This window comes from Christiangramia oceanisediminis (genome assembly GCF_022570735.2).
Taxonomy (GTDB): domain Bacteria; phylum Bacteroidota; class Bacteroidia; order Flavobacteriales; family Flavobacteriaceae; genus Christiangramia; species Christiangramia oceanisediminis.
Window position 1 is genome coordinate 519,043 of sequence record NZ_JANCNS010000001.1, and the last position, 57,671, is coordinate 576,713.

The window sequence follows — 57,671 nt, forward strand, 5'->3', positions numbered from 1 at the left end:
AACGCCTACAAACTGGAAGTACCCTTAGATGTAGAACTTGGGATCGGCGAAAACTGGCTGGAAGCGCACTAATCAGTGGGCAGTGAGCAGTTTTCAGTTGGCAGTTTGAGGTTAGAGGTTAGAGGTTAGAGGTTAGAGGTTAGAGGTTAGAGGTTAGTGAAATAAAAAATTTGAATCTCGGTAGAATACCCATGCAAAGGTTTCATTCAACTCTGCTGTATTCCAGTTCAACGATTTGAATATCAGACACCAGCGTATTTCCCGGGTCGTTCACATAAATCTCAGACTCCTCCTTGGTAACTTCAAAGGAAAAGCGATTACCAGATAGTTTTATCGTTTTTGAATCTGTATATAGAATATTGCCAATAACAATATATAAGAAAAGTTCATCCCGGTTAATTTCCCAGGTCCCAGAATCTTCCCGGTTATTTAAACAGGCGAATTCATCATCTCCCGGTCCCGCAGCAAAGTCCATTTGGGCATTAATCGAAAAGAATCCATTATTTTCAAAAAAATCAATTCTCATATCATCGTAACAATCGGTTTCCAGTAACAAATTTGTATTGCTGCTTCCATCACCATCGAGATCTACAGGAATATTAGCCTGCATGGCAGAAATTTGCCAGCTACCGTATAAGAGTCTTGGTTGAATATTAGCATTCTGAGACATCAACAATTCATCTTCTCCTAAGGGAGGCGCCATTTCATCGCAAGAAAGAAGGAAAATAATAATTAAGGAAATTGCAAATACAGGTCTCATCTTCAGCATGTTATCACACCAAAAATAAACATACAGCATGTTGATTATCAGTCTACTGCATGTTTTTCTATAAGAAACCTGTTTTCATCCTGAAATACATGACTTCACATTCTTAATGTAAGAAAGGCCTTCTTAAGAACACCCGTCTCAAAACTCATGGGTTGGCATTAATGGAAAAACCTCATAGATTTTTAACTATGAGGTTTCCCAACTAACACTAAAAACTACAATTAGGCTGGGCTTATATCCAGCTCTAAAAATCTTATTACCTCCAAATTGTTTCAGCATAGAATCTGAATTTGGCAGGATTGATGGCTTAATAATTTAACCTGTCACCTATAAACGTTTTTAAAGCTCAAATCTTGCCCGCCAAATGTTAAATATTGAACTTATTTCAGCTTTTAACTTTTAGGCTTAGAAATACCCTGTTTTATAGAAGAATTCGTTTTGGACAAATCTGCACAGCAGTCAAAATTAAGCTTAATGTAGATCCAACTGTAAATCAGCAGCTTCGAAGCATATAAAATAATGAATCGCCTATTTGCTATTAGAATTTATAATTGTACATTTGCACCCCTGTTTTCCCGATTGAGATGCGGGCAAACGGGATTGGAATGTTTAATAATTAGTAAAATCAATTGGTGTGGACACATTAAGTTACAAAACAGTATCGGCTAACAAAGCCACCAGAACCAAGGAATGGGTTGTGGTAGATGCTGAAGGACAATCATTGGGTCGTCTTGCCTCCAGAGTAGCATTTTTGCTTAGAGGAAAGCACAAGCCTAACTTCACCCCACATGTTGACTGCGGAGACAATGTAATTGTTCTAAACGCACAAGGAGTCAACTTGACCGGAAAGAAATGGGATTCGAAAGAATACATTCGTCACACAGGTCACCCGGGTGGACAAAGAAGTCTAACAGCTTCAGAATTATTCAGCAAATCTCCTGAAAGACTTGTTGAAAAAGCCGTAAAAGGCATGCTTCCAAAGAACAAACTTGGAGCAGATTTATTCAGAAATCTAAAGGTTTATGCAGGATCTGAGCATGATCACGAAGCGCAAAAACCTAAAACTATTAACTTAAACGACGTTAAGTAATGGAGGTAATTCACAAAATTGGCCGTAGAAAGACTGCTGTGGCCCGTGTATATGTTTCAGAAGGAAAAGGAAACATTACCGTAAACAAGAAAGACCTTAAAGATTACTTCACTACTGGTACCCTACTTTATAAAGTAAACCAGCCATTGATGCTTACCGAGAACGAAGGAAACTTCGACGTTAAAATTAACGTATACGGTGGAGGTATCACTGGACAGGCTGAAGCGATCCGTCTAGCACTTTCCAGAGCTATGGTTTCACTAGACGAAGAAAACCATGGTGCTCTTAAGCCAGAAGGTCTTCTTACCAGAGATCCACGTATGGTAGAACGTAAGAAATACGGTCAGAAGAAAGCCCGTAAGAAATTCCAGTTCTCTAAACGTTAATCTTATTACCGGATTGGTTTCCGGAGAGTTCATTAAAAAATTAATTTTTTGTTGTTATTCTGTTCATGCCGGGCAGAAGTTAGTTTAGCATCTAAACAGCCAGGGCCGTACTTTAATCAAGTAGCCACCTGGATGTTGCTATCTCAACAGAACGTAAACTATTACAAAAATGGCAAACAAAGTAGAAGTAAAAGAATTACTTGATGCTGGTGTTCATTTTGGACACTTAACAAGAAGATGGAACCCAAACATGGCCCCATATATCTATATGGAGCGCAATGGTATCCACATCATCAATTTATATAAGAGTGCTGCCAAAATGCAGGAGGCCGGTGAGGCACTTGCAAAGATCGCAGCCAGTGGCCGAAAGATCCTTTTCGTAGCTACTAAAAAACAGGCAAAGGAGATCGTAGCTGAGCAGGCAGAAAAGGCAAACATGCCTTATATCACTGAGCGTTGGCCTGGTGGTATGCTTACCAACTTCGTAACTATTCGTAAAGCTGTTAAGAAAATGGCTTCTATCGATAGAATGAAGAAAGACGGTACCTTTAACTCTCTTTCTAAAAAAGAGCGTCTTCAGGTAGATCGTCTAAGAGCGAAGCTTGAAAAGAACCTTGGTTCTATCGCCGATATGTCCAGACTTCCAGGCGCATTGTTCGTAGTGGATATCACTCGTGAGCACATTGCTGTTAAGGAAGCACAAAAACTAAACATTCCAATTTTTGCGATGGTAGATACGAATTCAGACCCACGTGAGGTTGAGTACGTAATCCCATCTAACGACGATGCTTCTAAATCTATTAGCAAAGTTGTTTCTTATGTTTCAGATTCTATCGTTGAAGGTCTTTCTGAAAGAAAGTCTGAAAAGGCTGCCAAGAAGAAAGAAGAAAAAGCTTCAAAAGAAGGAAAAGAAGACAAGGCTCCTAAAGCTAAAAAGGAGAAAAAAGCTGAAGTTCCTTCAACCGATGCCGAAGATAAAAAGGCAATGAAAGAAGCTAAGAAAGATGTAAAGCTTGAGTCTAAGAGTGAAACTCTTGATAAAGCAAAATCATCAAACGAAGAAGAATAAAATAACGTTTTCATAAAATCTAAAAGTCGTTTAGTTTCTTTCTTTACAGTGAGTTTCTAAACGACTTTTTTAAATAAAAAAACACTATTATGGCTAAGATAACCGCCGCTGAAGTAAATAAATTAAGAAAAGCTACTGGTGCAGGAATGATGGACTGCAAGAAAGCATTAGTTGAAGCTGAAGGTGATTTTGACGCTGCAATCGAACTACTTCGTAAGAAGGGTCAGAAAGTTGCTGCCAAGAGAGCCGACAGAGATTCTTCTGAAGGAGCTGCTATCGCACAGGTAAATGGAGATAACACTAAAGGTGTGATCATCTCTCTAAACTGTGAGACCGATTTCGTTGCAAAGAATGACGACTTCATCAAGTTGGCTAATGATTTCGCTGATATGGCGCTTAACTATTCTTCAAAAGAAGAGCTTCTTAAGGCAGATTACAAAGGGATCACTGTTGAGGAAAAACTTACTGAGCAAACAGGAGTTATTGGAGAAAAGATCGAGATTGGTGCATTCAAAACTCTTGAGGCTCCATTCGTAGGATCTTATATCCACGCTGGTAACAAGATCGCCGTTCTTACAGGTCTTTCCAAGAACGTAGAAGGAGCTGAAGAAGCTGCGAAAAACGTTTCTATGCAGGCTGCAGCTATGAACCCGGTTGCCCTTAACGAAGAAGGTGTTGATCAGGCTACTATCGATAAAGAGATCGAGATCGCTAAAGACACCCTTAGAGAAGAAGGTAAGCCAGAAAATATGCTTGATAAGATCGCTCAGGGTAAACTTCAACGTTTCTTTAAGGATAACACGCTTGTTCACCAGGCTTATATTAAAGACAACAAGCAGAGCGTTGCAGAATACGTTAAGTCTGTAGACAGTGACCTTGAAGTTGTAGGATTTGAAAGAGTAGCTTTAGGATAAGCTAATTTTTATAATATTCTGAAAAAGAGGTCTTATTTTAGGACCTCTTTTTTTATTCTGTAAGTATTAAATTAAAACGTCATCCTGAACTTGTTTCAGGATCTCAACAGAAGCTGAAACTCCTGAAGTATCGAGACAGCTTGACACATCTCTTCATTGCGAATGAAACGAAGAAGTCACTAGAGATTGCTTCTCCGCCTCTGGCGGATCGCAATGACCCTAAGATATAGAATGTCATTTCGAAGGAGTCCCGACGAATCGGGACGACTGAGAAATCTACTTTTTAATAAAGAATTAAAGCTCAAAGAGATTTCTCCCGATCAATCCGGATCGAAATGATTAACACGGAAACCCTCATTACTACATTGATTCATTGATTCATTGATTCATTGAAAATACCATGTCTAAAGAACCCTTCAAATTCAAACAATTCAGCATCGAACAGGATCGTTGCGCGATGAAGATCGGTACCGACGGTGTATTACTGGGCGCATGGACTTCCCTGGAACACAACCCGGAGAGTATTCTTGACATCGGCACCGGGACAGGTTTAATTGCCCTGATGCTGGCACAAAGGTCTGAAGCCTTTCAGATCGATGCAATTGAGATCGAAGACAATGCCTACGAACAGGCTGTAGAAAATTTTGAGAATAGCGACTGGGGTGATCGGCTTTTCTGTTATCATGCAGGTTTTGATGAGTTTGTGGACGAGATGCAGGACGAGGACAAATACGATTTATTGATCTCCAATCCGCCATTTTATTCTGAAGACTATAAAAGCGGAAATGAACATCGTGACCAGGCCCGATTCGCAGACGCCCTTCCGCTGGAAGAACTCATCGAAGGCGCTTCCCTCCTATTATCTGAAAATGGACATTTCGATATCATCATTCCTTATTCTGAAGAAAACAAAGCCGTTGAAATCGCCCAAAATCATAGATTATTCCCGAATAGAATTACCCGGGTTAGAGGCACTATTAACTCTCCCCTGAAAAGAAGCCTCATCAGTTTTAGCTTTGAACGCAAAGAGCCAATGATAGATGAACTCGTTTTGGAAATCTCCCGACATGAATATACACCTGAATTCAGGAAACTGATTAAGGATTTCTACCTGAAATTATAATTAATTGGTCAAGTTTCGTCACCCTGTCCCAAAGGTTCGGGAGTTCCAAGGTCTAAACGATAATTAGCAGAGATGCTCAAATAAATTCGGCATGAACAATTCCATAAAACCTGTGAGGTTTTGAAAACCTCACAGGTTTAAAAATAAGATTGCTTCTCATAAAAGACTTGGTTACATTTGTTAGAAACACGACACAATGAAACCAGATCTTTTCCAGGCTCCAGATTATTACAATCTTGATGAGCTCCTGACCGACGAACATAAAATGGTGCGCGATGCCACAAGAGAATTCGTAAAGCGCGAAGTTTCCCCTATCATAGAGCAGGCCGCCCAGGATGCCAAATTTCCAAAACAACTTATTAATGGGCTTGCCGAAATTGGCGCTTTTGGACCTTATATTCCCGAAGAATATGGTGGCGCTGGTTTAGATCAAATCTCCTACGGATTGATCATGCAGGAGATCGAACGAGGTGATAGTGGAATTCGATCTACCGCATCGGTACAATCGTCCCTCGTTATGTACCCTATTTTCAAATACGGAACCGAAGAACAAAAAGAGAAATTTCTGCCGAAACTGGCTTCAGGGGAAATGATTGGATGCTTCGGTCTAACTGAACCCGATCACGGATCCAATCCCGGCGGAATGACCACCAACTTTAAAGACAAGGGAGATCATTATTTGCTGAATGGAGCCAAAATGTGGATCTCCAATTCTCCCTTTGCTGATATCGCAATAGTCTGGGCAAAAAATGAAGAAGGAAGAATTCACGGCCTGATCGTGGAAAGAGGAATGGAAGGTTTCTCCACACCAGAAACTCACAACAAATGGTCGCTTCGTGCAAGCGCTACCGGGGAATTGATCTTCGATAACGTAAAAGTACCTAAGGCAAACCTGATGCCAGGTAAATCCGGATTGGGAGCTCCTCTGGGATGCCTGGATTCTGCCAGGTATGGAATTGCCTGGGGAGCCATTGGCGCGGCCATGGATTGTTACGACACAGCCTTACGATATTCCAAGGAAAGAGAACAGTTTGGGGTACCAATCGCCTCCAAACAGCTTCAGCAAAAGAAACTGGCTGAGATGATCACAGAGATCACCAAAGCCCAGCTAATGGCCTGGAGACTCGGAACCCTTAGAAATGAAGGGAAAGCAACCTCAGCGCAGATCTCTATGGCCAAAAGAAATAATGTGGAAATGGCTATTAACATCGCCCGGGAAGCGAGACAGATACTTGGAGGGATGGGAATTACCGGTGAATACAGTATCATGCGACACATGATGAACCTGGAAAGTGTGATCACTTATGAAGGAACCCACGACATACATTTACTGATAACCGGCCTGGATATCACTGGCCATGCGGCTTTTTAATTCCAATTTTATGAAAAAAGTTTATTTTCAAATAGAGATCGATTGTTCTAATGAACGCATTTTTCCAATCATGCTGGACAAAAAGCTATACCGGGAATGGACCGCAGAATTCAATCCAACCTCCCATTACAAGGGCTCCTGGGAAGAAGGCAGTAAAATTCTATTTTTGGCTGAAACTGAAGATGGAGAAAAAGCAGGGATGTACGGCATGATCGAAAAGCATGAACCTGATACATTTATAAGCATCAAACACCTGGGCATGCTGGAAAAAGGCAAAGAGGTGCCGTTTGAAAATGATATTTACGAGAATTATTACCTGGAAGAAAAGAACGATGCTACCAGCTTAAAAGTAGAAATGGACACGGAAGATGAATGGCTGGAGTATTTTGAGAAAACCTGGCCAAGAGCGCTGCAGAAATTGAAAGAGATCTGCGAAAAAAATTGCTAGAACATTATAAAAGATCAAAACAGGGGCATCGTTTGCAACGTTTGCCCTTTTTATATTTTTCACAGCATTTCTTCTTTAAGGGCTTCGGTTTTTTTGCATAGACCCCTTCCACCCTTAAATAGTCTATTGACTTTTCAGAATAGAATATGATCACAAATATCGATCGCATTTCTAAACACATATCATTAAAATAATTTAATAGCCTGGAAATCTGAGTTAAACAAGCATTAAAAATTCGCGAGGATTTTATAATTCCTTCTACGGACTTTACCTTTGCCAAAAATTTTATTGCATATGAATATCCAGGAGATAAACGAAAGTTTAAAACCTCTTACCAATAAGCTTATAGACCACCCTCTTTATAAAGAAATAAAGACCCCGAAACACCTTCAAATATTCATGGAACATCATGTGTACGCTGTATGGGACTTTATGTCTTTACTAACGGCATTACAGCAAAGATTAACAACGGTGTCCAATCCATGGTTACCGGTTGGAGATCCGGAAGTACGCTACCTTATCAATGAGATCGTCCTGGCTGAAGAAACCGATATCAACATCCACGGAAAACGCCAGAGCCATTTTGAAATATATCTCGATGCGATGGATGCTGCCCGGGCAGATAAAACAAAGGTCGAGGATTTCTTGATGCAGGTAAACCATGGGACAGATATTTTCCTGATCATTGCCGCCAGCAAATTACCCATTAGCATCAAGCAGTTTCTGAAGACCACATTTGAAGTGGTGTACAGCAACGAACCACATAAGATCGCTTCGGCATTTACTTTTGGCCGGGAAGGTTTGATCCCAGACATGTTCTCGTCCATAATAGGAAGTGTTCAGAAAAATTTTCCTGAGGAAGATCTAAGCCTTTTCAAATATTACTTTGATCGCCATATAGAATTAGATGGGGATAAGCATGGTCCAATGGCCTTTAAGATGGTGGCCGACCTTTGCGGAAAGGATGAAAGAAAATGGCAGGAAGTAAAGGAAACTGCGGAAAAAGCTCTAAAAAGCAGACTGGAACTATGGAACGGTATCCAGGCTGAAATCCAGGCCGAAACCGAAGTTCCTACTATTTAAAATTTCAAATTCAGGATTCAAGGTTCAAGATTTTGAATTTTAAACCTTGAATCCTGGATCAATTATTCTGAAGCTGGAGCGATCTTCACCTCCAAACCATCCAGTTCTTTGGTAATAGGGATCTGGCAGCTTAAACGGCTATTATCCTCTACAAAAAATGCCTGGTCCAGCATATCTTCTTCTTCATAACTCTTCTCGGGAAGCATGTGCTCAAAATTGAGAATATAACATTGACAGGATGCGCACATGGCCATTCCTCCACAAATCCCGATCGTTCCTTCAGGTGCCAGTTCGTAAGACCGGATCACCTCCATCAGGTTCATATTCATATCGGTTGGTGCATCAATGGTGTGAGCCTCTCCTTCCCGATCAATAATAGTAATCTTAACGTCTGACATTTATTCTTATTCAATTATTCAAATATCGGCATTCTGAATTTATTTCAGAATTTTTAAATCGCTCAAGGTGACAATTTGATATTTGTACTAATTTATACTTTTTACCACTTCTCTTTTCGCTTCCTTCTTACTGCCATCAAAGCCGTTAACCCCGCTAACAGTAGTATATTTCATAACATACTTCTTATCCGGATTGATTCGCTGGTAGGCGCTCTGACACATAATCGCGGCCTCGTGGAATCCACAAAGAATGAGTTTCAGCTTTCCTTTATAGGTATTCACATCTCCTATGGCGTAAATACCGGGAATATTGGTTTGATAATCATACGAATTATCAACCTTGATGGCGTTCTTCTCGATCTCCAGTCCCCAGTTCGCGATAGGCCCCAGTTTTGGAGATAAACCGAAAAGCGGAATAAAATGATCGGTTTCCCTGATCTCTTCTTCCATGGCCTTATCCTTGTGACGTATCACAACAGATTCCAGCTGATCTTCTCCTTTTAGATCAACGACCTCGGCATCGGTAATTAGATTGATCTTTCCAATTTTGGAAAGCTCTTCAACTTTTTCTACTGAATCCAGAGCTCCACGAAAATCCTTTCTTCTATGTATTAGGGAAACTTCCGAAGCAACGTCGGCCAGGAATATACTCCAGTCAAGAGCAGAATCACCTCCTCCGGCAATTACTACTTTCTTATCACGGTAAACTTCCGGATCCCTGATAATATAGGCAACCCCATTATCCTCATATTTTTTAATGGAAGGAATTGGCGGCTTCCTTGGCTCAAAACTGCCAAGCCCGCCAGCGATCACCACCACCGGGGCGTGATGTTTGGTTCCCTTACTTGTAGTTACGATAAAACTCCCGTCATCCTGCTTATCGATGGTTTCAGCTCTTTCTCCAAGGGTAAATCCGGGTTCAAAAGGTTTGATCTGTTCCATTAGATTATCCACAAGATCACCGGCAAGAACTTCAGGGAATCCTGGAATATCGTAAATGGGTTTTTTAGGATAGATCTCAGAACACTGCCCACCGGGTTGGGGTAAAGCATCTATTAGATGACACTTCAGCTTCAATAATCCTGCTTCAAAAACTGCAAAAAGGCCGGTAGGCCCTGCACCAATTATAAGTATATCGGTTTTAATCATGTTAGATTTCAATTAGACTGGTAGACATTATCTCTGAATGTTCACTACCTCTTCAATTTGCGGCACATATTTTTTTATGGTCATTTCCACTCCGCTCTTTAAGGTCATTTGATTTACAGAACAGCCAACGCAGGCGCCTTCCAGCTGTACTTTTACTAACCTATCGTCTTCAATGGAGACCAGAGAGATATTTCCCCCATCACTTTCCAGGAACGGACGTATCTCTGCCAGTGCCTTTTCAACATTAATTTTTACTTCTTCGCTTGTCATTTATTTCTTATTAACCGCACTACATCCAGCCATAGTGGTAATTTTAATGGCTTCGGTTGGAGGCAGATTTTTATTTCGGTTGACGGTTTCCTGTACCATATTCCTGGTGATCTCTTCAAAAGAAGTTTCCAGCGGAGTGGCCGTTTGCAAAGCAGCAGGCCTTCCTATATCTCCAGATTCCCTAAGACTTTGCACCAACGGGATTTCCCCGAGAAACGGAACTTTAAGGTCTTCCGCCAAATTCCTGGCACCTTCCTTTCCGAAGATATAATATTTGTTATCAGGCAATTCTTCTGGTGTGAAATAAGCCATGTTCTCTATAATTCCCAAGACAGGTACATTGATACTTTCCTGCTGGAACATCGCTACTCCTTTTTTCGCATCGGCCAGTGCCACATTTTGCGGGGTACTCACGATCACAGATCCGGTAATTGGCAATGACTGCATGATAGATAAATGAATATCTCCTGTTCCCGGCGGAAGGTCTACCAGCATAAAATCCAGTTCACCCCAGTCTGCATCAAAGATCATCTGGTTCAAAGCCTTAGCGGCCATTGGTCCTCTCCATACCACAGCCTGTCCTGGCTTGGTGAAGAATCCAATAGATAGAATTTTTACGCCGTAATTTTCGACCGGCTTCATTTTGGACTTTCCGTCTACATTGACCGAAAGAGGTCTTTCGGCTTCCACGTCAAACATAATAGGCGCTGAAGGTCCATAAATATCGGCATCCAGGATCCCAACATTGAATCCCATTTTAGACAGGGTCACTGCCAGGTTCGCTGTTACGGTAGATTTTCCAACACCTCCTTTACCAGAAGCCACTGCAATGATATTTTTTATTCCAGGAATAGGTTTTCCCTTGATTTCTGGCTTTTTCTTTTCAGGTGCCTGAACTTTAATATTGACTTTAACCTTGGCCTTTTCATAAACCTTTTCGTGAATGGCTTTCATCACATCCACCTCAGCTCGTTTCTTGATATGAAGAGCGGGAGTTTGAAGAACGAGGTCTACCACTACTTCATCGCCAAAGGTCATTACGTTTTGTACTGCGCCGCTGTCTACCATATTTTTTCCTTCTCCTGCTACAGATATGGTTTCCAGGGCTTTTAGAATATCCTTCCTATTCAATTTCATAGATCAATTTTAATCGGGGTCCATAGCTTATATAGACTGATTCTAAATGCAAATATAGGTGGAAAAGCTAAGAATACGAAGAATTTACCAATATTAGATTTATGGTTAAATAACTTAAGATTATCACAGAAAGCAGCAGTATTTTAAGCCCTAAAGCTCTTTCATAGGATCCCAGAACAATTCTTTAAAATTCAGAACTTTAAGATCATCTACCTCCACACCCTCTGCTTCCAGAAGTTGTTGCATGGCATCGCTTCCTCCAAAATGATGTTTCCCGGTTAGGACTCCGTTGCGATTTACTACTCTATGTGCCGGAACATCTTCCAGGGAATGTGACGAATTCATGGCCCAGCCAACCATTCTGGCACTTTTAGCTGCACCCAGGTATTTTGCGATGGCACCATAAGAGGTCACCCTGCCTTCAGGAATTTGCCGGCACACCTCATAAACTCGTTGAAAAAAACCGGTTGTAGTGTCCATGTCATGTATTGTACATTCTCACTAGCGTAATGATGATGAGCACAAGCATCAGTGTTGCCATGAAGTAGTTCGAATATTTGGTAAAAGACTCGATACGTTCTTCGATTCTTGCAAAAGAAAGCACATAGAGATAAAGGGTGGTAAAGCTCCCCAGAGACGCTGCCAGAGCAAAAGCAATGCTCATAGACCAGTCATAAGAAACTGTATTTTTCAGATCCATCGCACCAGCCAGGGCCACAAAATAGGGAATTGGGAACAGGTTTAGACCTGCAACCAGCATTCCTTTAAAAAGACTGTTTGCATTGGCCTTTTTTGTAGAATGCTTTACTTTTTTCCTATTGCGTGCTTTCAGTAAAAAATAGATAAAAAGAATGGAGAAGATAACCAGTCCTGCCCTCAGCAGCATTCGCCTTACCACCGGGTGCTCAAAGATATATTTGGCCAATAGCACGGCTATCAAAGCCTGGATAAGCACGATCACCGAGGCGCCTATCGCCACATACATTCCGTTTTTCTTACCTCTTTCTACACAGGTCTTGGCAACGGTCATATTTACGAGGCCTGGTGGAATAACTCCTAAAAATGCCGCAAAATATACAATGAGGAACAGTTTTGTTTCTTCCAATATCCTTTATTTAATCTTGAACCGAATATACGTAATCGGTTTCCCCTTTTCAAGATACTGTTTTTCGTAGAAAGTCTGTATCCCCGTCACCTCCTTTGGAGAATAATCATTTTTATAAATATCGTGGTGGGCGTATAGCACTTCATGGCCCTGCCCATGAAGCAATCCCAGGGTGTACCCGTGCATAAATTCTGAATCGGTTTTAAGATGCATCACACCTTCTTCTTTCAGAATGGTTTTATAACGTTGCAAAAATTCGGAATTGGTAAGCCTGTGCTTGGTTCTTTTATACTTGATCTGAGGATCTGGAAAAGTGATCCAGATCTCACTCACTTCGCCGGCTGCAAAAACATGTTCGATCAACTCGATCTGGGTTCGCACAAATGCGACATTGTCCAGGCCTTCTTCAATTGCGGTTTTCGCACCACGCCAGAACCTGGCACCCTTGATATCGATCCCGATAAAATTCTTTTCAGGATTGTTGCGAGCAAGTTCGACTGTATATTCGCCTTTTCCGCAACCCAATTCCAGTACTATTGGATGGTCATTTTTGAAAAAATCCCTGCTCCAGTTTCCTTTAAGTTTAAATTCATTTTCTACCAGCTCCTCCCTGGATGGCTGGATCACGTTCTGGAACTGTTCATTTTCCTTAAACCGCTTCAATTTATTCTTACTTCCCACGAAAATTTTAATATTTTGGTAAAATTAAAGAAAATACGGCACCTTCCTGTAAGATAACAAATGCAAATGCGAAAAAAGAGGATTTTGGTGGCCCCTCTCAACTGGGGACTTGGCCACGCCAGCAGGTGTGTCCCGGTAATCACCAGCCTTCAGGACATTGGCTTTGAACCGATTATAGCCTCAGACGGCGATGCTCTTGAATTGCTGAAGCTAGAATTTCCCGATTTAACCCATATCGAATTGCCTTCCTATAATATCCGTTATCCGAACAAAGGCGAAAATATGAAGCGCAAATTAATGCTGGAGACTCCCCGGATCCTTAAGACCATAAACCAGGAACGCAAAATAACCGAAGACCTTGCGAGCAAACTCGAACTAGAAGGAATTATATCAGACAATCGATGGGGTGTACGTTCGAAAAGGCTTAAAACCAACGTTTTCATGACCCATCAACTCAACGTGCTTAGCGGCTCCACTACCTTCCTGAGCAGCTTTATTCACCGGCAGTATATCAAAAGGTTTGATCAGTGCTGGGTTCCGGATTTTGAAGGAACTGAAAACCTAAGTGGCATCATGGGACATCCCACCAGTGATCCACTTCCGGTAAAATATATGGGAGTTCTTAGTCGGCTTAAGAAAAGAGAGTTGCCGGTGACCTATGATTTCGTGGTTTTGTTAAGTGGGCCCGAACCTCAACGCACAAAACTGGAGCATATACTTTTACGAGAATTAGAAACAATTAGGTCAAGGGTTCTGTTTGTTCGTGGTAAAATAACCGAAAAGAAAGAAATCAATTCCCGGAATCGAAACATACACATTCAGAATTACCTTTATGGAAAATCACTGGAAGACGCACTAAATTCAACTAATTTTGTGATCTCCAGGCCCGGATATACTACACTAATGGATTTATCGAAATTGGAAAAAAAAGCATTTTTCATTCCCACACCCGGGCAGCCGGAACAGGAATATCTTGGCAGAAGGCTTTACCAGAAAAACATAGCGCCTTTTTGTAAGCAGGATGAATTTCGATGGAAAAAGATCGAAGAAATTGAAGCTTACCAGGGCTTAAGTGATCTCGGGAATAGCGTGAGTTTCCAGGATCTCTTCGCTTTTTTCGAGAGTGAATGAGAATTCGCTACCCACACCAAAAACGCTTTCCACGTAGATCTTCTCTCCATGGGCCTCGAGTATATGTTTCACGATAGAAAGCCCAAGACCCGAACCTCCTTCCTTACGGGAGCCGCTTTTGTCTACCCGGTAGAAACGTTCAAATAATCGCGGAATATTCTCTTTCTCGATACCTTCCCCGTTATCGGTAACCCGAACGATCACCTTATTCTTAATGAGATTTTCGATACTTATCTCGGTGGTTCCGCCTTTCTTTCCGTATTTGATGGAATTAACTATGAGATTGGTAAGCACCTGCTGTATACGCTCCTTATCGGCCCGAACCAGGATAGGCTCTTCATAGTCGGTATCAAAAGTGAGGGTAATATTCTTTTTGGCGGCTTTCATTTCCAAAAGATCGAAAGAGGCTTCGATCAATTTCACGATATCAAAAGTTTCATACCTCAGGTGAAGGTCACCGGTTTCAAGCTTGGTGATCATATCCAGGTCCCTGACTATATAAATAAGCCGTTCCACACCCTTACTGGCCCGGGCCAGGTATTTCTTCCGCACAGCTTTATCCTTATGAGCACCATCTAAAAGCGTAAGAATATATCCCTGGACGGTAAAAAGAGGGGTTTTCAATTCATGAGATACATTTCCCATAAATTCCTTTCGGTAGGCTTCCCGTACTTTTAAGGTTTCGATCTCCAGCTTTTTATCTTCGGCAAACTTTTTTACCTCCTGGGTAAGTGTGGACATATCGGTAGTTACCTGAGTTGGACTAAGGGTAGTTGAATCCAGCAGGGAAACATTGTCGTACACTTTCTTGATTCGGCGATAAATAAATCGTTCCACCCTAAACTGGATTATCATGAACGTAAAAAGGTAACTAAGAAAAACGAACAGGATCAACCACGGAATCGAAAAATCGATTTCAAAGTACATAAACAGCATCATCATTACGGCAAGAAAAAAGCTTATGTACAGCGATGTTCTTACAGCAAACCTATATGAGCGTTTAAATTTTTGCGCCATTAAACCACAAACTTATAGCCTACTCCCTTAATTGTTTTTATCATATCATCTCCAATCTTCTCACGCAATTTCCTGATATGAACATCTATGGTTCGGCCACCAACCACGATCTCATTACCCCATACTTTATCCAGTATATCCTCTCGTTTAAAAACTTTCCCAGGTTTGGAGGTCAATAGAGAGAGCAGTTCAAACTCCTTCCTGGGAAGGGCCATCTCCTCTCCATTCTGGATGATCTTGTATTCTTCCCTGTTAATGGTGATACCACCTAACTTTACAATATTCTCTGTTGTGTTTTCCTCTCGATATCGCCTAAGCAGGGCCTTTACCTTACTCACTAACACCTTTGGTTTAATTGGTTTGGTGATATAATCGTCTGCCCCGGCATCAAATCCTGCCATTTGAGAATAATCTTCACCACGGGCGGTAAGGAAGGCAATGATACAATTCTCCATATCGGGTATCTTCCTGATTTGCTCACAGGCCTCTATCCCATCCATTTCGGGCATCATCACGTCCAGAATAATTAAATGGGGCTTATGCTTTTTTGCCATTTTAACGCCATCGGCACCATTGTCGGCAGTAATAACATTGTAACCTTCAGAAGACAGGTTATACCCCACTATTTCAAGGATATCCGGTTCATCGTCAACCAAAAGGATTTGAATTTCTTTTTTCTTCATAATAGGTAATACTGTGGTTAAGCGTACGTAAAATTAACCAATAATTTGAATTATAAAGGGCTTAACGCATTAGTAACATTAAACTAACTCTTTAATGATGAATGGTTAATTCTAAGGTAACATGTTCCAGAAATTCCCGCACTTAATTTGCAGCGAGATATAATTGCAAACAAAAATGAAAAAATTCCTAAGTCTAACATTTTTATTATTCTTTACCAGTATCCTCTTGGCACAGGAAACCACCGGATCTATAGCCGGCCTGTTATCAGACCGCGAAATGGAAGGTGAACCACTGCCATTTGCTAATGTGTTAATTAAAGGAACCTCTAAAGGTACCACATCAGACTATGACGGGCTGTACATGCTGAAAAATATCGAACCAGGAACCTATACCCTGGTTTTTAGTTTTGTAGGTTACGAAACCCTTGAAGTGCCCGATGTGGTTGTGGAGGCCGGAAAGGTTACCGAAGTAAATACCGAATTAGGCTCCAGCGCCGCTTCTCTTGATGAAGTATTGATCACCACTGTTTCCAGAAGAGATTCTGAAGTAGCCTTGTTATACGAACAAAAGAACTCTGTAGCGGTCGTTGAAAGCATCGGTTCTGTAGAGCTGGCTAAACTTGGAGTGTCTGATGCTGCTACCGCCACCACCAAAATTTCGGGAGTAACGGCCAGTGAAGCTTCCGGAGACCTTTTTGTAAGAGGTCTGGGCGATCGCTATTTATATACAACCCTTAACGGACTCCCAATTCCATCAGACGATGTGGAACGTAAAAATATCGATCTTGGCCTGTTCCCTACCCGAGTGGTACAGAGCGTGGGCATCAGCAAGACCTATTCCAGCGAATATTCAGCAGACCAGGCTTCAGGAACGGTTAATATCAATTCCCGTGAACTGGTAGGAACCGAGCTTCTTGATATTGGATTACAGGCGGGTATCAATACCAATGCGGCTGGAGAATTCAGCAACTTTAAGGTATCTCCTAACCAGGATGATGTCTTTTTCGGTTTTTATGACCAGGCAGTGCCAATCGAGCATAGTTTGAACAACCAGACCTGGAACACTCAAACCGATCCATTCCCTATGAACAGACGGTATAATATTACCGGCGGAAAGAAATTCGGCGAAGACCTTAAGGTTCTTGTAAGCCTTTCTCAATCGGCAAGATTCGAATACAACAAAGGGATCTTTCGTGAATACCGAAGTAACAACCTGTATGACTTTTTCTCAGACGTAGAGAACTATTCAAAAACCGACAATACAACCGGTTTACTGGATATCAAATACGAATGGAACGATAATAACGAGATCAAGGCAACCAGTTTGTTCATCAACAAACTTACAGACGAGGTTTTCGAAGCAGGTAGAAATGGGGAAGGTGTGGTTTTTGAAGAAACCGGGCCTGCCGAAAACCTGAACCAGTTCATTCGCGACCAGAACATCAAACAAACCAGGCTTTGGGTGAATCAACTTCATGGTTATCACCAAATGTGGGACGGAAAGAACGAACTGGACTGGGCACTTGGCTATAATCTTGTGGACGCCGATGAGCCAAACAGGATACGTAACGAGGTAAACTTTGATGGGGACGATTTTGTACAGCTAGGACGTATGGGAGGTTATCAGCAGCGTAAATCATCCCAGATCATCGACGATGTTGAATTGAACGCCTACCTGCAGGATAAGTTCAATATCGATGTAGATGAGGAAGCCGGTAAGAACATATTTGTCCAAGCTGGAGGAAATTACCGAAATAAGGAACGTGATTTCATCTCTCGCTTCTTTGGAGCAGATGAAGTTGTGCTTAACAGCGTGAACCCAACATCTATAGACGATCTCTCTTCGGTTTTCACTACTGAAAACTTCGAGAACGGAATTCTTGACTTCAACAGGCTAACTCCAGACCGCTATAATGCCATCCTGGATTCATATGCCGGTTTCGCCAATTTCAACTACGGCAAAGGCAAATGGAACATCAACCTGGGAGCAAGATACCAGTATGACAACCTGGATATCGTATTTGACGTAAATAACTATCCGGTTAATGCTCCTGAATTTTCATTTAACAATTATGAGAATATTTATCCAAACCTGAATATCAAGTTCTCTCCAAACGAGAATTCAAACATCAGGTTTGCTGCCAGCAGGACCATCACCTTACCAGAGTTTAAGGAAATTGCTCCTTTTGAGTATGTTTCTCAAACCGGGCAGATCACTCGTGGTAATCCAAATCTAAATGCTTCTACTAATACCAATTTTGACCTTAAATACGAACTGTTCCCAGATTCAGGTGAATTGATCTCGCTTACCGGTTTCTACAAGCGTATCACCGATCCTATCAACAGGGTTCAGGACAGAGGTTCAGCAGGGGTATTCTCATTCTTCAACGCGGGTGAGGAAGCCAATATCTTCGGAATAGAACTGGAGACCAGGCTGGATGTTATCGAAAGTGAGTCTGAAGAAGGACTGGACCTGGCCATAGGCTTTAACGCCTCCAGGATGTGGCATAAGCAGGACCTTAGAGAAGTATATAACGAAGAAGGAACTTTTATAAGAACTTTCCGATACAACGGGAAGACAGAGATAGGACTTCAGGGAGCATCAGACTGGATCTTTAACGGGTCACTGAATTTTGCTACTGAAACCGATAATCCTTTCAGGGCATCACTGGTTGCGAATTATGCTTCAGACAAGATCTTCGCTCTTGGAGCACCAGAGGTACAGACTCAAACCGATGTATTCTATAACGATGAGATCGTGGAAAAAGGATTTGTTACTCTGGACGCGATCATTTCGAAGCAATTCAACGATAAGTGGGAACTGGAATTCAAGGGGCAGAACCTTCTGAATCCTGAGATCGAAAGATACCAGGCGATCAGGCCAAGTTCTACAGGCATCGAATCTACCGAAACCGTACGATCTTATACCAGGGGCGCCATCCTGAGTTTAGGAGTTAATTACTCATTCTAATAAATGCAAATTCAATTTATCAATAATCAATTAAGAACTCGAAACTTAAATTTAAAACAATGAAAAATCTATCAAGAAAATTCCTTTTAGGACTTGCCGTGAGCTTCGGCCTGTTAACCACAGCCTGTAGTGATGACCCTGTGATCGACCCGATCGATGAAGGTGGAGAACTTCCACCGCAAGAGAACACTGAACTGAACGGTTCCGTAAACGAAGACAGAACCCTTGATCCTTCTGAAACCTACAGCCTTACCGGGGTACTTTCAGTAGAAGCTGGTGTAACTTTAACTATTCCTGCCGGAACCAGGATCGTAGCCGATAATGATACAGATGCTACCGACGTATATATCGTGGTACAGCAGGGAGCAGATATCGAGATCAACGGTACTGCTGCTTCACCGGTTGTAATGTCGGCCGCCAGCGGACAATCAGGAAGCTGGGGTGGATTGGTGATCGCCGGTAACGGTGTAACCACAGAAGGTGTTGGTGCAGTTGCCGAAGTTGGTGGGATCATCTATGGAGGAAACGACACCAGCGACGATTCTGGATCTATCAACTACCTGGTACTTTCTGATGCCGGAGCTCAGATCAATGCTGAATCTCAGTATAACGGACTTTCACTTTATGCAGTGGGATCCGGAACCAGCATTCAGAATGTTGCGATCCTGAACGGAGCCGATGATGGAGTTGAATTCTTCGGAGGTTCGGTTTCTGTTACCAACCTGTATCTTGAAAACAACGAAGACGATGCGGTTGACTGGACAGAAGGCTGGAACGGTACCGTGAACAACACCTATGTTCTTCATACCAATGCTAACTTCTCTACCGCAATCGAGGCAGATGGAGTGGATAACAACCCGAAATTCAATAATTTCACCGCTGTTTCTACAGTAGGCGGAATCGCCCTTCAGTTCAAAAAACAGTCGGGAGCTAATATTAGCGGACTTTCTCTTTCTGGGTACGATACTACTATCGATATTCCTGAAGTTGGAAGAACCGATCTTTCAAATATCGTACTCAATGGTGAAACAGCTGACCCGGATAATGACTATAATGTAACTCCTACTGTTGATGCATCAGATTTTGACTGGATCACCAACAGAGGCCAGGTTTCTGTTCTACCAGGAACCATCGACAATAACTTCAGTCTTGACGCTAATACAGAATATGTGATCACCGGGGTGGTTTCAGTAGAATCTGGTGCAACCCTTACCATTCCTGCAGGAACCAGGATCACTGCCAGAACCGACAATGATGAGGATGGGACCAACATCTACATGGTTGTTCAAAAAGGCGGAATGATCGACATCCAGGGAACTGAATCCAATCCTGTTGTAATGTCGGCCACTTCTGGTGTTTCCGGAAGCTGGGGTGGACTTGTGATCGCCGGTAACGGCGTGACAACCGAAGGTATCAATGCTACTGCCGAAGTTGGCGGGATCATTTACGGTGGTGATGATGTTGAAGACAATTCGGGATCTATCAGCTACCTGATCATTTCAGACGCCGGGGCTCAGATCAACGCCGAATCTCAATATAACGGACTTTCACTTTACGCAGTGGGTTCAGGAACCAGCATTGAAAATGTGGCTATTCTGAACGGTGCCGATGATGGTGTTGAGTTCTTTGGAGGATCGGTTTCTGTAACCAACCTTTATCTTGAAAACAACGAAGATGACGCCGTTGACTGGACCGAAGGATGGAATGGAAAGATCACCAATACCTACGTACTACATACCATCGAAAATTTCTCTACGGCTATAGAGGCCGACGGGGTGAACAATATGCCAGAGATCGAAAACTTTACAGCTGTTTCTGAAACAGGAGGAATCGCCCTTCAGTTCAAAAAACAATCTGGAGCTAACATCACGGGGCTTTCATTGAGTGGATACGCCACTGCTATTGATATTCCTGAAGTTGGAAGAACAGACCTATCTGGAATCCAGATCGAAGGAGCTAACGCTTCTCTTGATATGAGCTATGAAGCTGAAGCTACCGTAGACGTTGAGATGTTCGACTGGGTGAACTAATTGGATTTGAATTTTAAATTGTTGATTAACAACAGTTAGCCGTTACGAAAAAGGCCTGCAAAAGCAGGTCTTTTTTATTGGAACGTATTTTAAAATTTTATATTATTTCATTGGCAGGATTTTTGAAATTTTATTTGTATGTTTGTCTAAATGTCTAATTAACAGGATGAAGCACAAGTACTTACTATTCTTCTTACTTATTGGTTTCCTGATGATTGCCTCACCGGCAACAGCTCAGGAATCTGCTCGTGCTCAACAACAACGTACAGAAACTCCTATTGAGGGACTTTCTATTTATCCAAACCCGGTTACCGGTGGAAAGGTTTATATCTCGTCTACCAAAAACCAGGATAAGATCATCGAAGTTTACAATGTATTAGGCAAGGCCGTGCATAAGACACGCATCAGGGGAAAAGAAATGGATGTTTCCAACCTAACCCCTGGAATTTACATTCTAAAGATACAGGAAGGAACTGCTAAGTCTACCCGAAAACTGGTGGTCAAGTAATACCTTTCGAGATTGAATATTTTAAAGCTTCTGTTCCAGAGGCTTTTTTATTGCGTAAATTTGAACCAAACTTTCAGATTTTCATGCTTACAGAAAGAATCTTCCAGATCTCCAGTGAACAGGAATTTAATTCGGTTTGTATGGAGGTTTTTAAGTTCCAGTTTGAAAATAACCCGGTTTACGGTCAATTTTGCAGGCTGTTAGGCAAGAATCCTGAAAATGTACGCTCCATTAAGAAGATTCCCTTTTTACCCATAGAATTCTTTAAAACCAAAAGGATCCTTTCAGAAGATAAAGATCCTGAGATCATTTTTACCAGTAGCGGTACCACCGGAAACCAGACCAGTGAACACCTGGTAACCGACTTAAATATCTACGAAAAAAGCTTTCTGGCAGGCTTCGAAAAATTTTACGGGCCGGCTTCAGATTATATTTTCCTGGCCCTGCTTCCCTCCTACCTGGAAAGACAGGGTTCGTCGCTTATCTATATGGTTGATAAGCTTATCAGGAAATCTGGTGATCCCAACAGTGGCTTTTACCTTGACGACCTGGATTCGCTTACCCAAAAACTGAAGGAGCTGGACTCCCAAGGAAAAAAGGTAATTCTCATAGGTGTTTCATTTGCCCTGCTCGACCTGGTAGAGAAGACTTCCTTCAATTTGAAGAATACCATCGTTATGGAAACCGGTGGCATGAAAGGTCGCAGAAAGGAAATGATCAGGCAGGAACTTCACGAAAACTTAAAAAAAGGTTTTGGGGTGGAAAGCATTCACAGCGAGTATGGAATGACCGAATTGTTGTCCCAGGCTTATTCTACCGGAAACGGCATTTTTGAATGCCCTTCATGGATGAAGATACTTATTCGGGATCCCGAAGACGCCTTAAGTCTTCAGGCAAAAGGAAAAACAGGTGGGATCAATGTAATTGACCTGGCAAATATCAATTCCTGCTCCTTTATCGCCACGCAGGACCTTGGAAGAATTTCAGGAACTCAAATCGAGATCCTGGGAAGGTTTGATAACAGCGACATTCGAGGCTGCAACCTCCTTGTTCTTTAAAGCAGAAAAAAATTAAAATTTCTTGTAAAGATTCAGAAAGTTTCACGACCTATTATATAGCAAATATGATGACACTCAATTCATTATATTTTGCAGGCTAAGTGAAATTTTTCATATTAGATTGGTTAGTTAGTTGCAAACCCCTTAGGCGCCCGCTTAAGGGGTTTTGTAATTTATACTGCCCTGATGATATAGGTATTCTTCTTCCCTTTATTCAGGATCACGAACTTTCCATTTATCAGGTCTTCTGAAGTAATCGTATAATCCTCCTTCACCTTTTCTTTATTAACCGAAACCGAATTCTCCTTTAAAGCTCTTCTGGCTTCTCCGTTAGAATTCAGAAATCCGGTTTTGGCCGAAAGAGCACCAATCATGTCCAGCCCGTTTTCGACCTCCTCTTTGGAAACCTCGGCCTGCGGTACGCCTTCAAAAACATCCAGAAAAGTAGCCTCGTCCAGTTTCCTGAAATCTTCTGCCGTACTTTTTCCAAACAACACCTGTGAAGCGGTTAGCGCATTCTCATATTCAGCTTCTGAATGTACCATGGTCGTCACCTCTTTCGCTAACACCTTCTGAAGTTCTCTTTGATGCGGAGCTTCCTTATGTTTACTAACGATCTCCTCGATCTCTTCCCTGCTTAAAAAGGTAAATACCTTGATGTATTTTTCGGCATCTTCATCACTGGTATTCAACCAGTACTGATAGAACTTATAAGGCGATGTCCTGTTCGCATCCAGCCAGACATTTCCGCCTTCGGTTTTTCCAAATTTAGTACCGTCTGCCTTGGTGATTAGCGGGCAGGTAAGTGCATAACCCTTTCCGTCGCCTATTCTTCTAATAAGTTCTGTTCCGGTGGTGATATTCCCCCACTGGTCGCTCCCACCCATTTGAAGCGTACAGTTCTTTTCCCTGAAAAGATGAAGAAAATCATATCCCTGTACCAGCTGATAGGTGAATTCAGTAAAAGACATACCTTCAGCAGCTTCAGATGAGAGCCTTTTTTTCACCGAATCCTTAGCCATCATATAATTCACAGTGATATGTTTACCTACATCCCTGATAAAGCCCAGGAATGAAAAATCCTTCATCCAGTCGTAATTGTTGACGAGAACTGCAGCATTTTCGTTGTCTGAATCAAAATCCAGGAAACGGGAAAGTTGTTCCTTAATAGCATTCTGATTATGTCTCAGGGTTTTTTCATCAAGGAGATTACGCTCTGCAGATTTACCAGAAGGATCTCCAATCATCCCGGTAGCGCCACCCACCAGCGCATAAGGTTTATGCCCGCATAGCTGAAAATGCCTTAGCATCATCACGCTTACCAGGTGACCAATATGAAGGGAATCTGCCGTTGGATCTATCCCTACATAGGCAGAACGCATATTTTCCATTAAGTGTTCTTCGGTTCCGGGCATGGCATCATGCAGCATTCCTCTCCAGGTAATTTCCTCAACAAAGTTCTTTTCCATATTTAAAATTTCAGATAAAAACAGCCGTAAAGATACCATAAAGCTTTATTTTTCCTAAGTGCTTTAGCTATATTTACCGCATGATTCTTGTAACCGGCGGTACGGGTTTAGTTGGTGCGCATCTTCTATATGAGCTAGCGCAGGATCAGGATCGTATCCTGGCCACTAAGAGGCATTCCAGTAATATCCAATCGGTAAGAAAAGTTTTTGGATATTATTCCGATCCAGAAAAAGCCGACAGGCTTTTTGAGAAGATCAAGTGGGTCACCGCCAGTCTAACCAACATACCTTCGCTCACCGATGCGTTTGAACGCGTGGAATATGTATATCACTGTGCAGCCCTTATCTCCTTTGATCCATCAGATGAAAGAAAATTACGGAAGATCAATATCGAGGGAACGGCCAATATCGTAAACCTCTGTATCGCCAAAAATGTAAAAAAACTATGCTATGTAAGCAGTGTTGCTGCAATAGGCGCCAACCTGAACGATGAACCTGTAAACGAATCTTCGAAATGGAATCCGGAAGCCCATCATAATGATTATGCCATTTCCAAGTATGGAGCAGAGATCGAAGTTTGGCGAGGCACCCAGGAAGGTGTGCCAACGGTAATTGTCAATCCGGGTATCATAATTGGGCCAGGTTACTGGGATAGCGGCAGCGGAAAGATCTTCAGCAGAATTGATAAAGGCTTAAAATATCATTTTCCAAAAGTTAGCGGCTTCGTAGGTGTAGGCGATGTGGTTGATGCCATGCTGAAATTGATGCATTCGAACATCAAAAATGAGCAATTTATTCTGGTCGCAGAGAATCTTAGCTTTGAGAAGGTACTGAAAGATACCGCCAGGCTGCTGGACAAGCCGGAACCTTCAAAAAGATTGACCAAATGGATGGTAAGCCTGGGCTGGATCTTTCAAAAAATAGGCAGCTGGTTTGGAATGCCCAGACAGATCACCCGGGAATCCATTAGCTCGCTGTTTGGAGAGACCCGATACGACAATTCTAAAATCAGGGAAAGGCTTCAGTTTGATTTTACCCCGATAGACCGGGTACTGGAAAAGACGGCTTCCATTTATAAAAAGGAGAAGCAAGAGTCTAATCCTCTATAGAGTCCAGTCTTTTAAATTCCGGCGGAGGAGGCATTAAACTATCTCCTGATCGCTTAAGTGGTGATTTAAGACTGTCCTGATCTACATCGAGGCTATCTCCAATTTTATTCAGTGAATCTTTTTTGGCAAGTTTAATACTGTCTTCGATCCTGATCTCTATATCACGAATCGAGTCCAGTTTGGATTTCATGACCTGCAACCTGATCTTCACACTATCATACATGCGCTCATATTGCTGGTATTGATCGGCGTAATAAGCATTACTCCTTTTGAATTGAAGACTGTCTATCCCGAATTTTTCATAGATATAGACCTCAGGGTCGATTCCTGTTTGTTCCAACCGGGACTTATCATAATTTCTGGCTGCATGAACCAGGGATAGTTCGGTAAGAACATCTATCATCTTATCTTCAGGAATAAGATCTTCTGGTTTCTCTACCTTTTTCACATCCTGGCAGGATATAAGGAAGCTTAGAAAAACCAGAAAAAATATTTTATGTACAGTTTTAACGATCAAAAGTAAGTTGTTCAGCATTTTTGGAAAATGGCTGATGTTTAAAATTCTTATAAACCAGCTTTCCATTCACGAAGGTATGGGTCACCCTGGATTTAAAAGTGGTTCCTTCAAACGGAGACCATTTACATTTTGAAAAGATATTATCGGTTTGAACTGCCCAGGGTGAATTTAGATCTACCAGAACAAGATCTGCCTTATATCCTTCTTTTATAAAACCTCTTTTTTCGATATCGAACAAGATGGCCGGATTGTGACAGGCCTTCTCAACGATCTTTTCGAGGGAAATCTTTCCCTGATGATACATTTGCAATAATGCCGGCAGCGCATGCTGAACCAGTGGCCCACCACTTGGGGCCTTGGTGTAAACATTCTTCTTTTCTTCCTTGGTATGAGGAGCATGATCTGTAGCCAAAACATCCAGGTGATCATCAAGCAAACCCTGAAGTAGGCCTTCCTGGTCTTTTTTAGTCTTTACCGCAGGATTCCATTTAATATAGGTTCCTTTTTTGGCATAATCTGAATCATTGAACCAGAGGTGATGAATACACACCTCGGCAGTGATCTTCTTTTCTTTTAATGGCTTTTTATTGGTAAAAAGGCTTAATTCCTTCGCAGTAGACACATGAAATACATGTAATCTTGCACCGGTTTTCTTCGCAAGTGCAACTGCTTTAGAAGAAGACTTATAACAGGCTTCCTCACTGCGAATCTTCGGGTGCAGCTCGATTGGAATATCATCGCCATATCGATCTATGCATTCCTGAAGGTTCTTCTTAATCGTATCCTCATCCTCGCAATGTGCAGCGATAAGCACCGGAGACTTCTTAAAGATTTGCTCCAGCACCTTTTCATCATCTACCAGCATATTCCCGGTAGAAGAACCAAGAAATAGTTTTAAGGCAGGCACTATTTTAGGATCGATATTCTCAATATCAGAAAGATTGTCATTAGTTCCGCCGAACATGAACGAATAGTTCGCATAGGAAGTTTCAGATGCGATACGCAATTTCTCCTCGAACATTTCCATGGTGGTGGTTTGAGGAAGCGTGTTAGGCATCTCGATAAATGAAGTAATTCCTCCGGCTACCGCAGCCCGTGAACCCGTTTCGATATTTTCCTTATGGGTAAGTCCAGGTTCTCTGAAGTGAACCTGATCATCTATTAGTCCAGGCAGCAAATAAGTACCTTCTGCATCGAAGATATTTACATCTGGCGATTTGGCACTGATACTATCAGAAATTTCGGTAATGATCCCATCTTCAATAAAGACGTCTCCTTCCTGGATCTTACCTTCATTAACAATCTTTGCGTTCTTTATTAAAACCTTTTTCATCAAACTTTTATCTGGTTAAACAGACTTTTCAATTTCATTTTTATAACTCCAAAAACAGCTTCCGAAATTATCGATCCACTCATTTTGGAGGTACCTCTTGTTCTATCGGTAAAAATAACCGGAACTTCTACTATTTTAAATCCTAAAAGATGAGCCTTGAATTTCATTTCGATCTGGAAAGCATAACCTACAAACTGAATCTTATCAAGATCTATTGCCTCAAGGACTTTTCTTTTATAACAAACATAACCGGCCGTGGTATCCTGAATATCCATCCCGGTAACAAATCGCACATATCGAGAAGCAAGCCAGGACATCAAAACCCGGTTCATTGGCCAGTTGATCACATTTACACCCGTGATATACCTGGATCCAATTGCCACATCGGCATTATCTCTTTTACAGGTATTATATAACCGAATAAGATCGTTGGGATTATGGGAAAAATCGGCATCCATCTCAAAGATGTATTCATAATCCCGTTCCAATGCCCACCTAAATCCATGAATATAAGCGGTTCCAAGCCCCAGTTTTCCCTTTCGCTCTTCGACATGTAATCTCCCGGGAAATTCGGCTTTCAGGGTTCTCACCCTTGTAGCAGTACCATCAGGAGAATTATCATCTACCACCAGAATATCAAACTTTCGCCGCTGAGAAAAAATATTCCTTATTATGCGCTCGATGTTCTCTATTTCGTTATAAGTGGGTATAATGATTATCCCCTTTACCATTCCCGATAATTTTGCACAAATGTATATAAATTAAATCTTCAAAACTCGATAATCCAACACCGGATTACTGGTCAAAATTTTACATTTGTAAAAAATTGTACATGCAGGCCATAGACAGAATTTACCAACATCAGGACTGGATTACCTTGATCTTCCTATTATGCTTTATTCTGCTTGTTCTCGCAAAAATTCTTTTCACTCAACGATTTGAAGAGTTCGCTAATCTTTTGAACTCGGGTAAATTTATAGCCTTTAAAGGAAAGGAGAATAAAGCTTTTCATCCTTTTAACATTTTGTTGTTATTCATACAATTGCTGGCGGTCTCCATTTTTCTTTACATCGCTTATGCCTATTCCTATGAACTGAAAGATGAGGCCTGGATCATTTTTATCCGAATTTTTACAGCCTTCACCTGCCTGCTTCTGTTCAAAGCACTTTTAGAAAAGATCATTGGCAATATTTTCGAAATCGATGAGCAAATGGATTATTATATCTTCCAGAAGCTAAGCTATCGAAATTTCATAGCCCTATTTCTTCTGGGGGCATCTTTATTCCTGATCTATACTGTCTCACCAACGACACTTATTTTGTCGATTATTGGCGGAGCGGCCTTGCTTGCCAATGCCATAGGAATGTTTATTATATTCAGACGAAATCAAAATATACTTAGCGCCAATTGGTTCTATTTTATTTTGTACCTTTGCGCTCTTGAAATCGCCCCTTATATTATTTTATATAAGCTGATTATAAACTAAAAAGGATTTTTAAAGTTTACTATATGAAAGTGAAAACAATTTTGGTTTCACAGCCAGAACCTAAGGTTGAAAATTCTCCTTATTTTGAGCTGGAGGAAAAACAAAAAGTTAAAATTGATTTCATCCCTTTTATCCATGTGGAAGGTGTGCCTTCTAAGGAAGTAAGACAGCAAAAAGTCGATCTCTCCAAATTTACTGCTATCATTCTTACCAGCAGGAATGCTGTTGACCATTTTTTCAGAATTGCTGAAGAAATGAGGTTTAAAGTGCCGGATACCCTGAAATATTTTTGCCAGAGTGAGGCTGTAGCTTATTATCTTCAGAAATATGTGGTCTACAGGAAAAGAAAGATCTATGTTGGGAAAAGAACCTTCGCAGAACTTGCTCCTTTGATCAAGAAATATAAGAACGAAAAGTTTCTACTTCCGTCTTCGGATATGCTGAAACCGGATGTTCCAAAAACACTGAATAAATTAGGAGTAGACTGGAAAAAGGCAGTTTTTTACCGTACCGTAGTAAGCGACCTCTCTCATTTGAAAGACGTTACCTATGACATCCTGGTTTTCTTCAGCCCAAGTGGAATCAAATCACTTTTTGAAAATTTTCCAGATTTTAAACAAAACAATACCCGTATCGCGGTTTTCGGCAACACTACCATCAAAGCTGCAAAAGATCACGGTCTTGTGGTGAACATAAAGGCTCCGACTCCGGAAACGCCAAGTATGACGATGGCAATTAGCAAATACATTAGTGAAGTAAATAAGAAAGCTTAAGCTTTATTTACTTTTTCAAAATAGAAAAATCCGGTCTTTCGACCGGATTTTTCATTTCAACCTTTAATCTAACAATTTAAAACTATCCGATGGGAGCGCCATTCATGATCTCGTCATTGGCATACTCCTCGAATTTACTAAAGTTCTTTTTGAAGAAACCTGCGAGTTCCCGGGCTTTCTTATCGTAAGCCTCTTTATCTTTCCAGGTATTCTTTGGGTTCAGGATCTCTGACGGAACCCCTTCACAGGTTTTCGGCATTTGTAAACCAAATATCTCGTGAGTTTCATATTCTACGTCTTCCAGTTTTCCTTCCAAGGCAGAGCTAATCATTTCACGGGTATACTTTAATTTCATCCTGCTTCCAACCCCATACGGTCCACCAGTCCATCCGGTATTCACCAACCAGACATTTACACCTGCATCTTTCATTTTGGCGCTTAACATTTCAGCATATTTTGTGGGATGCAACGGCATAAACGGCGCACCAAAACATGCCGAAAAGCTCGGGATTGGCTCATCCACCCCTGCTTCGGTTCCCGCCACCTTAGCCGTATAACCACTAATAAAATGGTAAGCGGCCTGTCCTGGCGTCAATTTACTGATAGGAGGAAGCACTCCAAATGCGTCGGCTGTCAGGAAAAATACGTTCTTCGGGTTTTCGCCTCTTGAAGGCTGCTGTATATTGTTGATATGACTAATAGGATAACTTACCCTGGTATTTTGGGTGATACTGGTATTGGCAAAATCTACCTCTCCTTTTTCATTCAGCACCACGTTTTCCAGGATAGCACCAGGCTTAATGGCATGGTAAATATCCGGTTCGTTCTCTTCAGAAAGATTGATCACCTTCGCATAGCATCCACCTTCAAAATTGAAAATAGTATTTTCGGCGGTCCAGCCATGTTCGTCATCTCCAATTAATCTTCTTTCAGGATCTGCAGAAAGAGTGGTCTTTCCGGTTCCCGATAATCCGAAGAAAATCGCGGTATCTCCATCTTCTCCAACATTCGCAGAACAGTGCATTGGCAAAGTGTTCTTATAGACCGGAAGTACAAAATTCAGGGCAGAGAAAATTCCTTTCTTGATCTCCCCGGTATAACCAGTTCCTCCTATAATCGCAATCTTCTTTTTAAAATTAAGGATCGCAAAATTCTCCTGTCTGGTCCCATCCACTTCTGGATTAGCTTTAAACCCAGGAGCGTTCAGAATCAGCCAGTCTTCCTTAAAACTATCGAGCTCTTCCTCCTCAGGTCGAAGAAACATGTTATAGGCAAACATATTAGACCATGGATACTCGTTCACGACCCTGATATTAAGCCGGTATTTATTATCAGCACAGGCATAGGCATCTCTTACGTAAACCTCCCTGCCGCCTAGATAATCGGCAACCTTTTTGTAAAGTTTATCGAACTTCTCGGGATCAAAAGGAATGTTTATGTCCCCCCACCATACTTTATCTTCAGTGATCTCATCTTTTACGATGAACCTGTCTTTAGGAGACCTTCCTGTAAACTCACCCGTATTAACGGCTAAAGCTCCAAAGGAGCTTTCGACGCCCTGCCCGAGCCTTATAGTTTCTTCCTGAAGTTCTTCCGGAGATAGTTGATAGTGTACTTTAGCTTTGGTGATCCCGTAATCCTCTAACGAAATCGTTTTCGTAATATGGGTGTTTTCGACCATAAAAAATCAAATGTGTAGTTTGTTTAGGCCTACAAAATTAAAAATCTAAAATAGATATATCACCAATAAGCCTCAAATTATTTCTTTTTTAACTTTATGAAACTCAACAGCAAAATGCTCCATGCAATTATCAAAAGGCTTCCACCTACAGGGGTCACCAATGCGAATTTCCCCAATTCAATGCCAGTTATATCGGCAGTGGAAAGCAGGTAAATAGAACCTGAGAACAGGACCACGCCCAGGCAAATTAGATAAAACAGCCAGTTATGGGTTTTAGAAGAATTTAACTTTAAAACACCCAGTATCAATAACAAAAAGGAGTGATACATCTGGAACCGAATTCCTGTTTCAAAAGAGGCCAGGGAACTTTCTGAAAGACTTTCCTTTAATCCATGTGCGCCAAAAGCACCCAGGAGCACCGCGGTAAGACCAAAAAATGCGCCGGCAACGATAAATCTTCTATTCATACTTCATTTTATTTCATTCAAAGTTTTAATACATTCGTTTACCACTACACAAAACTAACTTAATTTATGCGTAAAATTTTAATCGTTGGAGCAGGAAAATCCACGTCTGTTTTAATCAGTTACCTGCTTGACCAGGCAGAAAAAGAGGAGCTTCATCTTAGAATAGGAGACCTGGACCTGGAAAATGCGAAAAAAGCCTGCAGGGAACATCCCCGGTGTGACGCCTTTAAACTCGATATCTTTAATTCTGAAAGCCGCGAAGCAGCCATCCAGCAGGCAGATATCATCATCTCTATGCTCCCGGCAAGATTCCATATAGAAGTCGCCAGGGATTGCCTGAAATTTGGAAAAAATATGGTGACGGCCTCCTACATTAGTGAGGAAATGAAGGCCCTGGATGAACAGGTGAAAGAGAAGGGACTTGTATTTATGAACGAAATTGGCGTAGACCCTGGCATTGACCATATGAGCGCTATGCAGGTCATAGACAGGATCCGTGATAAAGGTGGGAAAATGTTATTATTCGAATCCTTTACCGGCGGACTGGTCGCTCCAGAAAGCGATAACAATCTCTGGAATTATAAATTCACCTGGAATCCCCGAAACGTGGTCGTAGCCGGCCAGGGCGGTGTTGCCGAATTTATCCAGGAAGGCAAATACAAATATATTCCCTACAACCGGCTATTCAGAAGAACTGAATTCATTGAAATTGAAGGTCATGGAAAATTTGAAGTCTACGCCAACAGAAATTCGCTGAAATACCAAAGCGTTTATAGCCTGGAAGACGCTCTAACCTTATACCGGGGCACCATACGAAAGGTTGGCTTCAGCAGGGCCTGGAACATGTTCGTACAACTAGGCATGACAGATGACAGCTTCAGCATGAAGGATTCTGAAAACATGAGTTACCGCGATTTTATCAACTCGTTCCTGCCTTATTCCCCAAGCGATTCTGTTGAACTTAAGACCAGGCATAACCTTAAGATCGATCAGGATGATATCATGTGGGAAAAACTGCTCGAACTGGATATCTTTAATCCGAATAAAAAGCTGGGCATTAAAAACGCCACTCCGGCCGAGGCTTTACAGAAGATCCTGATGGATAAATGGTCGCTGTCCCAGGAAGACAAGGATATGATCGTGATGTACCACAAATTTGGCTATGAACTGAATGGCGAAAAAAAACAGATCGATTCTACCATGGTACATATAGGAGAAGACCAATCCAGAACAGCTATGGCCAAAACCGTAGGTTTACCGGTAGCTATGGCGACCATCATGATCCTGAACGGCCAGATCGAAACACCCGGAGTACAATTACCTATAAGGAGAGAAGTATACGAACCCATCCTTTCCCAATTAGAAAAGCACGATATCACTTTTAAAGAAAAAGAAACCGAATACCTGGGATATAATCCATTTGGAGAGGTAGGTAATTAAATTTTGAAAGCTTTTTTTATATTTTAGCTTTAAAACCAAAAATATCAGGATGAAGATAGTAAACGAAAATGTTAAGCTCGACGGTATCGATAAGACTATCCTGAACTTTTTGATGAAAGATGCGAAAAAACCGATCCTAGAAATTGCTAAGAAAATTGGGATCACAGGGGCCGCCGTTCATCAAAGATTGAGGAAACTTGAAAAATCGGGCTTGATCGAAGGTTCCAGGATGATGCTGGATGCCAGGCTTCTGGGCTATAAAACCATGGCATTTGTTGGGGTTTACCTGGACAAGGCCGTAAGCAATCCCCAGGCAGTTAAAAAGCTTAGCGAAATTCCAGAGGTGATCGAGTGTCATTATACTACCGGGAACTGGTCTATCTTCCTGAAGATCCTGTGCAAGGATAATGAACATTTAATGCAGGTTCTTAATAAAGACATACAGGCCATTGATGGAGTCTCCAGAACCGAAACCTTTATTTCCCTTAATCAGCAAATAAACCGCCAGATCAGGATATAAAAAAAGCTGCCCGAAAAGGCAGCTTTTTTATTAATTTATATGGATTTGCATTTAATCTCTTCCCAAATAAAGACTTAAAAAGTACATGAGAGTCGCAAGGGAACCAATGGCAGCCACTACATAAGTTCTGGCAGCCCATTTTAGGGAATCCTCTGCCGCGTCGTGTTCAGAACTGGTGAGCATGTTCTCATTTTCAAGCCATACCAATGCCCGTTTACTGGCATCATATTCAACGGGAAGCGTAATAAAACTGAATAGTGTTCCCATAGCATACATTATGATACCTATAAGTAGAACCGTTTGACCAACTCCTACTCCAACCATGGTCATCAAAATAAGCCCTCCAAAGATCGCCCATTGCGACAATTTAGATGCTACGCTAACCACCGGCACCAGTTTACTTCTCATTTGCAGCCAGCTATAAGCCTGAGCATGCTGAATGGCGTGACCACATTCGTGGGCCGCCACCGCCGCTGCCGCTGCATTTCTTTGTGAATAAACACCTTCACTAAGATTCACGGTTTTTTTTGCAGGATTATAATGGTCAGACAGCATCCCTGGTGTAGAGATCACCTTGACATCTGTAATGCCATTATCGTATAACATCTTTTCTGCGATCTCCTTACCGCTCATCCCGTTTTGAAGACGCATCTTCGAATATTTCCTGAACTTGCTCTTAAGCGTATTGCTCACGATCATACTTACGATAAATATGAGTCCGGCAATTATATAATATCCCATCATAGGTTTAAAATTTTATTCTTTTTTGTGTTTCAAAGATATCAAAAATCTGGCCATAGCTTTAATTAATATAATAACCATGACACTGTTGTCAGTTGCCCTAATGACCATCGATCTCAGGATTCATTTTCATTTTCACCGGTTTCTATTTTCCAAATTCAGATATTAGCTATATTTGCAACGATAATTAAAGAATAGCTATGCAATACAAAAGAATACTTTTAAAACTATCTGGAGAAGCTTTAATGGGCGACCGTCAATATGGCATCGACCCAAAACGCCTGGCAGAATACGCTGAGGAAATAAAAACAGTAGTGGATAAAGGTATTGAGCTGGCTATTGTTATTGGAGGCGGGAACATTTTTAGAGGAGTAGCCGGTGCCAGCCGCGGAATGGATCGTGTACAGGGCGACCATATGGGAATGCTGGCAACTGTGATCAACGGGCTTGCTTTACAGAGCGCTCTCGAAGATGCCGATATCCAGACCAGATTGCAGTCTGCCATAAAGATCAATGAAGTTGCGGAACCTTTTATCAGGAGAAAAGCAATAAGGCATCTTGAAAAAGGCCGTGTGGTAATTTTTGGAGGCGGAACCGGGAATCCGTATTTCACCACCGATTCTGCCGCAGTTTTGAGAGCGATCGAAATCAAAGCCGATGTAATCCTGAAGGGCACAAGGGTAGATGGGATATACACTTCAGATCCTGAAAAAGATAAAGCCGCTACCAAATTCGATTTTATTACATTTGAAGATGTAATCAAAAAAGGATTAAAGGTGATGGACACCACAGCCTTTACCCTTAGCCAGGAAAATGAATTACCAATTATCGTTTTCGATATGAATAAACCGGGCAACCTTTTAAAGGTAGTTACCGGGGAACCTGTCGGAACCAAAGTGAACCTATAAATCTGAATTAGTAAATTGTATTAAAATGGATGAAGAAGTTGAATTGATCTTAGAAGAAGCAAAAGAGGGGATGGAAAAAGCCATTTCGCATCTTAAAAAGCAACTTTCTAATATACGTGCCGGAAAGGCAAACCCTAGCATGCTGGGAAGTGTAATGGTAGAATATTACGGAGCTCAAACTCCGTTGCAACAGGTGGCCAATGTGAACACACCAGATGCCAGGACGCTATCTATCCAGCCTTTTGAAAAAAGCCTCATCCAGGAGATCGAAAAAGGGATCATGCAGGCAAATCTTGGCTTCAATCCAATGAACAACGGGGAAAGCGTGATCATTAACGTTCCGCCATTAACCGAAGAAAGAAGGGTTCAACTATCAAAACAGGCAAAAGCCGAAGCTGAAGACGCGAAGGTTGGAGTGCGTAATGATAGAAAACAAGCCAACCAGGAGATCAAGAAACTCGATATTTCTGAAGACTATAAGAAAAGTGTTGAGGATGAGATCCAGGAATTGACCGATACTTATATTGATCGAATTGAAAAGATCCTTGCTACCAAGGAAAAGGAGATCATGACCGTTTAATTTCCACATAAAATGTGAAACTGTTGCCGGATTGAGTCTAAAAGATTTAGATTTAATCCGGCAATTTAGTTTAATAAAAAATTCAGGCTCCTTTTAATGAAAATCCTCCTCGTCTTCTTATTGTTATTTGTATGCCCAGATATGCTGGCTCAAACTATCCCGGGGCGGGTCATTAACAGGGAAACCAGGGAACCGCTTGCCTTTGCAAGCATTCAGCCAGAGAATCATCCCCGGGTACTCACCAATATCGACGGAAGTTTTCAGCTGGACCTGGAACAATTGCCGCAAAGCCTTACTATATCGTATCCTGGCTATCAGGCAATCGAAGTCAACGTCGACCGGTCTACCCGCTATTTGCAAATTGGTCTTGATAGATCAGGAAGATCGGTTAAGGATCATTCAGAAGACTTAATTGGTGAAGCCATCAATCGAAATCATCAAAACGATCCGGAACGTGCGCTGGAAGGCTTCAAATTCAGGACCTATTCCAAATTCATCATCGACACCAAAAGCAATGCTGGTTCACCCATAGAGATCATGGCCGACACGGCCAATGGAAGAGCATTCCTTTCAGAAAAAGTTTCAGAGAATTTCTTTCGATCTCGTACCGGAACCAAAGAACTGGTTACCGGGATACAAACCGCAGGCTTTGACAGACCGGTTTATAACGTCCTGGCAATGGAGATCAACCCCTTCTCTATCTATAAGGATGATTACCGTCTTTATAAAACCGAATATGCCGGACCTCTTGGGAAGGGCGCGCTTCGAAATTATGAATATCAGGTGCTTGATACTACAAAAAGTGACAGGCCTGCATATATCGTTCATTTCAAGCCAAAACGAGAAAAAATAGTTGCGGGGCTTGAGGGCATAATTTACCTGGACACGACCAGCCTCGCAGTGCAGAAGGTTCGTGCGCAATTACTGGGAGAGATCAGGCTGGAAATTGATCATAATTATGAATATTTTCCTGGCAAAGATCTCTGGTTTCCTTCAGAACAATCCACGATTATCAGGCCGGGTAGTGGCGGGAAGGAAGTAGCAGTTTTTGACAGCAGTATTGGTGTAGGAACCATTCAGCCGAAAAAAAGTGTGCTGAACCTGATCTTTGGAAGCGCGAACGTGGATAAAAACCTGTTCCTCTCTTCAACGACCAGGAATTTTGACATCGACCTGAATTTTGACGGAATCATCCCAACTCCCGGCGCTACAATCGAAGTGACTGATGAAGCTCCAAACAAAGATCCGGACTTCTGGAACGAATACAGGCAAAGTGAATATACACTCAGGGATCGCGTAACCAGTGAAAATCTTGATGTCCTGCTAAAAGAAAATAAGGTAGCCAGAAAGATACAGGTAAAAAATGCGATCAGCACAGGCTATTATCCACTAAAGTACTGGGATGTAGATCTAAGCAAGATCTTCAAATTCAATAATTATGAAGGTATTCGATTAGGCTTTGGCGGAAAGACCAACGACCTAATTTCAGAAAAATTCAATATCAACGGTTATACCACCTACGGTTTTAAGGATGAGGTAATGAAATACGGTATAGGCAGCCGTATTTTCCTGAACAAAAGAACCGGCACCAACCTGAACTTTTATGTTTCAAGAGACATACAGGAAACCGCTTCTTTTAATTATTTGAAAGGCAGAAACACCTTTTCCATTATCGAACCTCGTTTCGTTAATATTAATTTCTTCTATAATTACCGAACTTACTGGGCAGGTATTCAGCACAATATCACTCCAAATCTGGAAACGGAGTTCCGGCTGGGAAGAGAGGAGATCTGGCAGATAAGGGACTATAATTTTAGCGTAGATGGCCGGCAGGTAGGAGAATACGATCTCTCCACCGCGACGCTTTCCTTTCTCTGGAGACCTTTTTCAAGGTTCTTAAGCACCCCCGAAGGAAATAGAATCCTGGAACGCAAATTTCCGCAGGTAACAGGACAGATACAACAATCCTTCGAGGCATTCGATGGTGAATTCGATTTTACCCGGGTAGGCCTAAAACTAGAACACGAAATTAAAAGGCTGGACCTTTCCAGGACCGAATTCATCCTGGAAGGAAATTATGGTTTTGGAGAACTACCTCTAACCCACGTTTTTCATGCCTACCCCAACAACCCTAACAGGCCGGCGATCTTAAGGCGGTTCTCGGTAGCCGGTCGAACCAGTTTTGAAACCATGTATTTCAACGAATTCTATAGCGACAGGCAGGCCATGCTGCACATACGGCACCAGGTTAGACCTTTGCGCATTGCTTATAATTACAGGCCCGAACTTGTGCTTATTTCCAGGTTTGCTATAGGAGACTTCAGCAACCAGGCCAACCACCTGAACATTCCCTTCAACACCCTGGAGCACGGTTATTCGGAAGCCGGCTTCGAGATCAATAAAATCATTAGCGGATTAGGTTTGAGTTTTGCCTATAGATACGGGGCTTATCACCTACCCACCTTCGATCAGAATTTTTCGCTGAAGTTTACTTTCCTCCTTCAGTTGTAAATAATCGAATATTAATAGGCTAACCATTAACTAATTAAAGTAGCTTTTTTTTACCTTTGCGCCGCTAAAATAAAGCCATGCAGAAGATTTTTAGCTTTGGATTCTGGAATTCCATCGCCCGCCTTATTTTGAGAAACCGGATCATTATTCTAATCCTGATTGGAGTAATGACTTTTCTCCTTTCCACCCAATGGAAGAATATGCGGTTTTCGTATACAGAAGCCAACCTGATGCCGGACGATCACCCGGTAAACCAGGTCTATACCGATTTCCTTGATAAATTCGGAGAGGAGGGCAATCTCATACTGCTTGGAGTTCAGGACTCTGCAATTTTCACCCCGGAAAAGTTCAGGGCTTGGAACCAGCTAACTGATAAACTTACCTCCTACCCGGAAGTAGATCATATCATCTCCCCTTCCAGCCTGAAGGAATTAAAAAAATTCGAGGATCCAAAAAGGTTCGAAATGGTTCCTCTGCTTTCAGAAAACCCAGACAGTCTTGAGTTACAGAATTTTGAAAAACAGCTGTTCACCGAACTCCCTTTTTATGAGAACCTGGTCTATAGCTCTCATTCCAACACCATACAAACAGCCCTTTACCTGAATAAAGAGCTTGTCAATACAAAGGCAAGAAAGGAATTCGTCCTGGAAGAACTGGATCCGCTTATCGAGGCTTTCGAGGAAACACACAATATTGACGTTAGGGTATCGGGAATGCCATATATTCGTACACTTAATGCCCAGAATATCGTGGACGAGATAGGCCTGTTCATACTTGCCGCCCTTATCGTTACCTCGCTTATCTTCTTTTTCTTTTTTCGTTCGGCAAGAGCTACACTCATTTCAATGGTCACGGTTTGTGTTGGGGTAATGTGGGCTTTTGGTGTCATAGGTTTGCTGCATTACGAGATCACCATTCTAACGGCTTTGATCCCACCATTGATCATCGTAATTGGAATACCAAACTGTATCTTCCTGATCAATAAATACCAGCAGGAGATACAGAAACACGGAAATCAGGCCAAATCCCTGCAACGGGTGATCACCAAAGTTGGGAATGCTACCTTGATGACCAACGTAACGACCGCTTCCGGGTTCGCTACGTTCATACTAACAGATTCCAAGCTCTTACAGGAATTTGGTGTAGTGGCATCGATCAATATACTGGCCATTTTCATTCTAAGTTTACTTATCATACCAATCATTTACAGCTATCTAAAGCCTCCTAAATACAGGCATTTGAAGCACCTGAACAAAAGATGGATTGGTGGATTCGTGGACTGGATGGAAAACATGGTTCGCAACAATCGTATAGCCATCTATATTTCTTCGGTAGCGCTGCTTGCTTTAAGTATCATTGGGATCTATACCATTCGTATTTCAGGAAGCATCCTGGAGGATATGCCTAAGGAAACTCAGTTCTTTCAGGATGTAAAATTTTTTGAAAGAGAGTTCGACGGTGTAATGCCTTTGGAGATCATCATAGATACTGAAAGGCCCAATGGGGTTATGAAGCTTTCGAACCTGAAAAGAATGGAAGAACTGGAGCAGTTCATCCAGGATATCCCTGAACTATCCAAACCACTTTCGGTAAACAGGATAGTAAAATACGCCAAGCAGGCTTATTATAACGGTAATCCCAAATACTACCAGCTGCCAACTTCCCAGGAACGGAATTTCATCATGCCGTATGCTAAAAATCTTTCTTCAGAAGATGGCATTATGGAGGCATATGTAGATTCCTCCGGCCAGTATGCGAGGGTTACTACCTTTATGCAGGATGTGGGTACCGAAAAAATGGAAGAAATAGAGCAGGATCTAATCCCAAAGATCAATAAGATTTTCCCTGAAGACAGATATGATGTTTCCTTAACCGGAAAGGCTCTTTTATTCCAGAAAGGAACGACCTACCTCGTAAAGAACCTGGTCATTTCTCTTGGACTGGCCATACTTTTAATCGCCGGACTTATGGCGTGGATGTTCCGCAGCGCGCGAATGATCCTTATTTCATTGGTTCCAAACCTGTTACCATTACTGGTAACTGCAGGAATGATGGGCTTCCTGGGTGTGCCAATTAAACCATCAACCATCCTGGTATTTAGTATAGCCTTCGGGATTTCGGTAGATGACACCATACATTTCCTGGCGAAATACCGGCAGGAACTTAAGGCCAATAACTGGAAGATCAAGAAATCGGTTTATGCAGCCCTGAGAGAAACCGGGGTTAGCATGTTCTATACCTCGATCGTTCTTTTCTTTGGCTTTTCTGTATTTATGATAAGTAGCTTTGGAGGAACCGTAGCCCTTGGAGGTCTGGTTTCGGCCACCTTGCTTTTCGCAATGCTGGCTAACCTTTTACTACTGCCATCCCTTTTATTATCTCTTGAACGAAGTATCGCCAACAAAAAAGTCCTTAAGGAACCGGCGATGAACATCATCGAAGAAGAGAACGGGGATGTTGAAGATTATCTAGACAAGAAGAATTGAAACTATTAATAAAATAGCCTGCTTGCTAAGCTTCAGGCGAAAAACTATCTTTGTTTTTTCTAAATTTTGAGTAAATGATACAAGCAAAAATCGCTGAAATACTGGAAAGTGATCAGTTTTTACAGGAATTCATGGTTAAAGGTTGGGTTCGCTCCTTTCGAAGTAACCGGTTTATCGCCCTTAACGACGGTTCCACCTTAAAAAACCTTCAGTGTGTTATCGATTTTGAAAATACTTCAGAGGAAACTCTACGGAGAATCAATACCGGCGCAGCTATTTCGGTTAAGGGAACCCTTAAGGAAAGCCAGGGTAGCCAGCAGCGAGTGGAAATCGAGGTGAATGAGATCAAGATACTTGGAGATGCCAATCCTGAAGAGGTAAAATACACCATACTTTCCCCTAAGAAACACAGCCTGGAAAAGCTTAGAGAACAGGCACATTTAAGGGTGAGAACCAATACATTTGGTGCCGTGATGAGGCTTAGAAGCAAACTTTCCTTTGCCGTTCATAAATATTTCCAGGAAAAGAATTTCCATTATGTGAACACCCCTATTATTACGGGAAGTGATGCCGAAGGCGCGGGAGAGATGTTCAGGGTGACTACCCTGGATATGAAAAATCCGCCAAAAAATGAAGACGGAAGTATCGATTTCAGGGAAGATTTCTTCGGAAAAGAAACCAATTTAACGGTATCTGGCCAATTGGAGGCTGAAGCTTTCGCGCTGGGACTTGGACAGGTTTACACCTTTGGCCCTACTTTCAGGGCTGAAAATTCAAATACCTCCCGGCACCTGGCCGAGTTCTGGATGATAGAACCCGAAGTTGCGTTTTGTGACCTGGATGGTAACATGGATCTTGCCGAGGATTTTATAAAATATGTACTTCGCTATATAGTGGAAAACTGCAAAGACGATCTGGAATTCCTTGCAGAAAGACATGCCAGCGAAGACAAGCTGAAACCAAAAGCTGAAAGAAGTGAAATGGGACTTTTGGAAAAGATCAACTTTGTTTTGGACAATAACTTCAAAAGAGTGAGTTATACCGAAGCGATTGAGATCCTGAAGAATTCCAAACCTAACAAGAAGAAGAAATTCAATTATATCATTGAAGAATGGGGTGCCGACCTCCAGAGTGAGCACGAACGCTTCCTGGTAGAGAAGCATTTTAAATGTCCCGTGATCATCTTTGACTATCCGGCTAAGATCAAGGCTTTCTATATGAGGCTTAACGAGGATGAGAAGACCGTACGGGCGATGGATATACTGTTCCCCGGAATTGGAGAGATCGTTGGCGGAAGCCAGAGGGAAGAACGCCTGGATGTTCTTAAGGCTAAAATGAAGGAACTGGATATCCCTGAAGAAGAACTATGGTGGTACCTGGATACCCGTAAATTTGGAACCTGTGTGCATAGTGGATTTGGACTTGGTTTCGAGCGTCTGGTACAATTCGCCACCGGAATGGGCAATATTCGTGATGTAATTCCTTTCCCAAGAACCCCTCAGAACGCAGAATTTTAGATAATTGAAGATCATAGAATCGCATATAGTTCCTGCAACTCCTCAAAAGATAAGGTTGCAGGAATATGCGATCACTATTTTCAATTCCATATCCACAAAAAGCGGACTCAAAAAAGCTATAAAAAAAGGGCTTATTCAAATCGACAGTGAACCCGCTACTACTGCTCACTGGATAAAGGAAGGACAAAAGATAGATCTGCTTCAACCTGAAAAACCTTCTAAACCTGTCTTTAAACTGAAGATTAATGTCATCTTCGAAGATGATAATCTGGCAGTGGTTCATAAACCCGCAGGCTACCCAACAAGTGGCAATTTTTTCAGGACCATAGAGAATTGCCTCCCTTTTAACCTGCAACCTTCAAAGGCAACAGATGCACTGCAGTGGCCCCTTCCAGCACATCGTTTAGACAGTCCAACTTCGGGCATCCTGCTTTGCGCCAAAACGCAACAAGCACTTTTAAGTCTTCAGAGATTATTCGAAAAAAAAGAGGTTACCAAGGTCTATCATTGCCTGGTACATGGACAAATCAAAGCACCGCTTACTATAAGTTCTCCTGTCCAGGGAAAATCGGCAAAGACCCATGTAGAAATTGAAAAGTTTTTCAAAATAAATGATGAGCCATTTACGTTGTTAAAGGTATATCCGCTTACCGGAAGAACGCATCAAATTCGAGTTCATCTTTCAGAACAGGGCTACCCGATTATAGGTGATAAGTTATATACTATAAAACAACATGTATACTTCGAGGAAAAAAGCTTATTCCTGTTCGCCAGTGAGATCGAATTCCAGCACCCGGTAAGTGGGGAGAAAATGCTTTTCTCCCTGAGGCTACCCAAGCGATTCCGAAGACTGTTCTAAAGATTCTGTTAACAAAATTTTACCAGAATCATAGGGTATGCCAAAGATAGTATGGCCCGGATTTTCATTATTTTTGTTAGAGAAGTAATCATATATGCTAAAGCAACAATTAAACCTTAAACTGTCTCAAAAGCTGTCTCCACAGCAGATCCAGTTGATGAAGCTAATTCAATTGCCCACCCAGGCATTTGAACAGCGCATCAAACAGGAGCTGGAGGAAAATCCGGCTCTCGAGGACGGTAAAGAGGAACGAATAGATGAATATGATGATTTGAGCAATGAATCTTCAGAGGATGATTACGATAATGAAACCATCGAAACCGAAATCGATGTAGATGAATACCTGAGTGATGATGAGATCCCAAGCTACAGGCTTCAGGCTAATAATTACAGCCCCGATGATGATGACAAACAGGTACCATATGCAGCTGGAACTTCATTTACCCAACATCTCAAATCCCAGTTAAGCACCTTCCGTTTTGATGAAACAGAGCACGAAATTGCAGAATTCCTGGTAGGTAGCGTGGATGAGAGCGGTTATATTCGCCGAAGTGTCCAGGATATCGTGGATGACCTGGCCTTTACCCAGAATATCTATACCAATGAGGAACAGGTAGAAAAGGTACTTCAGAAAGTACAGCAACTGGATCCGGCCGGGGTTGGAGCCAGAAGCCTTGAGGAATGCCTGCTCATTCAATTAAATCGCAAGGAGCCTACCAAACAGGTAACCCTGGCAACCGAGATCCTGAAGCGATCTTTTGACCATTTCAGCAAGAAGCATTACAAAAAATTGCTTTCCAGGCATGATATTTCTGAAGATGAATTACGCGATGCTATTGAAGTGATCGAACATCTTAACCCAAAACCCGGTGGCGCATACTCTGGCAATACACGTATCGTAGAACACGTGATCCCCGATTTCACCATTAAGATCGAAGATGGTGAACTACAACTTAGTTTGAATGGACGTAATGCCCCTGAAATGCATATTTCAAGGGACTATAGCAATATGCTTAAGGGTTACAAGGAATCTAAAGAAAAAACCAAGGCACAAAAGGATGCCGTCATGTTCATCAAACAAAAACTGGATGCTGCAAAATGGTTTATCGAAGCCATTAAACAGCGCCAGCAAACCCTTATGGTTACGATGAGTTCCATCATGAATTACCAGAAGGAATATTTTCTTACCGGTGATGAGCGTAACCTAAGGCCAATGATCCTTAAGGATATCGCAGATGAGATCGAAATGGATGTCTCAACCGTTTCAAGGGTGGCTAATTCGAAATATGTTGACACACCTTATGGAACCAAGCTAATCAAGGAATTTTTCTCAGAATCCATGAAGAACGACCAGGGAGAGGATGTTTCTACCAGGGAGATCAAAAAGATCCTGGAAATTTCAATAGAGGAAGAGAATAAACGAAAACCATTAACCGATGAGAAACTGGCCAAGGTTCTAAAGGATAAAGGCTATCCAATTGCCAGGAGAACAGTGGCAAAATACCGGGAACAACTTGACATACCAGTAGCGCGTTTACGTAAAGAAATTTAATGAAACCAATTCTTAAGCTTGCCTCTTATCTTTTTCATCCGCTGTGGATGCCTTTCACCGGAAGCTTTCTATATTTCATGCTAATTCCCAGGTATTTCCCGGGAGAGATCGTCAAGGCGAAATTACTGGCCATTGCCATAATCACTATTTTTATACCAATAGTCTTTTATTTTCTTCTAAAGAACCTGGGCAAAGTTCAAAGCCAGTTCTTACAAGATGTAAAGGAGCGCAAATGGCCGCTCTTTTTCTTTATCCTGCTGGTTTTTATGGTCCTAAACCAGATCCTTAATGTATATAATTACCCGGGGCTATATTTTTATTTCGTAGGCATTCTTATTTCCACATGCCTGGCTTATATCCTCACCTGGTTCAATATGAAGATCAGTCTGCACATGATTGGTATTTCAGGCCTTATCATGTTTTTCGTGGCATTTTGCCTCTACTTTCACCTTTACCTTATTTACACCCTAAGTTTCCTCATCATCGCTGCAGGCCTTACCGCCTCTTCCAGATTATATTACAAAGCTCATACCGGATGGGAACTGGTCCTGGGGGTAGTTATTGGTTTTTTACCACAGTTATTCGTCCTCAAATTCTGGTTTACAGAATATAGAACGTTAGACCTATTTTAAGAGTAGAAAGACCAAGCTCTTCTTCATCCACCATCGCATCCTGAAAAAATGGCGTTAATGCATAATAAAACTGAAAATTGAAGGTATTATAACCAAAGGTAAAAGTTGCACCCAATCTCAAACGGTTAAGTTCGGGAATATCATTAATGATAACCCGCGTGTCTGAATCTTTGTAATTGCTTCGAAAGTTATACATATAACCCAATTTTAGACCTGAGTAGATCCTCCAGAACTTATAGGTTTGCGGCGTAGAGGTACGCCACCTGAATTCCAGGGGCAGTTCTACCAACTGAGTGGTAAAGCGATTGGTACTGTAATCAAGGTCATCGTCCAGGCTTCTGAAAATAGTACCGTCGTTAGATTCACCTATAAAAAGGTTTTGCCCATAACTGGCTATAGACCATCCAAGGCCAAGACCAATAGCTACATTTCTTCTTTCATTTAACGGAAAGTCCCTTATAAAGCCAAGATGCATCCCACCTGAAAAGCTTTCCTGTGAAATTGTAGATGGTCGCTCAGTGATAAGATTAAAACTGAAACCAACGTAAAACTGATCTTCCCTGTATGAACTATCAATGCTAAATGGGATAGAATCCGGAATCTTATACCTGTCTTCTTCCTCCTGGGCAGATAGGAAAACCGGTAATAAAAGGCTTAGGAATAACAGGTGAAGCTTAGGATTCATCCGGAAATTAATGTGAAGTTTAAATATAAAAAAACATCCTGTTCGAATTTAGATCAAACAGGATGTTTAGTATAATTAAATCGAAAAGATTATTCAACGTTTCGCGTAGCATCTCCAACAACCGTAGTATAGTTGATCTTGAGAGCTTCTGCTTTTCTCAATTCTTGTTTAATATCAGAAACCAATCCCATATTTGTTTCTTCATCTACCTTTAATGCGGTAGTTAAATATGGTACCAATTCCTCTCGTTTTGACTCGCGCTCTGCGTAGATAAACTGCTGTACTTCTTCAACACTGGCAAATTTATCATTTAACTGGATACGAGCTTCAGTTCCGTATTTGGCCTGATATCTCTGGCTCGGTTTCCCGGCGTAGATATACATGATCAAATCTTTCTTATCTAGTTTCTCAACCTGGTCAGCGAATGGTAAGGTATTTTCTACCATAAGTGTAGTATCTCGCATTACAGTGGCCACCATAAAGAAAAACAAGAGCATGAAAACGATATCAGGTAGCGATGCCGTACTAATTGCCGGCAATTCTCCAGACTTCTTCTTTTTAAATTTAGACATAATTAAAGTCGTTTTCGTTTGTTAATGTTCTAACTCTTAGGTTCGGCCTCAGACAGTTTTTGAGGAATCATATCCTGAATCACATTGATCTTCTCTTTAAGAGCATCTTTATCTCCAGTAAATTGAGGATCATTGAAATTCTTCTCCATCTGCGTAAAGGTCATCCCATACATTCTCTGAGCTTCACGGTCTCTAAGCTGATTATATGCAGCCACGAGTTCGTTCTGAACAGCGATGTAAGTTCCATACTCAGTTCCGCGGTTATTCTGAAGTGAGATAATCGCCTTTTGAGGATTCACTGATGAGTTAGGATCCTTAGGTCCCTGGCAGAAGCTACAGGCTTCATCACCTGTACCCGCTCCATTATCAAGGAACTCAACAGCAGCTTCCCTTAATTCGGAAAGCTCCATCTCTTCATCTTCGACCAGCAGCTCATTGTTACTGTTAACCTGCACGGTAAAGATGTTACGTTGTTTAATGATCGGAGGCTCTACGTCTTCAGGTTGCCATGGCGGTAACTTTCGGCTTATCCCGCTATCTGTTTCGATGGTAGTGGTTACCAGGAAAAAGATAAGTAGCAGGAAGGCGATGTCTGCCATAGAACCAGCGTTCACTTCCGGTGCTGATCTCTTTGCCATATTACTTAGCTAATTTTTTAATTCCAGAGAATACCATTGATGCAACGGCAATTCCGGCCAGGATATAGAAGGTAATTAAACCTGCTCCAACCCAGTGATCACCAGATGCTGAAAGCATGGTACCGTCTTTTAACTCCCTTGCTGTTCCCTCGCTCAACATATAAGCGATTACAACGATCACCAAAAATGATCCTACAGCAATTAACGTGTTCTTAATATTCCCTCTGAACAAACCTACGATCACAAATAATGCCACGATGACAATTACCGCGAATAAAACCAGGTAAGCGATCCACATATACGGATCAAGATGACTACCCTGAAGGTCTGCTGAGGCTTTAATAGCGTCGTCACCGGTGGCGATGATCCTTCCCAGAAGGATCAAACCTATCACACCAATAACGAGTGCCAGATATTTTAATATTTTATGTAAGGTCATGATTTTTTTGCTTTGTCTTAGACTCTCTTTTTGTTCTTGTAAGCTACTAACATATCGATTAGAAGGATAGAAGCATCTTCCATATCGTTTACGATACTGTCTATCTTAGCGATGATGTAGTTATAGAAAATCTGAAGAATAATCGCAACGATCAAACCGAATACAGTTGTAAGAAGTGCTACTTTAATACCTCCCGCAACTAGTGATGGCTGCATATCTCCAGCTGCCTCGATACGGTCAAAAGCCTGAATCATCCCGATTACAGTACCCATGAACCCAAGCATAGGAGCCAATGCGATAAACAAGGAAACCCAAGATACGTTCTTCTCAAGCTGTCCCATTTGAACACCTCCGTAAGCCACAACTGCTTTCTCTGCAGCTTCGATGCTTTCGTCTGCCCTGTCTAGACCCTGGTAGTAAATAGAAGCAACAGGACCTTTTGTATTTCTACAAACTTCCTTAGCAGCCTCGATTCCTCCACTGTTAAGAGCGTCTTCAACGTTTTGAGCAAGTTTCTTGGTGTTGGTGGTTGAAAGGTTTAAAAAGATAATTCTCTCAATGGCAATAGCCAAACCAAGAATTAAACAAAGGAGAACGATTCCCATGAATACTGGACCACCTTCGATGAATCGTTTTTTAAGCTCCTGATGAAAACCAAGTTCTTCTTCCACAAGTTCATCACCGGCTGCTTCTTCGTCCTGTACGAAGGTCACAATCGTTCCTGGCAAAGTATTCGCGCTATTAGCCGCCTTTAGATTGTAGGCCCCAAGAACCGTAATCGCGGCGATTACCAAAATAGAAAATAATCTTTTCATTACTGTTTGTCTTAATTTAATTAGTTAAAGGTTTAAAGATATAAATTATTTTTAATAAAAAACACTTAGCAGAGAGGAAGGGATTCGAACCCTCGATACGCTTGTGACGTATACACACTTTCCAGGCGTGCGCCTTCGACCACTCGGCCACCTCTCTATTAGGCTTTTAATTCATTAGGGCCGGCAAATAACAAAAAAAAAACTTTTCCGTCAAGTATGCCGACGTTAATTTTCAAGACATTTCTCCCCTAAGTGAAGTTTCAAAGATAGTTTTAAATACTTTTGGCGACAGCTCCTTTCCCAACAGGTACATCAATTTTGAGATTGCAGCCTCTGTTGTAATGTCCTTTCCAGACACCACTCCTATTTTTCGAAGACCAACACTGGTTTCATACTGCCCCATCGCCACACTTCCTGCTACACACTGAGTTACGTTCACGATACTCAGCCCATTTTTGATCTTTTCTCTTAAAATATCCAGGAACCAGGGATCATTAGGAGCGTTTCCGCTACCATAGGTTTCCAGGATGACTCCTTTTAAATTTTCCTTGGATAGAATATGCCGAACCGTACTTTCATTGATACCAGGAAACATTTTTAAAACCAGAATTTCATCATTGAATCCGGTATGAAGTTTTCTTTTTTGTTTTCGGCTGGGTTTCCAGAGGGCCTTATGGTTCACCGAAAGATACACCCCAGATTCAGCTAATGGCGGATGATTCATCGAAGCAAATGCCTGAAAATGCTCTGCATTGATCTTGGTCGTCCTGTTAGCCCGGTAGAGTTTATACTCAAAATACAATCCAACTTCAGAAATCACAGGTTTCCCGTTCTTTTGCAACCCGGCGATCTGAATACTGGTGATCAGGTTCTCCTTGGCATCGGTCCTAAGGTCACCAATAGGCAATTGAGATCCGGTAAAAATGATAGGCTTGGTTAGGTTTTCGAACATAAAGCTAAGTGCCGAAGCCGTGTAAGACATGGTATCGCTCCCATGAAGCACCACAAACCCATCATAGTCTTCATAATGTTCGTCTATGGTCCTGGCAATCTTAAGCCAGTAGCTCAGATTCATATTAGATGAATCTATAGGCTCTTCAAAGCTCAGGGTTTCAATTTCGTGTTCCAGGATATTTAATTCCGGAATATTTTGAAGCAGTTCATCAAAATTGAAGGCTTTAAGTGCACCAGTCTCGTAATCTTTGATCATACCAATGGTACCACCGGTATAAACAAGCAGTATTCTGGCCCTATTCTTCATTCAAAGACATTTTATTGATCACAGGATTGGCATACATCAATAAATAACTGTTCAAAGCAAGCGGATTCTTTACATCAACCCTTCGGCTTACCCTGCGATCGAACTGCCTTTTCTCCTTATCGGTATATTGATCTCTAAACCTGTCTTCATTTTTCAGAAGATCATAGGCAATATAATTGGCTGGCCAAAGCTTATAACTTCGGTATATGCTTCGGTCTATCAATTGGGCGACCTCCTTTAACTGGTCATTGATAGAAAGGTCCTGTTCCCTGATATAGGCAAAATCATCAGCGGTTAATACTTTTCCCGCATTAAGCTGAATACGTCCTTTCTGGCCCATTGCTCCCTGCATGATACTATTGAAATCTTCATTGGTAGATTTCTTATACTCCTCCTGCATTCGCTTAGCCAGCACCTCTGGCATCTTGAGCATATCTGTGGGATCCAGTTCATACGAAATGGCTACAGGTACGATTTTTAAATTCACGAAATAATCAAGGATATCCATATCTCCTTTCGCCATTCCCAGCATTTTCAACACTCCCTGCTGCGTATGATCATTCCCATCCTTGGTACGGCCTTCGCGCTGTGCCATCCAAACAGAACGATTCTTATCTTTTAAAAGGTGCCTGATATAAGCCGAAAGCTTCATGGAACTTCGAAGCATCTCCCTGGGAGACTGGCCTCTCAAAACCAGAAAATTCCTGTTTAACTTGGATAGTGCCATCAAGAATGGCTTTTGAACCAGGTTATCTCCAATGGCCGAACCGGTCATCACCAAATCGTGATTTAATAAGGTATAATTGATCAGCGAGGTATCGAGTATGATATCGCGGTGGTTGGAAATATAAAAATAAGACTCTTCGGGATCCAGATCATCAAACCCGTTATCATCAAGCCCTTCGCTGGTCTTTTCCAAAACCCTTTCTACGGTTAGGTAGATCACCTTACTCTGGAAATCGGCTATCGAATTGCACTCCTTCAAGATCTCTTCGATCTCTTCAAATTCCTTGTCTGGAAACGTGAACTGAAGCAGGGCTTTTACCATAGGATGCCTGGAATATTCCAGAAGCGCAGGTCTTACCTCTTCCTTATTGTAAAAACGTATATCATCAAAATTTTGCACCTAAATCTATAATTTCAACAAATGAACAAAATTTCCTTTAAACAGTTTTATATTCCGAAAACTTCCTCTGAATTCTTCGTGGTAATTCTGGCAACTTCTTCTACAGAAATTTCATAAAGCTCGGCCAGTTTCTCTGCTACCTTTAAAAGATACACCGGGTTGTTCCTTTTTCCGCGGTATGGCTTAGGAGCAAGGTAAGGCGCATCGGTCTCCAGAACGATATGCTCTAACGGAATCTGGCTGATGAATTTATCCAGCCCGCCATTCTTAAAAGTGACCACACCTCCAATACCTAATTTCATATTATAAGACAAGGCTCTTTTTGCCTGTTCAAGGTCGCCTGTAAAACAATGGAAGATCCCGAACAGCTTTTCGTCTTTCTCAGATTCCAGGACTTCAAAGATCTCATCGAAGGCATCACGGCAATGGATCACAATTGGTAGCTCCTTTCTTTTGGCCAGCTGGATCTGTCTCCTGAATGCTTCCTTTTGAATATCCAGCGTAGATTTATCCCAATACAGGTCGATCCCGATCTCCCCTACCGCGTAGAAATCTCTTTTTTCGAATTCCTTTTCTACATGCTCCAGTTCCTTTTCGAAATTTTCTTTGACATGAGTAGGATGCAATCCCATCATCAGGAAAACATTTTCAGGGTATTTCCTTTCCAGGTCGTACATCCTTTGAGTGTATTCAGAATCTATGGCCGGAATAAAGAATCTTTTAATGTTCTCATCCAGGGCTTCCCGGATCACCTCATCCCTGTCTTCATCAAATGATTCGCTATATAAATGTGTATGGGTATCTGTTATGATCATAACTGCAAAAATAAAAAGATTGGGCAAGCCTTAAAACAAAGTATTCTAACGGGTGCTGATTATTGGTGTATGCTCTTTAATATATTGAGCAAGATATGCGGCATCCTTCCTGATGCCGCCCAGGGTAGCCGAACCACGGGTGTGCAACCATGGCAGACCAATAAAATAAAGTCCTTCGATATTACTTACACCACGATGATGTTTTGGATAACCGTCTTTGGTGAGCTCCAGGCCTTCTATCCAGTTAAAATTTGGTCGATACCCGGTTGCCCAGATTATATTCTGAAGATCGGTAAGATTCATTTTCTCGGTCACCACTTTATGATCCTGGGCGTTCTTGGTCTTTCCAACCGGCTTAACATTAGCTCTCCCCAAAATTCCCTTCACATCGGTACCGATCACTGGCTGCCTTGTTTTGCTCAGTCTTCGACCCAGCCAGGTATTGCGGCTAAAACTTAAAAATCCGGTTTTGGTGAACCACCACCAAAGCGTTTTTCCTAATATTTCCTGCGGAAGCACCCTCACATCGGTAGTTCCCGAAAAATAGACCGGTTCGCTGGTTTCTTCAGAAACCTCATCCAGGATCTGGAATCCACTATCCCCTGCTCCAACAACCATGGTCTTGCCATCTTTCAGCTGACCAGGATTCTTATAATAATTACTATGGATCTGGAATATTTCTGGCGCTATCTTTTTTGAAAATGGAGGAGTATACGGAATATGAAACGGACCAGTGGCGATGACCACATTCCTGGTTCGCATTTCTCCCTGAGGACTTTTCAGCACAAAATGATCTTCATGATTTGAAATATGCTCGATCAGGGTTTCAAGTTGAACAGGAATATTGAATTTTTCAGCGTAGGCCTTAAAATAATCGGCTACCTCGGTTCGGGATGGGTAATGACCTTTTTCTGCAGGAAAATCCATTCCCGGCATATTATTGAATTCAGAAGGAGTAAAGAGTTTTAGGGAGTCCCAGCGGTTTAACCAGGAAGCTCCAATTTCGGTTTCCTTGTCTACCACCAGATAATCTGCATCCATCTGGTCAAGATAATAGGCCATTGCCAATCCGGCCTGGGCAGCTCCCACAACAATAAAATCCTTCATTCCAAAACTTTTTGCAAAAATAAGATTTAATCTCAGTAAGACTAATTTCCGGAAGATCAATCGGCTGGATCACAGGATGATTGGATCTTTAGAAGATCAGTTCCTTATAATTCCAGAACTGGTAGAGGAAAAGCATCAAGAACGCGAAGGTCACGATAAATTCCATGAAACTGGAAGCCAGCAGCCCAACGTACGAACCAAAAGCTGCTTTCCCGGCGGTACGGGAATCGCTTTTATTGATGATCTCGCCAATAAACGCACCCACGAATGGACAGATCAGGATAGCAAACGGGAAGGGTACGAAGATACCAACAATGAGTCCTATGGTAGCTCCAATCATCCCCTTACGGCTACCACCGAATTTCCTGGTTCCCAAAGCGGGAATAACGAGGTCGAGGATGTAAATAAGAATAGTTACGGCAAGCGTAATTCCAAGAATCAGGTAATTAATCCCAATGCCAGGGATCAGGTAGAAAATAAGCAAACCTATCCAGCTTAACGGCACTCCCGGCAGCACCGGCAGGAAACTTCCCAGGACACCCAGCACCATGAACAAACCCGCTACTATAAAAAGAATCACTTCCATTTTTTGATGTTTTAGAAAAGCGAATATAATCAACTTACAATCAAATTTCAACTAATTTATTAGTTCTACCTAAATATTTAGTTTATATTAGCAGAAACAAATTCAAACCTATGAAACAATTAACCAAAGCCGAGGAAGAGATCATGCAGATCCTGTGGCAACTAAAAGAAGCTAATGTGGCCGATATTATTCAGGAAATGCCTGAACCAAAACCGGCATACAATACTGTTTCAACAATCGTTCGCATCCTGGAAAACAAGGGATTTGTAGATCACCGTAAAAAAGGCAAAGGCTATATCTACTTCCCTATCCTGGAGAAAGAAACCTATAGCAATCAAAGCATCACCCAGTTGATGAACAACTATTTTAATGGGTCTTTCAAAAGCATGGTTTCATTTTTCATGAAAAAGAACGATATGAGCACCGAAGAACTGGAAAGCATTATGAAGGAGATCAACAAAAAAGAAGAATCATGATACATTATATATTACAGGTACTTTTCTTCCAGCTGTTATTCCTGCTGGTCTACGATCTGTTCCTCAAAAAAGAGACATTTTTCAATTACAACCGGCTGTATCTACTGGTCACACCCATCCTGGCTTTTGCCATTCCCTGGCTGCGACTGGAATTCCTGGTGAACGCGGTTCCGGAAAGCGCCAAACTGGTGATCCCCCAAGCCCTGAATAATGACCCTAATATATATGTACAGAACCTGCCCCTGGTGGTTATTAATGCTGAAGGTGGATGGACGCCCAACTGGTGGCTTATCACTTATCTGGGCGGTACTGTGTTTTCTTTAGGGCTTTTTATTTACAAATACCTTCATCTGAAGAAACTTTCAGAAGCTGGAAGCCATACCTACGAAAACGAATTCCGGATCATAAACGTACCCGATTCTAGAATCGCCTATACCTTCTTTAATTCGGTATACCTGGGAGAAGATCTTTCAGAAAATGAGAAAAAACAGATCCTTTCACATGAATTGATTCATGTAAAGCAAAAACATACCTACGACCTTATCTTTTTTGAGGTCCTGAAGATTCTTTTCTGGTTCAATCCGCTGGTATATGTCTACCAGTCCAGGATAGCCGGGGTTCACGAATTCATTGCCGACAATGAGGTTGTAAAGACAGTGGCCAAAAAGACCTATTTCGAGCAGTTGCTGAACACTGCCTTTAATACAAAAGACATTTCATTTACAAATCAATTTTTCACTCAATCATTAATCAAAAAACGAATACTTATGTTACAAAAAAACAAATCATCGAAACTTTCAAAATTCAAATTTTTACTGGTCATTCCGTTAATGTTGGCAATGCTGACCTATGTCGCCTGTAGCGAAGATAAATCTGAAGATCTATCACCCATAGATAATGAAGCCTCGGTGGCTGATAAAATCGCTGAATTAAAAACCTATCTTGATAATAAGGACAGTCTTTCAAAGGAAGAGAAAGAAGAGTTTCAACAATTAATTAAAAGAAAAGAAGAATTATTACGTAATGAAAGGTACGGTAAAGATGGAACTCCACCTCCTCCACCTCCAGCAGCCCCCGACAATAAATGGAATGATGCAGATAAAATCCCATTCGCAGTTATAGAAAAGGTTCCAGCTTTTACCGGATGTGAACAATATCTTGATGATGTTAGGAAAAATTGCACTTCTACAGCGATCTCCAACTTCGTTAATAAGAATTTCGACACTTCTTTAGGTAAGAAATTAGGCCTTACCGGAGTAAACCGAGTAATTGTTCAGTTCAGAATAGATGAAACCGGTAAGATTCAGGATGTAAGAGCAAGAGCTCCGCATCCTGAATTAGAAGAAGAAGCCAAAAGGGTGATTTCCAGTCTTCCTCAAATGCAGCCGGGAGAACAAAACGGACAACCGATTAGCGTGATGTACTCCCTGCCAATCGCTTTTAAAGTTTCTGAATAATTAAATTTTAATTTGTTTGAGTTTAAAGGTCGGGGAATTCTCTCCCGGCCTTTGTTTAAATATTCAACATAAAATCCTAGCAATGCAAAATCTAGTTACAATACTTTTAATCAGCCTTTTAAGTATTTCCGCAAATTCACAAAATAAGGATGCCATCAAGGTTTATGATTTCGATTCGGAACCGGAGATACTAAAATCAAAGGCTCCCCAGCTTGATAATGCGCATCCCAATTTGCTGAATCCACAGATCTCAAAAACCGAATATGAAACGGTAATGGAGTCCTGGACCAAATTACACCAGGAAATGGCCAGTTTTCTGAAGGCGAAGGATTTTGAATGGGAAACCGAAGATGAGCAGATCCTGATCGTTCACAAGTTTTATTTTGATGCAGATGGAAATATTCATACTTATGTTTTCAACCTGTTAAATGAGGATATAGACGAGCAGCAAAGACAAACCTATTCAAACCTGGTTTCGGAATTCGCCGAGACCTACAGTATTGGCCTCAAGAGAGACAAACAGTTTGCACAATGCGGAAAAACGAGACAAATGAACCAGAATATTTAATCCGCGCTGAAACAACTACACAATGTCAAATATTAAGCGACATCTATTCATCATCGGACTCCTGGCACAGGCCAGTTTGTGCTTCAGTCAGACCGAAATTCTGAAAACTGCCGACAGCCTTTCAGCCGTAGGCGAGACAACAAAAGCGGTTGAGCTTTTAAAAAGCATTGAACCAAAAACCGAATCCGTTTACCTAAAATTAGCGAAGATCCAGCAGGCAAGCAGGCAGAATGAAGAGGCTCTTCAAAATTATAAAACCGTGTTAGATCAAAGTCCTGGAAAGATTCTAACCGCTGTTGATTACGGAGAATTGCTTCTGGAAACCGGAAAAGCAGATATGGCCGATAGCTTATTTACAGAACTAAGTAAAAAGTATCCTGAAAACGCCGCTTTTATGTATCGAATTGGATTGGCAAAGGAGATGAAAAAAGATTCTACCGCCATGCGCTATTTCTTTAAAACCCATAGCTGGGATTCTACTCATCAGGGTGCAATTTATAAAACTGCAAAATATTTTCTGAAAAACGGCAAATCCTATAATGCCATTATGTTATGCAATACCGGGCTAAGAGCCCGTCCAAATAATGTCTCCTTATTATCAATCCTGGGACAGTCTTATTCAAAAACCCTTCAATTTGAAAAAGCCATCGAACCCTATGAAAAACTTATTTCATTAGGAGAAGGTTCAGAATTCATATTGGAAAAACTCGCAAAGTCCTATCGGGTAACGGGACAGGACGAAAAAGCTATAGAAACCTATACGAAAATGCTGGAAATTAATGACGCTAATGCCAGCGTACATTCCAACCTTGGAGTCCTTTATCTAAATCAAAATAAACCGGACAAAGCACAGCAACATTTCACCATGGCCTTACTTATTAAAAAGCAGCCGGTGGATAATGAATATGTGAACATCGGCCTCAGTTTCAAAAGACAGGAAAATTTTCAGGAGGCTTACAGGAATTTTAAAATGGCACTCGGAGAAAACCCGGAAAACCAGCGAGCCCTTATAGAACTGGCAATTGCGGCAGATGCCATCTATGAGGACAAGGAGAAAGTATTAAAATATTACCAGGATTTTGTAGATAAATATGCTGAAACCGGGAGAAATGACATGCTTTCCATAGCCGAATATCGAATTAGTCAGCTCAAAAAAGAGATACATATGGCTAAATAACAGATTTCTTTCCTAAGCGGCTATATTTCACTATTTTTGAAATTCCGTAAGCGGATTGTCAATGAGAAAATCTTTACTGCCTGTACTAATTCTTATCATCGCTTCCTGTAATTTTGAGACCAAGAAGATCTCATCAGAAGATGTTCTGGAACAGGAAACCCGTTCCCTCAACTGGAAGGAAGTGGATGAGTATCCGGCATTCGAGGAATGCAAATCTCAAACCGAACTCGCAGCCGCAAAAAACTGTTTTGAACGAAAGATCGCCAGCACCATCTACTCTTACCTGGCAAGTCAGCGGCCCGTAGTAACCGAAAGCATTAATGACACCCTGTTCATTTACCTGGAGATCACAAAAAGCGGAAAACCCCAGATAGATTCAGTAAAGGTAGACACCACCGTGACCAATCAGTTGCCAAAGATCGAAGAATGGCTGCACGCAAGTATGGACTCCCTGCCAAGGATCTATCCGGCTAGTAAACGAGGTATACCTGTTTCTACCGTTTTCAAAATGCCTATAGTGGTAAAAGCAGAATGATTTGAAGTACGAGGTACGAAGTTAGGGGGACGAAGTTGGAAGTACGAACTTGAAAGTATTTTGTCACCTCGAGCGAAGTCGAGAGGTAAACTTAGATGAACGAGGTTTGAAGTAATTTGTCACCTCGAGTGCTTCGTCTTCGCTCAGCACAGGCTCAGTCGAGAGAGGAACTTGAAAGTTAAAGTCGTTTCGAAGGAGTCCCAGTTTTTGGGACGACTGAGAAATCTATTACTTGCCTTTGAACAACTTTTTAAACCCCAAATGCCTGAGATTTCTCACCCGAAAATTCGGGTTCGAAATGACCAGGATAGAAGCTCTAAAATTTAATCCAGCTTACTTCCTATCACCGCATTCCATTTCCTTACTTTCCAGTCCTTGATGAGTCCGTTTTTGACATAGGGATCATTATTGGCAAATGCTGTAGCCTGTGCTTCGGTTTGA

General features: G+C 41.7%; 60 protein-coding genes and 1 tRNA gene (2 of these 61 only partly in view). 32 read left to right on the forward strand and 29 right to left on the reverse strand.

Going from position 1 to position 57,671, the window contains the following annotated elements:
- Positions 1-72, forward strand: partial view of a DNA polymerase I gene (gene polA / locus MKO06_RS02290; protein WP_241550723.1) — the end only. The gene continues 2,757 nt to the left of window position 1, outside the view; only the last 72 of its 2,829 coding nucleotides appear in the window; its start codon lies off the left edge, out of view; the stop codon is at positions 70-72.
- Between the two features lie 130 nt (positions 73-202).
- Here the strand turns inward: polA and MKO06_RS02295 are convergent, their stop codons facing one another.
- Positions 203-760: a lipocalin-like domain-containing protein gene (locus tag MKO06_RS02295; RefSeq protein WP_241550724.1), complete on the reverse strand. Its 558-nt coding sequence runs from the start codon at positions 758-760 to the stop codon at positions 203-205.
- A gap of 643 nt (positions 761-1,403) precedes the next feature.
- Between MKO06_RS02295 and rplM the strand changes: the two genes are divergently transcribed.
- The 8 genes from rplM to MKO06_RS02335 all read left to right on the forward strand — a co-directional run bounded on the left by rplM (position 1,404) and on the right by MKO06_RS02335 (position 8,254).
- The gene (gene rplM / locus MKO06_RS02300) at positions 1,404-1,859 is read left to right on the forward strand and encodes a 50S ribosomal protein L13 (RefSeq protein ID WP_241550725.1); all 456 of its coding nucleotides are present in this window, start codon (positions 1,404-1,406) and stop codon (positions 1,857-1,859) included.
- The gene (gene rpsI, locus MKO06_RS02305) at positions 1,859-2,245 is read left to right on the forward strand and encodes a 30S ribosomal protein S9 (RefSeq protein WP_241550726.1); all 387 of its coding nucleotides are present in this window, start codon (positions 1,859-1,861) and stop codon (positions 2,243-2,245) included. Before rplM ends, rpsI begins: the two co-directional genes overlap by 1 nt.
- Before the next feature lie 169 nt (positions 2,246-2,414).
- Positions 2,415-3,314: a 30S ribosomal protein S2 gene (rpsB, locus tag MKO06_RS02310; RefSeq protein WP_241550727.1), complete on the forward strand. Its 900-nt coding sequence runs from the start codon at positions 2,415-2,417 to the stop codon at positions 3,312-3,314.
- A gap of 89 nt (positions 3,315-3,403) precedes the next feature.
- Positions 3,404-4,228, forward strand: a complete 825-nt coding sequence (tsf, locus tag MKO06_RS02315) for a translation elongation factor Ts (protein ID WP_241550728.1) — start codon at positions 3,404-3,406, stop codon at positions 4,226-4,228.
- 400 nt (positions 4,229-4,628) lie between these two features.
- Complete coding sequence (locus MKO06_RS02320; protein ID WP_241550729.1) at positions 4,629-5,351, forward strand: tRNA1(Val) (adenine(37)-N6)-methyltransferase; 723 nt, start codon at positions 4,629-4,631, stop codon at positions 5,349-5,351.
- A gap of 196 nt (positions 5,352-5,547) precedes the next feature.
- Positions 5,548-6,723, forward strand: coding sequence for an acyl-CoA dehydrogenase family protein (locus tag MKO06_RS02325; RefSeq protein WP_241550730.1), 1,176 nt, complete (start codon positions 5,548-5,550; stop codon positions 6,721-6,723).
- A 10-nt stretch (positions 6,724-6,733) separates the two neighbouring features.
- The gene (locus MKO06_RS02330) at positions 6,734-7,171 is read left to right on the forward strand and encodes an SRPBCC domain-containing protein (protein WP_241550731.1); all 438 of its coding nucleotides are present in this window, start codon (positions 6,734-6,736) and stop codon (positions 7,169-7,171) included.
- Positions 7,172-7,465: 294 nt separating this feature from the next.
- The gene (locus tag MKO06_RS02335) at positions 7,466-8,254 is read left to right on the forward strand and encodes a DUF3050 domain-containing protein (protein WP_241550732.1); all 789 of its coding nucleotides are present in this window, start codon (positions 7,466-7,468) and stop codon (positions 8,252-8,254) included.
- A gap of 62 nt (positions 8,255-8,316) precedes the next feature.
- Here the strand turns inward: MKO06_RS02335 and MKO06_RS02340 are convergent, their stop codons facing one another.
- The 7 genes from MKO06_RS02340 to trmB form a co-directional block, all read right to left on the reverse strand.
- Complete coding sequence (locus tag MKO06_RS02340; RefSeq protein WP_241550733.1) at positions 8,317-8,652, reverse strand: 2Fe-2S iron-sulfur cluster-binding protein; 336 nt, start codon at positions 8,650-8,652, stop codon at positions 8,317-8,319.
- An 87-nt stretch (positions 8,653-8,739) separates the two neighbouring features.
- A complete protein-coding gene (locus MKO06_RS02345; RefSeq protein WP_241550734.1) occupies positions 8,740-9,801 on the reverse strand; it encodes an NAD(P)/FAD-dependent oxidoreductase in 1,062 nt (353 codons plus the stop codon).
- Between the two features lie 27 nt (positions 9,802-9,828).
- On the reverse strand, positions 9,829-10,071 hold the full coding sequence (locus MKO06_RS02350) for a NifU family protein (protein ID WP_241550735.1): 243 nt from the start codon (positions 10,069-10,071) through the stop codon (positions 9,829-9,831).
- The gene (locus tag MKO06_RS02355; RefSeq protein ID WP_241550736.1) at positions 10,072-11,208 is read right to left on the reverse strand and encodes an Mrp/NBP35 family ATP-binding protein; all 1,137 of its coding nucleotides are present in this window, start codon (positions 11,206-11,208) and stop codon (positions 10,072-10,074) included.
- A 150-nt stretch (positions 11,209-11,358) separates the two neighbouring features.
- Positions 11,359-11,688, reverse strand: a complete 330-nt coding sequence (locus MKO06_RS02360; RefSeq protein ID WP_241550737.1) for an MGMT family protein — start codon at positions 11,686-11,688, stop codon at positions 11,359-11,361.
- A gap of 1 nt (position 11,689) precedes the next feature.
- Complete coding sequence (locus MKO06_RS02365) at positions 11,690-12,313, reverse strand: LysE family translocator (RefSeq protein WP_241550738.1); 624 nt, start codon at positions 12,311-12,313, stop codon at positions 11,690-11,692.
- Between the two features lie 6 nt (positions 12,314-12,319).
- The gene (gene trmB / locus MKO06_RS02370) at positions 12,320-12,994 is read right to left on the reverse strand and encodes a tRNA (guanosine(46)-N7)-methyltransferase TrmB (RefSeq protein ID WP_241550739.1); all 675 of its coding nucleotides are present in this window, start codon (positions 12,992-12,994) and stop codon (positions 12,320-12,322) included.
- 66 nt (positions 12,995-13,060) lie between these two features.
- Here trmB and MKO06_RS02375 point away from each other — a divergent pair, with 66 nt between their 5' ends.
- Complete coding sequence (locus tag MKO06_RS02375; RefSeq protein ID WP_241550740.1) at positions 13,061-14,125, forward strand: glycosyltransferase; 1,065 nt, start codon at positions 13,061-13,063, stop codon at positions 14,123-14,125.
- Here MKO06_RS02375 and MKO06_RS02380 read toward each other — a convergent pair.
- Together MKO06_RS02380 and MKO06_RS02385 are read right to left on the reverse strand one after the other, a co-directional pair.
- Entirely contained in the window at positions 14,063-15,142 is a 1,080-nt protein-coding gene (locus MKO06_RS02380; RefSeq protein WP_241550741.1) for a sensor histidine kinase, read from the reverse strand. The two genes, MKO06_RS02375 and MKO06_RS02380, sit on opposite strands and share 63 nt — an antisense overlap.
- Positions 15,142-15,825, reverse strand: a complete 684-nt coding sequence (locus tag MKO06_RS02385; RefSeq protein WP_241550742.1) for a response regulator transcription factor — start codon at positions 15,823-15,825, stop codon at positions 15,142-15,144. The genes MKO06_RS02380 and MKO06_RS02385 overlap by 1 nt, the downstream gene beginning before the upstream one ends.
- A 175-nt stretch (positions 15,826-16,000) precedes the next feature.
- Between MKO06_RS02385 and MKO06_RS02390 the strand changes: the two genes are divergently transcribed.
- The 4 genes from MKO06_RS02390 (at position 16,001) to MKO06_RS02405 (ending at position 22,392) form a co-directional block, all read left to right on the forward strand.
- Positions 16,001-18,796 carry a TonB-dependent receptor gene (locus MKO06_RS02390; protein ID WP_241550743.1) on the forward strand — a complete coding sequence of 932 codons (2,796 nt, stop codon included), beginning with the start codon at positions 16,001-16,003 and terminating at the stop codon, positions 18,794-18,796.
- Between the two features lie 59 nt (positions 18,797-18,855).
- A complete protein-coding gene (locus MKO06_RS02395) occupies positions 18,856-20,826 on the forward strand; it encodes a hypothetical protein (protein ID WP_241550744.1) in 1,971 nt (656 codons plus the stop codon).
- Between the two features lie 166 nt (positions 20,827-20,992).
- Complete coding sequence (locus tag MKO06_RS02400) at positions 20,993-21,334, forward strand: T9SS type A sorting domain-containing protein (protein ID WP_241550745.1); 342 nt, start codon at positions 20,993-20,995, stop codon at positions 21,332-21,334.
- Positions 21,335-21,417: 83 nt separating this feature from the next.
- Positions 21,418-22,392, forward strand: coding sequence for a LuxE/PaaK family acyltransferase (locus tag MKO06_RS02405; RefSeq protein ID WP_241550746.1), 975 nt, complete (start codon positions 21,418-21,420; stop codon positions 22,390-22,392).
- Between the two features lie 173 nt (positions 22,393-22,565).
- Here MKO06_RS02405 and tyrS read toward each other — a convergent pair whose 3' ends face one another.
- On the reverse strand, positions 22,566-23,861 hold the full coding sequence (gene tyrS / locus MKO06_RS02410; protein ID WP_241550747.1) for a tyrosine--tRNA ligase: 1,296 nt from the start codon (positions 23,859-23,861) through the stop codon (positions 22,566-22,568).
- An 80-nt stretch (positions 23,862-23,941) separates the two neighbouring features.
- Between tyrS and MKO06_RS02415 the strand changes: the two genes are divergently transcribed.
- Positions 23,942-24,970, forward strand: coding sequence for an NAD-dependent epimerase/dehydratase family protein (locus MKO06_RS02415; protein ID WP_241550748.1), 1,029 nt, complete (start codon positions 23,942-23,944; stop codon positions 24,968-24,970).
- Here the strand turns inward: MKO06_RS02415 and MKO06_RS02420 are convergent.
- The 3 genes from MKO06_RS02420 to MKO06_RS02430 are packed head-to-tail and all read right to left on the reverse strand — an operon-like array spanning position 24,957 to position 27,551.
- Entirely contained in the window at positions 24,957-25,505 is a 549-nt protein-coding gene (locus MKO06_RS02420) for a DUF4296 domain-containing protein (RefSeq protein WP_241550749.1), read from the reverse strand. The two genes, MKO06_RS02415 and MKO06_RS02420, sit on opposite strands and share 14 nt — an antisense overlap.
- Positions 25,477-26,820, reverse strand: a complete 1,344-nt coding sequence (locus tag MKO06_RS02425) for a dihydroorotase (protein WP_241550750.1) — start codon at positions 26,818-26,820, stop codon at positions 25,477-25,479. The genes MKO06_RS02420 and MKO06_RS02425 overlap by 29 nt, the downstream gene beginning before the upstream one ends.
- A complete protein-coding gene (locus MKO06_RS02430) occupies positions 26,820-27,551 on the reverse strand; it encodes a polyprenol monophosphomannose synthase (RefSeq protein WP_241550751.1) in 732 nt (243 codons plus the stop codon). Before MKO06_RS02430 ends, MKO06_RS02425 begins: the two co-directional genes overlap by 1 nt.
- 101 nt (positions 27,552-27,652) lie before the next feature.
- On the opposite strand from MKO06_RS02430, the gene MKO06_RS02435 reads away from it, so the two are divergent.
- On the forward strand, positions 27,653-28,306 hold the full coding sequence (locus tag MKO06_RS02435) for a DUF4271 domain-containing protein (RefSeq protein WP_241550752.1): 654 nt from the start codon (positions 27,653-27,655) through the stop codon (positions 28,304-28,306).
- Positions 28,307-28,329: 23 nt separating this feature from the next.
- Positions 28,330-29,079: a uroporphyrinogen-III synthase gene (locus tag MKO06_RS02440; protein ID WP_156279754.1), complete on the forward strand. Its 750-nt coding sequence runs from the start codon at positions 28,330-28,332 to the stop codon at positions 29,077-29,079.
- Between the two features lie 82 nt (positions 29,080-29,161).
- Here MKO06_RS02440 and pckA read toward each other — a convergent pair whose 3' ends face one another.
- Both pckA and MKO06_RS02450 read right to left on the reverse strand, forming a co-directional pair.
- Positions 29,162-30,760 (reverse strand): phosphoenolpyruvate carboxykinase (ATP), encoded by a 1,599-nt coding sequence (gene pckA / locus MKO06_RS02445; protein ID WP_241550753.1) that lies wholly within the window; start codon positions 30,758-30,760, stop codon positions 29,162-29,164.
- A 77-nt stretch (positions 30,761-30,837) separates the two neighbouring features.
- Positions 30,838-31,227, reverse strand: a complete 390-nt coding sequence (locus tag MKO06_RS02450) for a DUF423 domain-containing protein (protein ID WP_241550754.1) — start codon at positions 31,225-31,227, stop codon at positions 30,838-30,840.
- Positions 31,228-31,293: 66 nt separating this feature from the next.
- Here MKO06_RS02450 and MKO06_RS02455 point away from each other — a divergent pair, with 66 nt between their 5' ends.
- Complete coding sequence (locus tag MKO06_RS02455; RefSeq protein WP_241550755.1) at positions 31,294-32,667, forward strand: saccharopine dehydrogenase family protein; 1,374 nt, start codon at positions 31,294-31,296, stop codon at positions 32,665-32,667.
- Positions 32,668-32,716: 49 nt separating this feature from the next.
- A complete protein-coding gene (locus MKO06_RS02460; protein ID WP_241550756.1) occupies positions 32,717-33,187 on the forward strand; it encodes an Lrp/AsnC family transcriptional regulator in 471 nt (156 codons plus the stop codon).
- Positions 33,188-33,238: 51 nt separating this feature from the next.
- Here MKO06_RS02460 and MKO06_RS02465 read toward each other — a convergent pair whose 3' ends face one another.
- A complete protein-coding gene (locus MKO06_RS02465) occupies positions 33,239-33,931 on the reverse strand; it encodes a zinc metallopeptidase (protein WP_241550757.1) in 693 nt (230 codons plus the stop codon).
- A gap of 197 nt (positions 33,932-34,128) precedes the next feature.
- Between MKO06_RS02465 and pyrH the strand changes: the two genes are divergently transcribed.
- The 8 genes from pyrH (at position 34,129) to MKO06_RS02505 (ending at position 44,973) form a co-directional block, all read left to right on the forward strand.
- On the forward strand, positions 34,129-34,836 hold the full coding sequence (gene pyrH / locus MKO06_RS02470; RefSeq protein WP_241550758.1) for a UMP kinase: 708 nt from the start codon (positions 34,129-34,131) through the stop codon (positions 34,834-34,836).
- A 25-nt stretch (positions 34,837-34,861) separates the two neighbouring features.
- A complete protein-coding gene (gene frr, locus MKO06_RS02475) occupies positions 34,862-35,416 on the forward strand; it encodes a ribosome recycling factor (protein ID WP_241550759.1) in 555 nt (184 codons plus the stop codon).
- Positions 35,417-35,512: 96 nt separating this feature from the next.
- Positions 35,513-37,927 carry a DUF5686 family protein gene (locus tag MKO06_RS02480; RefSeq protein ID WP_241550760.1) on the forward strand — a complete coding sequence of 805 codons (2,415 nt, stop codon included), beginning with the start codon at positions 35,513-35,515 and terminating at the stop codon, positions 37,925-37,927.
- A 77-nt stretch (positions 37,928-38,004) separates the two neighbouring features.
- On the forward strand, positions 38,005-40,413 hold the full coding sequence (locus MKO06_RS02485; protein ID WP_241550761.1) for an efflux RND transporter permease subunit: 2,409 nt from the start codon (positions 38,005-38,007) through the stop codon (positions 40,411-40,413).
- A 74-nt stretch (positions 40,414-40,487) separates the two neighbouring features.
- Positions 40,488-41,930 (forward strand): asparagine--tRNA ligase, encoded by a 1,443-nt coding sequence (gene asnS, locus MKO06_RS02490; RefSeq protein ID WP_241550762.1) that lies wholly within the window; start codon positions 40,488-40,490, stop codon positions 41,928-41,930.
- Between the two features lie 4 nt (positions 41,931-41,934).
- Positions 41,935-42,789, forward strand: a complete 855-nt coding sequence (locus tag MKO06_RS02495; protein WP_241550763.1) for an RluA family pseudouridine synthase — start codon at positions 41,935-41,937, stop codon at positions 42,787-42,789.
- Between the two features lie 94 nt (positions 42,790-42,883).
- Positions 42,884-44,341: an RNA polymerase factor sigma-54 gene (rpoN, locus tag MKO06_RS02500; protein WP_241550764.1), complete on the forward strand. Its 1,458-nt coding sequence runs from the start codon at positions 42,884-42,886 to the stop codon at positions 44,339-44,341.
- Entirely contained in the window at positions 44,341-44,973 is a 633-nt protein-coding gene (locus MKO06_RS02505; protein WP_241550765.1) for a hypothetical protein, read from the forward strand. Before rpoN ends, MKO06_RS02505 begins: the two co-directional genes overlap by 1 nt.
- Here the strand turns inward: MKO06_RS02505 and MKO06_RS02510 are convergent.
- The 11 genes from MKO06_RS02510 to MKO06_RS02560 form a co-directional block, all read right to left on the reverse strand.
- The gene (locus MKO06_RS02510; protein WP_241550766.1) at positions 44,942-45,658 is read right to left on the reverse strand and encodes a porin family protein; all 717 of its coding nucleotides are present in this window, start codon (positions 45,656-45,658) and stop codon (positions 44,942-44,944) included. The two genes, MKO06_RS02505 and MKO06_RS02510, sit on opposite strands and share 32 nt — an antisense overlap.
- Positions 45,659-45,747: 89 nt before the next feature.
- Entirely contained in the window at positions 45,748-46,230 is a 483-nt protein-coding gene (locus MKO06_RS02515) for an ExbD/TolR family protein (RefSeq protein WP_241550767.1), read from the reverse strand.
- 29 nt (positions 46,231-46,259) lie between these two features.
- Entirely contained in the window at positions 46,260-46,868 is a 609-nt protein-coding gene (locus MKO06_RS02520) for an ExbD/TolR family protein (protein WP_241550768.1), read from the reverse strand.
- A 1-nt stretch (position 46,869) separates the two neighbouring features.
- On the reverse strand, positions 46,870-47,307 hold the full coding sequence (locus tag MKO06_RS02525) for a tweety family protein (protein ID WP_241550769.1): 438 nt from the start codon (positions 47,305-47,307) through the stop codon (positions 46,870-46,872).
- Between the two features lie 17 nt (positions 47,308-47,324).
- Complete coding sequence (locus MKO06_RS02530; RefSeq protein ID WP_241550770.1) at positions 47,325-48,122, reverse strand: MotA/TolQ/ExbB proton channel family protein; 798 nt, start codon at positions 48,120-48,122, stop codon at positions 47,325-47,327.
- Positions 48,123-48,191: 69 nt separating this feature from the next.
- A tRNA-Ser gene (locus MKO06_RS02535) sits at positions 48,192-48,279 on the reverse strand.
- A gap of 75 nt (positions 48,280-48,354) precedes the next feature.
- Entirely contained in the window at positions 48,355-49,383 is a 1,029-nt protein-coding gene (locus MKO06_RS02540; protein ID WP_241550771.1) for an asparaginase, read from the reverse strand.
- On the reverse strand, positions 49,373-50,509 hold the full coding sequence (locus MKO06_RS02545) for a lysophospholipid acyltransferase family protein (protein ID WP_241550772.1): 1,137 nt from the start codon (positions 50,507-50,509) through the stop codon (positions 49,373-49,375). The genes MKO06_RS02540 and MKO06_RS02545 overlap by 11 nt, the downstream gene beginning before the upstream one ends.
- Positions 50,510-50,556: 47 nt before the next feature.
- Positions 50,557-51,324: a TatD family hydrolase gene (locus MKO06_RS02550; protein ID WP_241550773.1), complete on the reverse strand. Its 768-nt coding sequence runs from the start codon at positions 51,322-51,324 to the stop codon at positions 50,557-50,559.
- 45 nt (positions 51,325-51,369) lie between these two features.
- On the reverse strand, positions 51,370-52,431 hold the full coding sequence (locus tag MKO06_RS02555; protein WP_241550774.1) for a flavin-containing monooxygenase: 1,062 nt from the start codon (positions 52,429-52,431) through the stop codon (positions 51,370-51,372).
- A gap of 88 nt (positions 52,432-52,519) precedes the next feature.
- Positions 52,520-53,017: a DUF456 domain-containing protein gene (locus MKO06_RS02560; RefSeq protein ID WP_241550775.1), complete on the reverse strand. Its 498-nt coding sequence runs from the start codon at positions 53,015-53,017 to the stop codon at positions 52,520-52,522.
- 110 nt (positions 53,018-53,127) lie between these two features.
- Between MKO06_RS02560 and MKO06_RS02565 the strand changes: the two genes are divergently transcribed.
- The 5 genes from MKO06_RS02565 (at position 53,128) to MKO06_RS02585 (ending at position 57,230) form a co-directional block, all read left to right on the forward strand.
- Entirely contained in the window at positions 53,128-53,493 is a 366-nt protein-coding gene (locus MKO06_RS02565) for a BlaI/MecI/CopY family transcriptional regulator (RefSeq protein WP_241550776.1), read from the forward strand.
- Positions 53,490-54,950: a M56 family metallopeptidase gene (locus MKO06_RS02570; protein WP_241550777.1), complete on the forward strand. Its 1,461-nt coding sequence runs from the start codon at positions 53,490-53,492 to the stop codon at positions 54,948-54,950. Before MKO06_RS02565 ends, MKO06_RS02570 begins: the two co-directional genes overlap by 4 nt.
- 82 nt (positions 54,951-55,032) lie before the next feature.
- Complete coding sequence (locus MKO06_RS02575; protein ID WP_241550778.1) at positions 55,033-55,518, forward strand: hypothetical protein; 486 nt, start codon at positions 55,033-55,035, stop codon at positions 55,516-55,518.
- A gap of 22 nt (positions 55,519-55,540) precedes the next feature.
- On the forward strand, positions 55,541-56,695 hold the full coding sequence (locus MKO06_RS02580) for a tetratricopeptide repeat protein (RefSeq protein ID WP_241550779.1): 1,155 nt from the start codon (positions 55,541-55,543) through the stop codon (positions 56,693-56,695).
- 61 nt (positions 56,696-56,756) lie between these two features.
- Positions 56,757-57,230 carry a hypothetical protein gene (locus tag MKO06_RS02585; RefSeq protein WP_241550780.1) on the forward strand — a complete coding sequence of 158 codons (474 nt, stop codon included), beginning with the start codon at positions 56,757-56,759 and terminating at the stop codon, positions 57,228-57,230.
- A 323-nt stretch (positions 57,231-57,553) separates the two neighbouring features.
- On the opposite strand, the gene MKO06_RS02590 is transcribed toward MKO06_RS02585, so the two are convergent.
- Positions 57,554-57,671 carry the end of a YciI-like protein gene (locus MKO06_RS02590; protein ID WP_241550781.1) on the reverse strand. The gene runs 161 nt beyond the window's last position, so 118 of the gene's 279 nt are visible here — the last part of the coding sequence; its start codon lies beyond the right edge, outside the window — the gene reads right to left on this strand; it ends in the stop codon at positions 57,554-57,556.

Excerpts from the sequence above, each read along its gene's own strand:
- MKO06_RS02550 (WP_241550773.1), bottom strand. The coding sequence starts at position 51,324 with ATGATCATAACAGATACCCATACACATTTATATAGCGAATCATTTGAT.
- MKO06_RS02575 (WP_241550778.1), top strand. The coding sequence starts at position 55,033 with ATGCAAAATCTAGTTACAATACTTTTAATCAGCCTTTTAAGTATTTCC.
- pyrH (WP_241550758.1), top strand. The coding sequence starts at position 34,129 with ATGCAATACAAAAGAATACTTTTAAAACTATCTGGAGAAGCTTTAATG.
- MKO06_RS02375 (WP_241550740.1), top strand. The coding sequence starts at position 13,061 with ATGCGAAAAAAGAGGATTTTGGTGGCCCCTCTCAACTGGGGACTTGGC.
- MKO06_RS02440 (WP_156279754.1), top strand. The coding sequence starts at position 28,330 with ATGAAAGTGAAAACAATTTTGGTTTCACAGCCAGAACCTAAGGTTGAA.
- MKO06_RS02480 (WP_241550760.1), top strand. The coding sequence starts at position 35,513 with ATGAAAATCCTCCTCGTCTTCTTATTGTTATTTGTATGCCCAGATATG.
- MKO06_RS02385 (WP_241550742.1), bottom strand. The coding sequence starts at position 15,825 with ATGAAGAAAAAAGAAATTCAAATCCTTTTGGTTGACGATGAACCGGAT.
- MKO06_RS02525 (WP_241550769.1), bottom strand. The coding sequence starts at position 47,307 with ATGACCTTACATAAAATATTAAAATATCTGGCACTCGTTATTGGTGTG.
- tyrS (WP_241550747.1), bottom strand. The coding sequence starts at position 23,861 with ATGGAAAAGAACTTTGTTGAGGAAATTACCTGGAGAGGAATGCTGCAT.
- MKO06_RS02510 (WP_241550766.1), bottom strand. The coding sequence starts at position 45,658 with ATGAATCCTAAGCTTCACCTGTTATTCCTAAGCCTTTTATTACCGGTT.
- MKO06_RS02390 (WP_241550743.1), top strand. The coding sequence starts at position 16,001 with ATGAAAAAATTCCTAAGTCTAACATTTTTATTATTCTTTACCAGTATC.
- MKO06_RS02345 (WP_241550734.1), bottom strand. The coding sequence starts at position 9,801 with ATGATTAAAACCGATATACTTATAATTGGTGCAGGGCCTACCGGCCTT.
- MKO06_RS02450 (WP_241550754.1), bottom strand. The coding sequence starts at position 31,227 with ATGAATAGAAGATTTATCGTTGCCGGCGCATTTTTTGGTCTTACCGCG.
- MKO06_RS02350 (WP_241550735.1), bottom strand. The coding sequence starts at position 10,071 with ATGACAAGCGAAGAAGTAAAAATTAATGTTGAAAAGGCACTGGCAGAG.
- MKO06_RS02320 (WP_241550729.1), top strand. The coding sequence starts at position 4,629 with ATGTCTAAAGAACCCTTCAAATTCAAACAATTCAGCATCGAACAGGAT.
- MKO06_RS02340 (WP_241550733.1), bottom strand. The coding sequence starts at position 8,652 with ATGTCAGACGTTAAGATTACTATTATTGATCGGGAAGGAGAGGCTCAC.
- MKO06_RS02380 (WP_241550741.1), bottom strand. The coding sequence starts at position 15,142 with ATGGCGCAAAAATTTAAACGCTCATATAGGTTTGCTGTAAGAACATCG.
- MKO06_RS02465 (WP_241550757.1), bottom strand. The coding sequence starts at position 33,931 with ATGATGGGATATTATATAATTGCCGGACTCATATTTATCGTAAGTATG.
- rpoN (WP_241550764.1), top strand. The coding sequence starts at position 42,884 with ATGCTAAAGCAACAATTAAACCTTAAACTGTCTCAAAAGCTGTCTCCA.
- MKO06_RS02460 (WP_241550756.1), top strand. The coding sequence starts at position 32,717 with ATGAAGATAGTAAACGAAAATGTTAAGCTCGACGGTATCGATAAGACT.
- MKO06_RS02485 (WP_241550761.1), top strand. The coding sequence starts at position 38,005 with ATGCAGAAGATTTTTAGCTTTGGATTCTGGAATTCCATCGCCCGCCTT.
- tsf (WP_241550728.1), top strand. The coding sequence starts at position 3,404 with ATGGCTAAGATAACCGCCGCTGAAGTAAATAAATTAAGAAAAGCTACT.
- MKO06_RS02335 (WP_241550732.1), top strand. The coding sequence starts at position 7,466 with ATGAATATCCAGGAGATAAACGAAAGTTTAAAACCTCTTACCAATAAG.
- MKO06_RS02415 (WP_241550748.1), top strand. The coding sequence starts at position 23,942 with ATGATTCTTGTAACCGGCGGTACGGGTTTAGTTGGTGCGCATCTTCTA.
- MKO06_RS02570 (WP_241550777.1), top strand. The coding sequence starts at position 53,490 with ATGATACATTATATATTACAGGTACTTTTCTTCCAGCTGTTATTCCTG.
- MKO06_RS02455 (WP_241550755.1), top strand. The coding sequence starts at position 31,294 with ATGCGTAAAATTTTAATCGTTGGAGCAGGAAAATCCACGTCTGTTTTA.
- MKO06_RS02420 (WP_241550749.1), bottom strand. The coding sequence starts at position 25,505 with ATGCTGAACAACTTACTTTTGATCGTTAAAACTGTACATAAAATATTT.
- MKO06_RS02540 (WP_241550771.1), bottom strand. The coding sequence starts at position 49,383 with ATGAAGAATAGGGCCAGAATACTGCTTGTTTATACCGGTGGTACCATT.
- MKO06_RS02405 (WP_241550746.1), top strand. The coding sequence starts at position 21,418 with ATGCTTACAGAAAGAATCTTCCAGATCTCCAGTGAACAGGAATTTAAT.
- MKO06_RS02355 (WP_241550736.1), bottom strand. The coding sequence starts at position 11,208 with ATGAAATTGAATAGGAAGGATATTCTAAAAGCCCTGGAAACCATATCT.
- asnS (WP_241550762.1), top strand. The coding sequence starts at position 40,488 with ATGATACAAGCAAAAATCGCTGAAATACTGGAAAGTGATCAGTTTTTA.
- rpsB (WP_241550727.1), top strand. The coding sequence starts at position 2,415 with ATGGCAAACAAAGTAGAAGTAAAAGAATTACTTGATGCTGGTGTTCAT.
- MKO06_RS02515 (WP_241550767.1), bottom strand. The coding sequence starts at position 46,230 with ATGTCTAAATTTAAAAAGAAGAAGTCTGGAGAATTGCCGGCAATTAGT.
- MKO06_RS02560 (WP_241550775.1), bottom strand. The coding sequence starts at position 53,017 with ATGGAAGTGATTCTTTTTATAGTAGCGGGTTTGTTCATGGTGCTGGGT.
- MKO06_RS02430 (WP_241550751.1), bottom strand. The coding sequence starts at position 27,551 with ATGGTAAAGGGGATAATCATTATACCCACTTATAACGAAATAGAGAAC.
- MKO06_RS02425 (WP_241550750.1), bottom strand. The coding sequence starts at position 26,820 with ATGAAAAAGGTTTTAATAAAGAACGCAAAGATTGTTAATGAAGGTAAG.
- MKO06_RS02400 (WP_241550745.1), top strand. The coding sequence starts at position 20,993 with ATGAAGCACAAGTACTTACTATTCTTCTTACTTATTGGTTTCCTGATG.
- frr (WP_241550759.1), top strand. The coding sequence starts at position 34,862 with ATGGATGAAGAAGTTGAATTGATCTTAGAAGAAGCAAAAGAGGGGATG.
- MKO06_RS02360 (WP_241550737.1), bottom strand. The coding sequence starts at position 11,688 with ATGGACACTACAACCGGTTTTTTTCAACGAGTTTATGAGGTGTGCCGG.
- MKO06_RS02330 (WP_241550731.1), top strand. The coding sequence starts at position 6,734 with ATGAAAAAAGTTTATTTTCAAATAGAGATCGATTGTTCTAATGAACGC.
- MKO06_RS02295 (WP_241550724.1), bottom strand. The coding sequence starts at position 760 with ATGAGACCTGTATTTGCAATTTCCTTAATTATTATTTTCCTTCTTTCT.
- MKO06_RS02505 (WP_241550765.1), top strand. The coding sequence starts at position 44,341 with ATGAAACCAATTCTTAAGCTTGCCTCTTATCTTTTTCATCCGCTGTGG.
- MKO06_RS02325 (WP_241550730.1), top strand. The coding sequence starts at position 5,548 with ATGAAACCAGATCTTTTCCAGGCTCCAGATTATTACAATCTTGATGAG.
- MKO06_RS02585 (WP_241550780.1), top strand. The coding sequence starts at position 56,757 with ATGAGAAAATCTTTACTGCCTGTACTAATTCTTATCATCGCTTCCTGT.
- MKO06_RS02435 (WP_241550752.1), top strand. The coding sequence starts at position 27,653 with ATGCAGGCCATAGACAGAATTTACCAACATCAGGACTGGATTACCTTG.
- MKO06_RS02530 (WP_241550770.1), bottom strand. The coding sequence starts at position 48,122 with ATGAAAAGATTATTTTCTATTTTGGTAATCGCCGCGATTACGGTTCTT.
- pckA (WP_241550753.1), bottom strand. The coding sequence starts at position 30,760 with ATGGTCGAAAACACCCATATTACGAAAACGATTTCGTTAGAGGATTAC.
- MKO06_RS02395 (WP_241550744.1), top strand. The coding sequence starts at position 18,856 with ATGAAAAATCTATCAAGAAAATTCCTTTTAGGACTTGCCGTGAGCTTC.
- rpsI (WP_241550726.1), top strand. The coding sequence starts at position 1,859 with ATGGAGGTAATTCACAAAATTGGCCGTAGAAAGACTGCTGTGGCCCGT.
- MKO06_RS02565 (WP_241550776.1), top strand. The coding sequence starts at position 53,128 with ATGAAACAATTAACCAAAGCCGAGGAAGAGATCATGCAGATCCTGTGG.
- MKO06_RS02520 (WP_241550768.1), bottom strand. The coding sequence starts at position 46,868 with ATGGCAAAGAGATCAGCACCGGAAGTGAACGCTGGTTCTATGGCAGAC.
- MKO06_RS02555 (WP_241550774.1), bottom strand. The coding sequence starts at position 52,431 with ATGAAGGATTTTATTGTTGTGGGAGCTGCCCAGGCCGGATTGGCAATG.
- MKO06_RS02580 (WP_241550779.1), top strand. The coding sequence starts at position 55,541 with ATGTCAAATATTAAGCGACATCTATTCATCATCGGACTCCTGGCACAG.